Raw genomic sequence first — 57,671 nt, 5'->3', positions numbered from 1 at the left:
GACAAAAGGTGTCGTCGGCGTGATGAAACTTCTTGACAACGCATTCCGCTACGCTGACCAGATGGGGCAAAGACAAGGCTCAGGCGCTGCGTACTTAAACATTTTCCACCGCGACATCAACGATTTCCTCGATACGAAGAAGATTTCGGCTGACGAGGATGTCCGGGTGAAAACATTGTCCATCGGAGTTGTCATTCCAGATAAATTCATCGAGCTTGCAAGAGAGGATAAAGCGGCATACGTATTCTATCCGCACACCGTTTATAAAGCGTACGGCGAGCACCTCGACGAAATGGACATGAACGAGATGTACGACCGGCTTGTGGAAGATCCGCGCGTCAAAAAAGAAAAAATCGACCCGCGCAAGATGCTCGAAAAGCTTGCGATGTTAAGATCGGAATCCGGGTATCCGTACATTATGTTCCAGGACAATGTCAACAACGCGCATGCGAACAATCATATTTCAAATGTTAAATTTTCCAACCTTTGTTCGGAGGTTCTGCAGGCTTCACAAGTTTCATCATACACAGACTACGGTCAAGAAGATGAGATCGGCCTTGACATCTCCTGCAACCTTGGTTCATTGAACATTTTGAACGTCATGAAAAACAAATCGCTCGAGCAGACGGTTAAGCTTGCAACCGATTCGCTGACGCATGTTTCTGAAACGACAAACATTACGAACGCACCGGCTGTCAAAAAAGCAAACAAAGCGATGAAATCCATCGGGCTCGGTGCGATGAACCTGCACGGATTCTTGGCACAGAACAATATCGCCTATGAAAGTGAGGAAGCGAGGGACTTCGCGAACACTTTCTTTATGATGATGAACTTCTACTCGATTGAACGGTCCGCTGAGATCGCCAAAGAAAAAGGTGAGACGTATCATAACTATGAAGGTTCGGCTTACGCAACGGGTGAATACTTCAAAAAGTATGTGACACAAGATTTCTCGCCTAAATTCGAAAAAGTGGCCAAGCTTTTTGAAGGCATGCACATTCCGACAAAAGAAGACTGGGAGCAGCTGAAACAGTTTGTCAAAGAACACGGATTGTACCACAGCTACAGACTGTGCATCGCACCGACCGGGTCCATTTCATATGTACAGTCAAGCACAGCATCAGTCATGCCGATCATGGAGCGGATTGAAGAAAGAACATACGGCAACTCCAAGACGTACTATCCAATGCCTGGACTTGCGCCGAGCAACTGGTTCTACTATAAAGAAGCGTATGATATGGACATGTTCAGGGTTGTCGACATGATCTCGACGATTCAGCAGCACGTTGACCAAGGCATAAGCTTTACATTGTTCCTGAAAGATACAATGACGACACGCGATCTGAACCGGATCGATCTTTATGCCCACCATAAAGGAATCAAAACACTTTACTATGCAAGAACGAAGGATACAGGGCAAGAAGGCTGCCTTTCTTGTGTCGTTTGATTAAAGGAGAGTATGCGAAAGTGACGAAAATTTATGATGCAGCAAACTGGTCAAAGCATGAAGATGATTTTACCCAAATGTTTTACAACCAAAATGTGAAGCAGTTTTGGCTTCCGGAAGAGATTGCGCTTAATGGAGATCTTCTGACATGGAAGTACTTGGGTAAAAATGAACAGGACACATACATGAAGGTGCTCGCGGGGCTGACGCTTCTCGACACAGAGCAGGGGAACACAGGAATGCCCCTTGTTGCTGAGCATGTAGAAGGGCATCAGCGCAAAGCGGTGCTGAATTTCATGGCGATGATGGAAAACGCGGTTCACGCCAAGTCCTATTCAAACATTTTCATGACGCTCGCCCCGACAGAGACGATCAACGAAGTCTTTGAATGGGTCAAACAAAACAAATACCTGCAGAAAAAAGCTCAGATCATTGTCGGGCTTTATGAAAAAATCCGCCAGGGCGATAAGATCTCGCTGTTTAAAGCGATGGTCGCATCCGTTTATTTAGAAAGCTTCCTGTTCTACAGCGGCTTCTACTACCCGCTTTATTTTTACGGACAAGGCAAGCTGATGCAAAGCGGAGAAATCATCAACCTGATCCTGCGGGATGAAGCGATTCACGGCGTCTATGTCGGCCTGCTCGCTCAGGAGATTTACAATCAGCAGACAGCGGAGAAAAAAGAAGAGCTGTATGCGTTTGCCATTGATCTATTGAAAGAGCTTTATGAAAATGAGCTTGAATATACAGAAGACCTGTACGATCAGGTCGGCCTTTCACACGACGTGAAGAAGTTCATCCGCTACAATGCCAACAAAGCGCTGATGAACCTTGGCTTTGAAGCTTATTTTGAAGAAGAAGAGATCAATCCGATCGTGTTGAACGGGTTGAATACGAAAACGAAGTCACACGACTTCTTCTCAATGAAAGGGAACGGCTACAAAAAAGCAACAGTTGAACCGTTAAAAGACGACGACTTTTACTTTGACGATAAGTAAGCCGGGCTAAAAGGGCGCACCCGCGCCCTGGCCCCGCCTTTCAGTTATTGATACACGGCAAAATGAGAGCAGAACGAATCTGCTCTTTTCACTTTGAGGAGGAAACGAATACGATGGGAAAAATGGACGAAATGATTCTCGTGGTCCCGCGGGAAAACGTATTTGCAAATGAAACGCTGACCTTCCAAGGCGTCAACAGCGACGGCGAGACGATCGGGAAGATCATGGCGCATATTGAACGCCACTTCAGTGAAATGAGAAGGGGAGACGCCGAGGAAGATCCTGCATTTAAACAGCCGATCCCTTATGTTGTCATCAAAAGAGAAGACGAAATATTTGTCTATGAGCGGCTCGAAGGCGGAGGGGAAACGCGGCTTCACAACAAGCTGTCACTCGGCTTCGGCGGACACATGAACTTTGCCGAAGGGCTCGACTTTTCCGATATTCTGAAGTTGAATACAGACCGCGAACTTGATGAAGAGCTTCAAATCGAGGAGTCAGATAAAGAAAAAATGGTGACGCTCGGACTGATTAATGATGATGAAAACAGCGTCGGAAAAGTACATATCGGAATCCTTTCAGCGCTTGAATTAAAACCGGGCGCACACGTTGAAGTGAAAGAAAAGGAGCAGATTGCCGGCCGTTGGATGAAAGCCAGTGATCTGAAAGAAAAAAGCGCCTATGACAGGCTTGAATCTTGGTCACAGTTTGTCGTCGATATCTTAGTTTAAATCGGAAAACTCGCTGATTCAGCGAGTTTTCTTTTCGTATTGAACCGGTTTCCATTGAAAAAGTGAGTCCTGCTTTTCGATGAACCCGAAGCCGGGATAGGGAAAATGACAGCCGTGGAGCAGGACCCGTCCATTATAAGCCTGCCGGGCCAGCAGTCTCCTTGTCATTTCCCCCTCGATAGGATCATGCTCAAGCGAAACCCGAGTTTTCGGATTGGAAATACTTTCCGGAATGTGAAATACGTCATTGATGATCTGACAGACGTCATCTTTTGTCTGCAATTCAATCGTCAGGTGTCCAGGTGTATGTCCGGGCGTATGGATCAGTTTCAGTCCGGGAAGCAGTTCGGTGTCTTCTGTCAGCAGCTTCAGAAGCGGCCGGACAGCGGAGAGAATGTGAAACTGTAGAGAAGCCGGCGTTTGTTTTGCGTACAGCCATTCTGCTTCACTGATCAGATGAACAGCGTTTGGAAAAGCGGGCGCCCCGGTTTTCAGAAGACCTCCCGTATGATCTAAATGACTGTGTGACAAAATGACATAGTCTATCGAGTCAGGCTTGATTCCCGCCTGCGTCAGGTGATGAAGCAAGTGCCCGCTTCCTTGTCCACCTGTTTCACCAAATCCCGTATCAATCAGTATCCGTTTGCCGTTCGTCTCCAGACAGACAAAGTTCAGCGCGACTTCAAATTCTTCAGGATAACGTTCTGTTTCCTGAGGGGCTCCTCCCGCTAAAAAGAAATCCCTTGAAACTCGAAAGGCTCCATCAGATAAAATTGTCATTTGAAAAGAACCGAGCTGCATGCGGTATGGCTCCTTCATGATATATCCTTCCCCCTTGTGTTTGACCGAGCTGCCTTTTTTCAGAAAAGGCAGTTTCATTGTGGCTTTTCATTTGCGATGAGATTCTTGATCGGTTATGATTAAATCGTAATCATTACGATTTGATAACGGAAGTATAACTGAATCCGTTTATTCTTTCAACCAAAATAAACGGTTCAAAAGGAAAGGAGCATGATTTCATGCCGAAACTGGAAGAGCTGTATCGGTCCGTCATTATGGATCATGCAAGATACAGACGAAATTTTCGAAAAATCGATAAACGCGATGCGTATTACGTCCATTATAAAAATCCAACATGCGGGGATGTAATGACTTTGTTTATCGACATTAAAGATGAAAAGATCGAAGACGCAGCTTTTATCGGAGATGGGTGCAGCATCAGCATGGCTTCCTCATCAATCATGACTGAACTGATAAAAGGAAAGACGTTAAAAGAAGCCGGACTCATGCGGGAGGCGATGGAAGATATGATCAGAAAAGGAGAAGAACCGGCAGATGATCTGCTGGGAGATGCCGTTTCCCTGATGGGTGTCCATCCATTGCGGGCCCGTCATAACTGTGCCCTTATGCCGTGGCAGGCCTTCGATCGGATCAAAAAGAACGTCCATTAAATGAACAACGCATCATAAAGCAATCCGATTCTAAGGCTGCTGGGCAAACAATATCGAAAGATTTAAAGGAAAAAAGGGGAAGAGACGAAAGAGGCATGGAAAAAGAAACGAATGTAAAGCAGGAAGCGATGGCGCAGCTTAAACGGAAAGGCATTCGAATGACGCCGCAGCGGCTGGCCATCTACCATTATTTTTTAGCAAACAGGAACCATCCCACAATAGCTGACATCGAACAATCATTAAGGGAAGTCTATCCTGCCGTTAGTACAGCGACGATATACAACACCATCCGCTATTTTAAACAAGAGGGCCTTATAAAAGAACTGGGCTTTGCAGATCCGCTTCGCTTTGATCTGGCTGCAGAGGAACATGATCATGTCATTTGCGAAGTATGCGGAAAGATCGTCGATTTTCATTGTCCGCAACTTGAGAAAGTAAAAGACATTGCGGTGCGGAAGACCGGATATAAAGTAACACATCACCGATTGGAGCTGTACGGCATCTGTAAAGATTGCCAGGCGAAAAGAAAATACGCCGCTAAAGAGAAAAGGTTAAAGGGTGACAAAATCCTAAAACGATAAGCCGTTTTGGGATTTTGTCAACGGTCTGAGAGGTTAGATTTTATCTAACCTCTTTTTAGTTGTGAATAAAACCAAAATCCGATATATTGGTTTTATGATGAAAAATAACATTAAACGAATCAAACGAATTTCGCTTCGGGAAGAAGTGTATCAAACGCTGAAGCGCGCCATTGTACATTTGGAATTAAAGCCGGAGGAGCGCCTGCATGATCAGGAGCTTGCAGAGCAGTTTGGCATCAGCCGCACACCTGTCAGGGAAGCGCTCAAACGACTGGAAGATGAAGGCCTTGTTGAAGCTGTTCCGGGATCGGCAACACGTGTCGCACCGTTAAATCGCGTGGAGGCTGAACACGCTTTTACAGTCACTGCGGCACTGCATGCGCTGGCTGTCAGGCTGTCGTTTCCTTTTTTAACGGATTCCGACTTTGACCAACTGGAGGCGCATAACAAAACGTTGCAGCAAGCGATTCAAAAAGAAGACATTATCGAAGCAATCGAATCAGATGCTGCTTTTCATGACGTGTTTTTACAAGCATCAAAAAACCCGGAAATTCCCCGGGCATTGGAGAGAATTTCTTCAAAAATCTACCGTCTTGAAATGTCGCAGTTTTCTTCGATCGGCAGCTTGAAGTCTGTCGAACAGCATAAGTGTATCATCGATGCCTGCAGACAGGGGGATCGGGATGCGGCCATCAGGCTTGCCGAGGAAAACTGGCTCAGTCTCGGAGACCGGTTGGCCGGACATCAGGAAAAGGAGTGAGGGGATTGTGAGGCCGATTATACTGGGCGTTTTTGCAGCCTTCTTTTTTGCTTTTACATTCGTTTTAAACAGGGCGATGGAGCTTGAAGGGGGGAGCTGGATCTGGAGCGCTTCGCTAAGATTTATCTTCATGGCGCCTCTTTTATTTGTCATCGTTTGGCTGAGGGGGAATGTAAAAGAGCTTTTTCAGGAAATCAAAAAAGCGCCGGGCATATGGCTGAGATGGAGCATCATCGGGTTCGGCCTCTTTTATGCGCCGCTCTGTTTTGCGGCGGCTTACGGGCCGGGCTGGCTGATCGCGGGAACATGGCAAATCACGATCATTTCCGGTTCCCTCTTGGCGCCGCTTTTTTACGAAACCATTCAAACAAAAACAGGTCCCGTACAGATGAGAGGCAAAATTCCCTATAAGGGGCTGACGATGTCGTTTATCATTTTAATCGGGGTGGGGCTGATGCAAGCTGAGCATGCAGCAGAGCTTTCTTTGCATGAGATGCTGCTGTGCATCGTGCCGGTTATTTTGGCTTCATTTGCATACCCGCTTGGGAACAGAAAAATGATGGAAGCTTGCGCCGGGCGCCTTGATGCTTATCAGCGGGTATTGGGGATGACGCTGGCAAGCCTTCCGTTTTGGCTGATCCTCTCGCTGTACGGGCTGGCATCGGCAGGTGCGCCCAGCCGGGGACAAGTCATTCAGTCAGGATTGGTGGCTGTCTTTTCCGGAATATGTGCAACTGTGCTGTTCTTTGCCGCAACCGACCTTGTAAAAGGTGATATGCGTAAATTAGCGGCTGTCGAGGCCACACAATCGTTTGAAGTGCTGTTTGCGGCCGCTGGTGAAATTTTGATTCTTTCAAGTCCGCTTCCAGGTGCCGTCTCTTGGAGCGGCATGGCTCTTGTCATTATCGGAATGGTATTGAACAGCCATGCATCGAATCAAAAGCCGGCGGTTCAAAGTAAAGCTGCAAAAGCATAAAAAAAGCCTGCGATCTATCTGAGACAGATCGCGGGCTTTTCTTGATGATTGTCCCTATTCCTGGTAAATGAAAGCGTCAAATCCGGCGTTTTTGGCTTGCTGAACGAGCGCATCGGCATTTTCTTTCGAAGAAAAGGCGCCAATTTGCACTTTGTAAAGGCTGTCCCTGTAAATCACAATGGCATCAAACCCTTTTGCTTCCGCTTGAGCGGCTAGTGAATCGGCATTCGCTTTGTTCCTGAAAGCGCCGATCTGCACTTTATAGAGAGCTGCGGATTTTTTGGAAAGGTTAAATGCCCTTGCGAGCCCGTTGGCGTGGCCTCTGGCAATGGATTGAATAAATGCGGAAGACTTCAGCTTCTCGGCGTCGCTTGTATTGTCTACAAAGCCATTTTCCGTAAGCAGTGCGGGCATGACTGTTTCTCTTAACACGTGAAAATTGGCCGTTTTCTTGCCGCGATCTCTGAAATCGACAACTTTTAAAATCTCTTCATGCATGAGATCCCGATAGGTTGTGGTAGGTGCGCCGACGCCGGGATAAATATAATCCTCGAAACCCGTCCCACCCCCGGCATTGATGTGAATCGATAGAAAGTAGTCCGCTCCCCAGCTGTTCGCAGCGTTCGTGCGTTGCGTCAGACTGACAGTTTGGTCGCTTGTCCTGCTCAGCTGGACAGAAACATTTTGATATTCATTCAGCAGAATGTTTCTTAAAGCCAAGGCGATTTGCAATGTTAACTGTTTTTCTTGCAAACCATTGCCTGAAGCGCCTGGATCAGTCCCGCCATGGCCGGGATCGATAAAAATTTTTACCACAAGACATCACCTCAATAGACAGTCTATGAACAGATGTACGGGAAGGGTTGTACGATTGTCATCGGATTGCAGAATTTTGTAAATATTCAGCTTATTATAGAATGTATCATTCTTTTTAGGCAAGGGGTTGCATGATTAATGTTTTTATCATATAATAAATTACGCTGCATTGTACGTAATGATAATTAAGTTTTAACCTTTAAGCTGTAATAGGGAGTTTTATATCGGAACCGGAATGTCATGCCTTCCTCGAAAGGACGACAGGAACGTTTCTGCAGACACCCACTTTGAGGAGTGTGGTTTAAAACTTTCTTACTTGCATACGGCAATTGCAGCACTTAAGTCATTTGAACAAAATGGCTTTTTTTATTTGCGAAAAAATAGTTTACCATAAAAATTTTATGTAAACTAAATGGCTGTGAAATTTACAATAAAGGGCGGACACCGCCCTTTTATTCATTTCAAAGTAAATCGCGTCATGTAAATCGAATGCCGTGAATTCCAGCCGGCAGAAGGTGCAAAAGGACTGGCATCAAAAATGCTGAATGATTATAATTCCCGTGATCATCAGGACAATTCCCAGAATGCGCTGCACATTCAAGCGGTGTTTGGGGATTCCGAACCATCCAAAATGATCGATGATGAGGGCGATGATCATTTGACCGCTTAAAGCCAAAACAACAGTAAGCGACGCTCCGACAATCGGCAAAAGCAAAATATTGGACGTAATAAAGATGACGCCAAGTATTCCGCCTGTCCAGAGCCACCAAGGGCTGCCTGTGACAAAGGTTTTTGCCGTTTGTAAATTGTCTATATGAAATAACCGCCGATGTTCAATGATCGTGGTGAGAAAAAGAAGGACGAACATTCCTACCAAAAACGAAATCAGAGAAGCGACAAAAGGTGATTGGAGAGCATTTCTCAGCTCTGAATTGATGGATGTTTGAATCGGGGATGCCATTCCGGCAAAAAGCCCGAGCACCATGTAAAGAAAAACGTACATAGATCTGTTTTTCATCTGTGATAAACTCCCTTGCTATTAATATTTTTTGATGATGAAAACCCCGAAGATGATGAACAGAATGCCGATGATTCTAGGAAAGTTTAATTCATGAACGGGAACATGAAACCATCCGAAGTGATCGATCGCCAGAGCCATTATCATTTGCCCAAGCAGAGTGACGACAACCGTCAGTGCTGATCCAAGGCGCGGAAGCAACAAAATATTTGAAGTTAAATAAAAAACGCCTAAACATCCGCCCCCAACGAGAATCCACCATGGGATGGAAGGAAAAAGTCCGATGATAGACAAAAAATGGCGCTCTGTCACTAAGGCAACAATGAGCAGGATAAGCGTCCCGACAAAAAAAGAAATGGCCGCCGCCCCGTAAGGAGACCCGATTTTCATGCCCAGCCGTGAATTAATTGAGGTTTGAACAGGAATGGCCATTCCGGCCAAAATGCCGGCTATTAGTATTAAAATGATCATCATTTCTAAAAACTCCTTTTTGCGGTGATTGGAACGATTATTTCAAATCTGCGGAAAGTCTTGCTGTTTTGAAGGACACCTTGTATTTTGGCGAAAAGGAGTTCATGTTGCAAGTGCTGATTGATGAAAAGAAATCAAATTTTTATTTTGTGGAAATCATGTTTTAAGCGGGGCTTAATAAGGTTTTGAGATTCAACAAGGTGATGTAGCGGTGCTTGAACGCCTTATAAAAAGCAAAAGAGGATTCAGGTTGAGTCCTCTTATCTTTCTTAATGATTTCTAAGTAATGGTTTCTTTACGGTGTTCCTGCTACTTTATCAGCGGCACTGAAGTCGAAAGGATTTTTCCAGTAAACGCTTTTCCGCTTAATGAAAAATATCTATTGCTTATTGTGGTCCGCTGTAATTTAATGTTGAGAGTGTATCCTTCTGCATGAAATATCGTAAATCGGTAGAAAAGCCAAGTGGGATAATAATTTGGATGATTGCGATCCGCCATAAAAAACCTGTGATATCCTTTTTGTGATCTTTGCCATTGCATCCTGCACATTGAAATTCAAAGCCAATAAGAATGTTAATACCATACAAGTCAATTATTTTTCTATGAATATACTCCTCATTTTTCCATATCATAAATATTTCATCATCAAAAGTAAATTGAATTCTCTAGAAAATTCCGCTCTCTAAATAGAACACGCAAATTTTTAAGAAAGAAGAATTGTTAAACTGAAAAAAGTCCTATACACTACAAGTAATATTTTGATAGGGGGTGGGAACGTGTTCAACGAAAGAGAGGCGCTCCGATTAAGACTGGAACAACTGAACAATGCCGAGATTCAGGTCATACGCGAACTCCAAAATGAACGGAAAGACATTTATTCCAGGCTGCGGGAATTAGATCGTCAAAAAGTTTCATCATCACATCATAAAAAAACTTTATTACAATTAGTCGATGAAACTGCAAATCTCTTCAAAAAATAAATCGATGGTCGTTTGATCAAGTGACCGTGAGGGGGATGAAAGGATTAAACAGCAGCTGATGATTGACCGGAAGATAAAAAAGCAGGTTAAACTTTGCTCATATTTTGTAATTGTGCGAAAAATGGAAAGGTTAGCAACTTGACTAGAAAAAGAACATTGTATAAGATTATTCTTACAAATCCAATAGGAATAACAGCCCTAAAACTGACTGACTTGTCAATCAAGATTCAGGGTGAGGAGGGAAATACTTGGGAAATACGGACACAAGAGAGGAATTGCTACATATCGCGCTTGAGATTTTTGCTACGAAAGGATATCACGCAACAAAAATTTCAGACATCGTAAAACAAGCTGGCGTTGCACAGGGAACTTTTTACTGGCACTTCAAAAGCAAAGAAGAAATCGCCAAGGAAATCATAGACAAGGGGAAAGAAAACCTTCTTGCAGCCATTCATCAAGGCTACAGGCAAACGTTTGCTCTTACTGATGATATGATCCAATCCACTACAGCGCTTATGAAAAGAATTTTTACGTTTGCACAAGAGAATAGAAACTTAATGACATTTTTATTAGTCAAGGGACAAGGCGCCGATCCGGAAATCAGGGAGGCAATTGAAGAGGCGCTGATCAGTGTTGAACAGGCATTTAAAAAGAACATCCAAAGGGCTACAGAGCTTGGAATGCTAAATTCCTCCCATAACACCGACCTGCAGGCCACCATGTTAACTAGTCTTGTGTTGGGTACACTATCAAAATGGCTGTTTGGGCCAAAGCATGATCTGAATTATGTTCCTAAGTTTTCGGTTGATGAAATGACTGAAGAATTGGTTCATTTTGAATTTTTCGGACTGATCGGCCAAAGGAGGAATTAAATTTGACTACTATTCAAAAAACAAATGAAGAGTTTGGGATTTTTCATGAAGCCGGTATGCAGGCGAAAGGGTCTTTCACTCCGAATTCAGACGGACTTTCGCCGATTGAGCTGTTGGAAGCTTCATTAGGAATGTGCATCACCATTTCTTTGCAAAAGATGTTTGAAAGGGATGGCATAGAGGTGCAGGAGGATGAGTTTTCAGTTTCTGTTTCCGCCGCTAAAGCACCTGAAGGTCCGTCCCGAGTTGAAAAATGTACGGTTAGCGTCAAATTACCTGAGCATCTTCCGGCCGATTATAAAAAGAAATTAATCACCTCTGCTGAAAGGGCATGTACAATCGGCAATACGTTAAAACGAGGGGTAACGATTGATACGAATATAGTGTAACAACCTACATGATGAAACGAAGGAGCATGAAAATGGAAAACAACAGTCAAAAACCTTCCTCTACAAACGCTGATGATTTCGCTGTTACATCAGTCCCTGAAAATAAGAGAAAATCGATTTTTAATATTACGATTACAAGTTGTGCCTGGATTATCTCATTGTCGACGATTGTGACTGGAGGGGCGCTAATCCAGGGATTGAATTTTGCACATGCGGTTTTAGCTGCTGTATTAGGCATGCTGATTCTTGCGGTCTATGGCTTTTTTCAAGGTGTAATGGGTGCAAAATACGGAATATCGACTACAGTTCTTGCCCGTCAGGCTTTTGGACGCTACGGATCGAGCCTTTTTGGAATTGTCTTGGCACTGACGCTGGGAATCGGCTGGTTTGGCTGGCAGGTTGCTTTTTTCGGGACGACAATTTCAGAAATGTTTCCGGGTGTTTGGCTTGCAAAGCCTGAGGTTGCCATCGTTTGGGGCGGCATTTTAATGATACTTACCGCTTTTATAGGATATCGCGGGCTTGCCGCTTTAAGCTTTATTGCTGTACCTTTAGTCGTCATCTTTTCTATATGGGGCATTGTGAGTGCTGTCAATTATTCTGGAAGCTGGCATAACTTGCTGACGTTTCATCCGATAGGGGACCCTATGACGATATTTGCCGGAATTACAATTGTAGTTGGAAATGCCGCATTGGGTGCGGTTGTTTTTCCTGACGTGACGAGATATGCAAAAGGAGCGGTTTCAGGAGGAATAGGCGCGTCTGTAGGTTATTTCTTTGGGGGCGTTTTCTGTCTTGTTGCAGGAGCGGCAATGGCCATTGCCGCGAATGTTCCGGATATCGGGTCAACACCGAATATTCCAGCCGCTATGAGCAAGCTTGGGCTTGGATTTTTGGCATTTTTCATCATCGTTTTTGCGCAGTGGACGACGAATGATAACAATTTGTATACCGGATCTCTGGGGCTTCGCAATGTTGTGAACATTCCTAAGAAAGCACTTGTGGCGATCATGGGTGTGATCGGAATTATTATTGCATTATTAGGTGTCCAAAATATGTTTGTGCCATTCTTAACATTTTTAGGTTTGTATGTTCCGCCGATCGCAGGAGTCATGATCGCCGATCATTGGATCACAGCACCTGTCATCAAGAAAAAACAATATCAATTCGGGGCTGGAACTACTTATTCGAAGCTGAATGTTGCGGCGATTCTTTCGGTGATCATCGGAGGTTTTACCGCTTCAAAGATAACGTTCGGCATCGGGCCGATTAACTCTACTGTACTTGCATTTTTGATTTATATCATCTTTACGTTTATTTTCACAAAATTAAATCTCAGTTACGAAATCGGAGAAGCGACAGAGGAATCGTCTGGTTTTTAAGCGGATAAGGAGGAAAGGTTTTCAATGATGAATGAAAAAAACCAATGGGTATTTGGAATTGATGTCGGCGGGACGTTTACAGATTTAGTGGCTGTCAACAAGGGTGGAAAAATGGTTTCGACGAAGACGCCTTCAACCCCTGACCAGTCTGATGGTGTGATGAACGGGATTAAAAAAATGGCTGAAATCATCGGAATAGACGTAAAGGATCTGTTAGCCAATAGTCCATTGGTTGTCCATGGAACAACAGTTGCCACTAATGCCTTGCTGGAATATAACGGAGCAAAGGTGGGGCTTCTCACAACGGATGGGTTTCGGGACGAAATCGAATTCCGCCGCGCGTACAAAGAAAGCGTGTTTTCTCCGCGCTTGGAAGCTCCTTATCAAATTGTCCCAAGAAGATATCGTGTGGGGATTCCTGAACGATTGGATCATACAGGAAATGTCGTAACTGAGCTTGATGAAGAAGCCGTCCGCCGGGCAGTCCGCGGGTTTATCCAAGAGGGGATCGAGGCGGTTGCTGTGTGCTTTCTGTTCAGCTTCATGAATCCTTCACATGAAATCCGTGTTAAAGAGATTATTCATGAGGAAGCTCCCGGCATGTTTGTATCGTTATCATATGAAGTGCTGCCGCAGATTCGGGAATTTGAACGGGTAAGCACGACCATTGTCAATGCGTTCACAGGCCCTTCCATGCAAAGCTATTTGAACCATCTTGACGAACGGCTTCGCGAAGACGGATTTACTGGAGAACTGTTTGTCATGCAATCAAATGGCGGGGTGCAAAATGTCATTCAAAGCGGGAAGTTTGCCGCAGGAGGCCTTCTGTCAGGTCCCGCCGGAGGAGTGACAGCTGCTTCCTTTATCGGTGAAAAGTCAGGCTACGAGAACGTCATTACCGTAGACATGGGCGGAACAAGCTATGATGTCTCGGTTATCGAAAAATTAAATCCGGCGATCACGACGGAAAACTGGATCAGCAGATACCGGGTTGCTTTGCCAATGATGGATATCCACACGATCGGCTCCGGCGGCGGAAGCATCGCCTGGATTGACAGCGGCGGAGCTTTACAAGTCGGTCCGCGAAGCGCAGGCTCAAATCCGGGGCCGGCCTGCTACGGAAGGGGCGGAGAAGAACCGACTGTTACGGACGTGAATGTCTTCTTAGGCTATATTAACCCTGATAACTTTCTAGGCGGAGAAATGAAGCTTGACCGTGCACTGGCTGAAAAGGCGATCCGCACACGAATTGCTGAACCGCTCGGGATTTCGACAGTGGAAGCAGCGCTTGCGATCTCACAAATCGTCAATAGCGATATGTCAAATGCAGTCCACTTTGTGACGACACAGCGAGGCCATGATCCAAGGAACTTCGCCCTGATGGCTGTCGGCGGTGCGGGAGCCATCCATGCAGGCAAGCAGGCGGAAGACCTCGGCATTAAAACCGTTATTGTTCCGTCCCTTGCCCCGGTCTTTTGTGCGCTCGGCGATGTAGCAGCAAACCTTAAAGTAACAGAGCTCAGGACGCGCTTTGAAAGTTTGAAAAACGTTGATCTGCAAGCGATGAACGCCGATTTTGAAAAGATGGAACAGACGGCCCGCGAGAAACTTGGAGGTCAATCGGTCACTAATCAATATGAAACCCGCCGCTTTATCGATATGCGCTATGCCGGGGAAGTCCATGAAGTAACCGTACCGGTGAAATCGAGGACGCGGAGGATTACAGAATTGAATCTTGAAGCAACGGTTGCTGATTTCCATGACCTTCATGAAAGAATGTTTGCCCATAAAGACCCTGAGCACGACATTGAAATTTTAAATCTCCGCCTTGACCTGGTAGGGGTCAGAGAGCCGTTAAAGCTGAAGGAGGAGCCGTTTGAGCAGGAGGATCCTTCAAAAGCGAAATCCGGTGAACGCGTTATGTATTTTGACATCGAACCGACGAAAACGCCTATTTTCAATGGATCAATGCTTGAGCCGGGCAACCTGATTGTCGGTCCGGCCATTATTGAGCAATGGGGTACGACCATTGTTGTTTATCCGGGACATGAGGCTCTAATCGATTCATACCGCAACTGTGTCATCGAAGTCAAGCATTCTCAACAGGCGACAAGAGGTGGAAATGCATGATCCAAGCTCAAATTCTTTATCGCAAGCTGCAATCGATCGGCAGAGAAGTCGGGGATAATTTGCAGCGAATCTCCCGTTCTCCTTTGCTTTCGCAAGACCGGGCATTTGCTACAGCGATTTTTACGAATGAGCTGAAAATCGCGGTTCAACATCAATATGAGCCTGAACATTTGTTTGCCTTAAAAGAAAGCGTGGACAATCTGTTCGACTATTTTTCATTTGATATCGCAGATGGAGATGTGTTGCTGGTCGCAGATCCATACAGCGGCGGAACGAAAGGACAGTCGCTCACCATGGCGGCGCCGCTATTTCTTGAAGGGGAGCTCGTACTCTTCCCCGCTATCCGCGCTCAGATGATCGATTTGGCCGGCGAGTATCCGGGCGGCTTCCATCCCGATGCATTTGAAGTATGGCAGGAAAATATCAGAATTACGCCGGTAAAGCTTTATAAGCAAGGCGTTCTGCAGACTGATATTCTTCGTTTCTTATTATCAAACAGCCGGGTGCCGGCTTCTTTTAAAGCGGATTTGGAAGCCATGTACACATGTTTGCATGGAGCCAAACAGCAATTGAAAACGTTTCTTGGCAGCTATGGCCAAAAAACAGTGACCGAATCGATCGAAAGCATGTTTGAATACAGCCAAAAAAGGGTTGAACATCATGTCTCTCTCCTGCCTGAAACAGAAATGAGCGCTGTTCAGGAGTTTGAAGTTACCAAAGGAAACAAGAGTACGATTCATGTGCAAATCTCAAAGAAGGACGATGCGGTTGAAATCGATTTGAGCAGATCGTCAGAGCAGTCCGTAAAGCCGGTTAATGCACCTGCTGCTTTAACGAAGGCATTTGCCGTTTGGCCGTTCCTGGCAAGGATTGCCGATGAAATACCGATCAATGAAGGAACGCTTCAACCTTTTCAAACGAAGACGAGGCTGGGAACGATTCTGGATCCGGAATTTCCTGCAGCTACAGCATTAGCTCCAAGCATTACCGGACATTTCGTCGCTGAAGCGGTATATAAAGCCATTCAAAGCGGACAAGGAACAAATGAAGAATTTCCGCCGATATACGGGACAGGTCCGCAGGCCGTTTTTTATCCGGAGCTTGGCACAGAAGCGGAAACGAAATCAATTGTTCTGGCGCCCGGGTATCCTTCAGCTTCAAAAGGCTTCGGACCGCCTGCTTTATTTGGTCAACGGATGCTTGTCTCTGCAGAGGAATTGGAGCTTTACCACGGTTTTAAAATGGTTTCCCGGGAGTGGACGGACAACGGGGAGGAAATGAAAGTGTCTCTGCTTAACGAGGAGGACGATATTTATTTCAATCTTCTTCTGCCTTTTAGTGAAAGGGGAGAATACGGGTCTCTGTCAAGAACGGGAGACCATGATGAAACCTTTTATGAAAGCACGGTAAACCAACATGTGAAAAAAGGCGACCTCCTCGTCTTTACGTACTCTCAAAAGGAGGAGCAGCTATGATCAATCAGGACTTTATCCTATCACAGGTGGTCGGCGGTTCTCTTGATGCGGTTGCCAGGGAAATGAGCGCCACTGTCACGAGAACGGCCCGTTCACCATTGTTTAACGAAGCGCATGATTTTACGACCGGCGTCTTTGACCTTTCCGGCAAAAAATCGCACCTGGTCGCGCAAGCCCCCGGCTGTACGCTGCATCTTTATGCGGTAGTAGGCGCAGTTGACCATTTATTGGACGCCTTTCGGTATGATCTTCACCCCGGAGATATTCTCCTGGTGAATGATCCGTATCATGGGGGTTCGCACAGCCTTGACTGGACGATCGTCATGCCGGTTTTTTATAATCGCAAGCCGATCCTGCTCCCTGCCGTCCGAAGCCATATGGCCGATAATGGAGGTCCGGTTGCCGGAGGGTACAATCCGCGCTCAAAAGACATTTGGCATGACGGGTTGCGGATTCCGCCGTTAAAAATCTATGAGCGGGGAGAAAAGCGCAGGGATGTATTCGATTTAATCGTTGCAAACAACCGGCTTTCCCATTGGCTTGAAGGTGACTTAAATGCGATGATCGGGGCGTGCAAGGTCGCTGCTTCCCGAATCCAGACGATGCTTGATAAGTATGGCGCCGAGAAGGTGATTACGGCCATTGACAACCGAATTCAATATACAGAAAACAGGGTGCGCGATGAAATCACTAGCTGGCCGGACGGCACCTATGTCGGTGAAACATTTGCTGATCACGACTTTCAAGGCAATCGCGATATTAAGGTTCGCGCAACGGTGACCGTCAAAGGCAGCGATCTTCACATTGACTTTACCGGCTCATCCCCGCAAGTAAAGGGCTTCATCAACAGCCCGCTCTCAAATACGACTTCGTTTGCTTTTGTCGGTATTTCGACTTGCTGTGATGAGGATATCCCGATCAATGAAGGATATATGAATCCGGTAACAGTAACCGCGCCTTTAGGAACAGTTGTGAACCCGCAGCTGCCGGCACCGTGCGGACACGCGACTGCGTGCGTAGGAGCAGAAATAGCCGAGGCTGTTCTTCAGGCCATTTCCCAATGTGCGCCAAAACGCGTCGGAGTGAACGCCCATAAGCTTCCTCTCGCCTATTCTCACGGAAAATACGATGACGGCAAGCCGTGGGTGAATCTGAATTTTTACGGCTATACCGGTGGTGCGGGAGCTGCATACGAAACGGACGGATGGGGACTTTATCCTCCTGTTATGACAGGAGTTATTCTTCCATCTATTGAAATGACTGAAGTTCAATACCCGAGCCGTGTATTAAAGCATGAATATACGAGCGATTTTACGGGTACGGGCCGATGGAGAGGCACACCCGGGTTGGATGTTCAGATCCAGCACTTAAAGGAAAGCCGCACAAGCGTCATGATGGCAGGGGTCCGAAATACAACAAAAGGCTTCTGCGGAGCTGGCGATGCACCAAGCAACAAGGTGATCGTCGGGTATGGAACAGACGAAGCCAGAGAAATCGATGAAACGGCTTTTGAAGTCAAAATGCCTGCGGGCGGCATCATCCAATTTTACCGTGCAGGCGGCGGAGGCTGGGGGAATCCGCTGGAACGTGAACCGGAAAAGGTTCTGGACGACGTCTTAAACGAGTTTGTCAGCATTGAATCAGCATTGCAAGATTACGGTGTCGTGATTGACCCTGAGACACTTACCATTAACGAAATGGAAACGAAACGTGTGCGGACTTCCCGCCTTTCATAAATAAAAAAGCTGGTCTGAAAGGAAGTAAGTAACCTTTTCGGATCAGCTTTTTCTTTTCAATACATCTATGGTAAAAAGAGGATAATTGCTTTCGGGAGAGAATGTAAACATAACCGGTTTGATCTTTTTAACCGGCGGGTACATAACTGATTAGCATGTGAAGGAGGCCAAATCATATGAAAAACAAAAAAGCGTTTTGGGGACCTTTTCTGTTCGGCGTCGGCATCATCGCCATGATCGACGGCATCATCTTTCATCAATTGCTTCAATGGCACAGCGTGTACATGGACACAGACCGCTCTCACCAAATTATGAGCGACGGACTGTTCCATCTGTTTTCGCTCGTTATTCTTTTCATCGGCGGAATCCTGCTGTGGAACAGGGGTGAACTGGGCAGCAGCCGGCCGCAGCACATCTTTTGGGGAGCCTCTTTGCTTGGAGCGGGCTGGTTTAACTTCCTTGAGGGCATCATCAATCATCATCTTCTTCAGATTCACCACGTCAACCCGCTAAGCCCGAACAGCCTCTTATTCGACCTTGCTTATGACGCATCGGGCCTGTTGATTATTTTGGCCGGGTGGCTGATCTACCGAAAAGGAAAACAGAAATAAAAATTAGTTTGTCCACACAATTATTTCTCGGGAAAGCGCAGGTTTCAACAAGACCTGCCCTTTTTTTGTCAAAATTTGAAGAAATAATAAACCCCATTTTAAAAATTGATGTGATCAGTAACCGCTGCTTGAGGAAGTCGTTTTATGTAAACAAGTTTTTAAAATGCGGCAAAGTGCAACTGTTCACTTCAAGCAACAAGGGGATTAAAAACAGATATTCAATGGAAAAAAGGTGTTCATATCGTTTGACGGGCATCTTTTTTTAATAGGAGGTTTACATAAAAAATGTTAAGTGTGCTTCTGCCTAATTTGCTTATTCTTTCTGCTATCATTTTATTTTTATATTACATGATCGTATTGGTAAAGGAAAACAAGATAAATCGTAAACAAAACGAGGAAACCCAACAGTTGCTTAGGGAGATATTAAAGGAAGTGAAAAGCAAAGATTTACAGAAAAAATAAAAGTTATTATATTTCTGAAGCGATTTAGTTGTGCCTCAAAGGAAACATTTGAGGATAAGACTGCACCTTCTGTGAAAGTCGGGGTGAGATTTGCAAGGAGGCTATTTCATGCAGTTATTGGATTTGCTGCAGTGTACCACTAACCTTTAATAAAAATAACCTTAATCCTTAAAAGACAAACTTATGATGATTACGGAATCCCGAGCAATTTGTTTCCTCTACAAATAGAGGTGCATAAAAAAAGTCTCACGTTGGTGGAAAAACAAGTAATCTGTAATAAGAGGGGAAGCACATGACAAGTTTCGTTCAGAACACCGTGAATGGTTTAAAGAGCTTATTAGATCAAAATGGAGTCATTAGGAGTCTTGGCTCTGAAGGTGAAATTACAGAAACTCTTGTCACATTCTCTGACAGCGGAGCCTCTCAAAGCGATATACGAGCTTTCGAATCACATCATCAATTATTTCTTCCTGGTGATTATAAAATTTTTAACTCTACATAATGGAGCTAGAATTTTTGATAGTCTTTTAGATGGAGTGAATATTGGCGGAGGTCTGCATTTAATTAACCTCAAGGAAATTGATACAGAACTGAAAGATGAGAAATTTTATAAGGATGTTAGCGGTATTCCAATTGGACATTTGTTGGAAGAGTGCGACCTAATGATTGACAAAGACAAGCTTAAGGATAAAGATCCCAACTACCTTTATTTACTTGAGGATGGTCTAGAGTATAAGCCTCTTGATTTAAATTTTGAGATATTTTTAGACCGATATGTTTTGTGTCACGGGCAGCCATTTTGGGAGTGAAGATATTACACAGCGGAGAATTATTATAGAACTTGACGGTCGGGTTTCTGGTCGTCTTTTTTGAATTCAACTAGGTTATTTATCCTAATTCTAAGGATTCATTTTCATGGATGGTCAGGATTTATTCACCAATCTTCTTCTATAAAGTGGTAAAATCTAAAATGATTGTAACTTTAGTATTAGAGGAGAGTGCCATGAAGACTCTGGATGTTCAGGCGTTGCAAAAAGCCATTGATCAAACGCTGGAACAATTAAAACATCAATCAGACGAATTTGTTCAAGTCAAAAAAGCCGTTGAGGAGATCGCATCACTTAATGATGCCTTAAAAGGAAAAGGCGGAGACGCCATTCGTGCATTTTATAAAGAATGTCACACCCCTTTTCTACAATTCTATGATACTTTTATAGAGGAATACAGTTCCACGCTGAAGAAAATGAAAAGCGCGCTGAATTCTCTGGAACCAAACCACAACGGATTTATTTCACAATCCTTTCTTGAACACGAACTGGAGAATGGCTTAAATGCCCTCTTATATAATTTCAACTATATAGGTGTCAAAAAGAAGTTATCTATTGGTGATGGTGAACTTGAATTTTTAGGTTCAGTTAAATATATGTAATGAATGCTCAAATTGCAATGATGATAAATGAATATGTAGAAAAAGGTGATTTTTTCGGAGCAGTACCCGAAGAAGATATTTCGAGGGCTGAAGAAAAACTGGGGTGCAAATTTCCAAGGCAATATAAAGAGTTTGTTAAAGCATATGGCTCAGGAGGAATATGTGGAGTTGAAGTCTTAGGAGTAGAGGGAAATGGGTATGTCTCAGTAGTTGATGTTACTGAAAGATTTAGAGATTTTGGTTTGCCTGATAAATACTTAGTTATTGAAAATGTGGACGAATTTGTTTATTGTCTCAATACTGAAGAAAATCACTGTGTAATAAGATGGGATGACATAAGCAAAAAGGAGATTGAAAGATATTCTAGTTTTGATGAGTATTTACAAGACAGTTTTCAAGAAGCAATAGATAACTGGTAAGGAAAAGTAACCTGGAACGGAGAAGTCAAGATTTAAAACCTCACCTTTAAAAAGGGTGGGGTTTTTGTTTTAGAAGGGGAACAAATGATTGTGAAATCCCTTTTTTACCTTAATGTGTCTTAAATTATTCCTCTCCTACATTGACCAAGAAACCAAATATAGGATATGCTTTGGTGAGACCCTGTAAAAATGAGGGATTTTTGTAAGGGGGATTTTTTGAGGAATGAATAGTGGCTCCACTGTGTGGCAAAGAAATTTTTCCTTTCTGTTTGTCTCTAAAATGGTGAAAATTACCGCAGACAGCTTTGCTTTTACTTCTATTTTGTGGTTTCTCATTTTAGATGGAAAAGGGGCTGTCGGAACAGGTTTGCTAATAGCTGTCACCCTTCTTCCACAAGCTTTAATAGCACCGTTGATTTCACCTTTTATGAAGCCAAAAACTCTTAAGTTCTGGATGTTCTCCGCAGATATAACAAGGGCTTCATTGATGCTGATCATTCCAATTTTTTATTTTAGTGGATTTTCACCATTATGGTTCATTATTTCACTAATGCTGATACATTCGGCAACAGGGGCTTCTTATGATCCTGCATCCATTTCCATGATTCCGCAAATTGTTAAGAACAAACTTATTCAAAAAGCTAATGCCACTATAGAATCTTCAGCCCAAATTGTAAAATTGGTCTCGTTAATGATTTGCGGTATATTGATTGCCGTAATAGGTGCTGCTTATACAATGCTTATTATATTTCCATTTTACATCGCTTCAGCCTGTTTAGTTCTCTGTATTAAATACAGCTTAAAAGAAGAAGGGGCTCAGGAACAGAAACCAAAAGGCGCATATTTCAAAAAGCTAAAAAGAGGTTTTATACTTGTTCGAAAACATCATATTTTGCTTCCTCTAGCCGTATACTGCATTTTGTTGAACATTGGTTCAGCTCCTTGGGAGGCGCTTTCAGCTATCTATCTTTCAGAAGATTTAGGCGGCGGTTCGGTCATTCATTCTTTCATAAGAGTAGCAACAGCTACCGGAGCCTTTTTAATGGGATTTATCTTAACTAAAGTGAGAGTGAACCGATACGGACTATTGTTTGTCTCCGCTGGAATTATAGAAGGAATCGCACTTTTCATTACAGGAATGAATTCAGTCTTGTTGCTACTTCTTTTCGCAGCATTTGTTTTGGGGGCAACAATCAGTGCTATAAATGTGCCTGAACACACCATTATTCAAACCTCAGTTGCAGATGAAGATCAGCCACAAGTATTTGCTGTTATTAGAATGATCTCTCATGTGATGGTACCATTAGGGGCTTTAATTAGCGGCTATGCAGCAGCTGTCTTTGGTGCAGGAAAAGTAATCGCTGTCGGGGGATTGATTGAAATTTTAGCTGGCATTGCGATATTAACTCTTACGAAACTAAGTAAAACCAATCGTTCAGACATGATAAGGGGTAAAGAAGAAAGTTTTAAAATGTAAGAAAATTCACACGTTTAAATACTGAATATTTCAACACAATTAAATAAGCTTCCAAGAGTCGAGTAGCAGAAAAAACAGAGAAGAAAGGGGTTTTAATTTTGAAAAGCGTAATACCTTATGATCTGGTCGCAACGAAAATGAATTATTGGTATGTAGCCCTTAAAAATGACTGGGGTGATGAAGCTGAAAAAATGAAATCTGAGGTTAAACAAGAGATCGCTATAATGGAAGAAAATCAGGATGTTCTTATATATTTTTCATTGCTTGAATTCCGTCATAAGCTGATGTTGGATTACCTTTGTCCAGAAGCAGCAAAAGATATACAGGTTCATTATGAAGAGTTAAGGGAAAAGACTAAGGGCGGGAAAAATTTGAATGGTATGCTCGAATATTATTACTATTTTTTCACAGCAATGTATCACTTCAGACAAAAAGAACTTCTTCATGCTTTGGCTTACTACCAGAATGCTGAAAATCAGTTGAATTCATTTGAAAGCGATGAAGTTGAAAAGGCAGAATTTTATTTCAAATTGTCAGAAATTTATTACTATATGAAACAAACATATTTTTCAATGTATTATGCTAATCATGCATATAAGATTTATTTAAAACAGCCAACATACGGCCAGCGTAGAGTACAATGCCAATTTTTAATGACTGGTAACTGGCTGGATAAAATGAATCCTGAAAAAGCCCTGGAGCATACCAGGAAAGCACTGTCAGATGCAAAGGAATTGCAAGTTGATTATTTAATTGGTTCTTCACACTTGAATATTGGAATATGTTATAATCAACTTGAAGAACTTTACAAAGCAGAAAATCATTTTCAAATGGCTGCTGAACTTTATAAAAATGAAAAGCACAGCTTTTTGCCAAAAGCCCTCTTTAATATTTCTCACGTTAAAGCGAAGCAAGAGAAATGGATTGAAGCAGAAGATCGGTACTTCGAGGGGAAGGAGTGGGCTCAAAAGTTTGAGGACCAAGAATTCCATACAAAGCTGAAAATGATTTACGGGTTGTACTTATCATTTGACCTTGACGCAGTTCGAGAATCCTTTGAGTTCTTCAGTGAAAAAGGTATGTATGCAGACATAGAAGAGTATGGAGTCATCGTGGCCGAACTTCTACAAGGAAAAGAAATGCTACATGATTCACTTGAGTTTTACCGCAGAGTGGTTGAGGCAAGAAGACAAATACAAAGGAGTGGGACAGTACATGAAAGCTAAATTGCTAATTTGCTCTATTCTGTTATTGGGTGCAGTTAGTTTAATGGGCACTTCCTACGATCAATCAACAAATACAACATATTATGTTGCTGACAGGGTAGCAATTTAAATTTGAGACTGCTAAATTAACATATATAATAACTTTTATTAGAGACCAGGTCGTGAAACTCTCCGCGAGTTTATGGCTGGTCTTTTTCATTTCTGAAATATCGATTAGGTTTCCGGATTTCACCAAGATATTTTAGCCAGTAAAGAAGCGACTTTCAAATATATTCCCACAAGCATTTCAGCACCAGGTTTGCCTCTCGAAAAAATGGAAGGATCGATGCTAAATGAGTCAATATGGTAAGGGTATGAATGGGAAGGTTTAAGAAACTAACGATGTTTTTAAGGAGATTAAAATATAACAGATTCTGAAATATTAGGAATAGAATTAAAGTGAATCCTGAGTGAAAAGTGATTAAAGTTATGTTTAATCAATTGTAAAAATGTGTATTATTTTTGAATTATTTTTCAATTCTACACCGTTTGACAATTTTTTCATCCTTGAGGTGTTAAAGTCAAGGTGTCTATTAAATGGACAAGCATTTAATAGGTAAACAAAATGAAAAGGGGATGTATTTATGTTTAAAAACAAACTCAAAAAAGTAGCAGGAGCGGTCGCAGTTGCTGGGGCTCTGTTGGTATCTGGATTACCGGCAAGTGCCGCACCAGATTTAACTCCGATCCGAGACAAGTATCCAGATGCCTATCAATTCCAATGGAATGGCAACAATACTGTAACTGTTTTCTTTAGAGACAGCCAAGGTAAATCTTATCACAGAACATATACATGTGTTACGGTTATACAAGGAACTTGCTACGTGTATAAGTAAACCGTAAGACAAAATTCTGTCTCAATCGTTTGTATTCTTATTCTTCCTGAGACAGAATTTTTTTCATTAACCAAATCAGTTACTTTCACCTCTCTGTGTCCAAATCCTCTTTATTTATGCCCCTCTCGATGATCAATGAAGACAAAGCTGGAACAGTTTTCCGCGGCACCATCAGAATATGCTAGCACCAATATGGGTTTTTCACAGTTTACAGGGGAGAGCTGGCAGCGGCCGCAGCACACCTTCAGACTGACTGGCCCAAGGATCTTATCAAGCAGTTAATCTGAATAATGTCTGAGACGCTCTCATAGCATCATTTTTGAAAAATAAGTCTGTTTCATGTGGTAATCGATTGAGTCCAGATATTTCTGAAGTGAGAGTGTCAATGAAATGGAACATTCCTATAAAAATCCCGGCATTTCTGGTAAGTTTTCAAGGCCTATGTATTCTTCTAGCTAACCATCGTTTTTCACAAGTTATCATTAATTTATGTCTAAACTCGAGTAGATTAGTATAGTAAGATAATCTTGGTTTTCTTCCATGACTTTTATTTCTTGCGTTACCTCTTACCGCATTTCTTCTGTTCTTTCGACTCAATCTTTTTACATACCAATGATTGTCGCTAAGTCGGCTGATTTACATCATCAACAGGCAATGCTATAAGTTTGGCAGAACCTTTCTTGCACCTAGAAACAGCCATGAACAAAGAACAAACGGCATTGTTAGGGCAGGGAGTCCATACGGCAAAAGATACGTGCTGAGTCCTGCTGTTATAGGCACTGTTAGACAAGCTGAAATGATCCCTGATAAAAATGAAAATCGGTTATGTTCACGATTAAAAACGGCAGATACGGCTAGAATCGTTAAAATTGCGTTATACCCGTAAAGACCCGATGTTATGAGAGAACGCTCCCCTCCTAAAAGGAATGCAATGATGATAGCAACTGCATTTCCGATAACTGCATAAAGTCCTAGTTTTCTTCCTGCCCAAAATACGGCGAGAAAAATTAAAATTCCGGATACTGTGTTATTCAGAAAAAATACTTGTCCAATTCCATGGAAAACCCCGTCCATTAAATTGACTTCTCCTGCTATCTTTAGTTTCCAGTGTGTTAAATCCTGAGGTATCAGGGCAGAACTTAATCTAATCCCTTTTAATTTGTATGAAGCTAATAATATAAACCATGTCAGAATAATAAAGGGGAATGTAAGAATTGGAACTTCGGTTCTTTTCGTAAAATGCATTAAGGCGGCTGTAAAAATGGCTGCTACCGCAGATCCAATTAAAGCGACAAGCCACATGTAAGGGCCAGTTAAGAATAATGCCAATGCCATTCCTGTTAACACAGAATTATATCCTAATAGACCCTGATTTATAATCTTTTCATCTCCCGCCCCCAATTTCCCTACTAAGGTACCGATAATAGCGGACAACAGAGCGATTATACCTAAATAATAGGAAGAAACAGTGATGGCTATAAGGATTAGAAAGCCGGTCATCACATTCTCAATCAGGATGACTTGAGAGATGCCTTTGAGAGAAGCTGTTATTAAAGGGAAAAACACCCCCTCGCTTAATAAATGGTGTTTGTTTTTTTGCATAATGAATCATCTCCTTTCTTTTCAAGTATTGACTTAAATATCTACAGTATATCATATGTAAATTTTTAAATATATAAATTGACATATATGTAAGAAATGATATACTCATTTCAAATGGAAGCGGGCAATCAAGTATATTTTCAGTTTTATAGTTGAATAAAAGGTGGCCAAACTTACATTTTATTTATGAAGGAAAATCTAATGATAATCGGCATGTTGTTCTGGAGTTTTCTCTTTGTATAACAGGCAGGAAACACTTTATTTTCGGGAGCTGTCAGCATTAACGTCCGTAATGAACGGACTCTCCCCTATAAGAAAGGGATAGAGTGATTTCCGTTTGGTCATTTTTGATTTAGCAGACTTTTTTATTCGCACAAAAAATACAGGGAGGTTTCATGATGCAACTATTACCGCGTGAGGTAGACAAGCTTATGATTGTTGTGGCTGCAGATCTTGCGAAGCGACGTAAAGAACGAGGATTGAAATTGAACCACCCGGAAGCAGTAGCGCTTATAACGTATGAAGTGTTAGAGGGAGCACGGGATGGAAAAACAGTTGCGGAGTTGATGGAATATGGAACAACCATTTTGTCGCGGGAAGATGTAATGGAAGGCATTCCAGAAATGATTGATGATATCCAGGTAGAAGCTACATTTCCAGACGGCACAAAGCTTGTAACTGTACATAGTCCCATTAAATAAAATTGGTAGGAGGCTATTTAAATGGAACCTGGACAACTATTTTTAAAAGAAACCGATATCATTTGTAATGTCGGAAGAACGGCGTCTAAATTGACTGTAACGAATACAGGTGACCGCCCAGTTCAAGTAGGTTCACATTTTCATTTTTATGAAGCGAATGAAGCGCTTCAATTCAAACGAGTAGAAGCATTTGGAAAGCGACTAAACATTCCGGCAGGAGCAGCTGTGCGTTTTGAGCCCGGTGATGAAAAAGAAGTGGAATTAGTGCCTTACGCCGGCGAACGTCGGGTATATGGATTTAATAACAAAGTGGACGGATCATTAGAAAAAGAGGGGAACCAATCATGAGTTTCAAGATGCCAAGAAAGCAATACGCTGAAATGTACGGTCCGACGACAGGGGATTCTATTCGTCTGGCAGATACAGATTTGCTCATCCAAATTGAGAAAGACTGCACAACATATGGAGATGAAGTTGTATTCGGCGGCGGTAAAGTTATTCGTGATGGAATGGGACAACACCCTTTAGTTACACGTGGAGAGGGAATAGCAGATGTTGTCATAACGAATGCTGTTATCTTAGATTACACTGGTATTTATAAAGCAGACATTGGAATTCGTGATGGAAAAATTGCTGGAATCGGGAAAGCAGGTAATCCGCTAATCATGGACAATGTGGATATTGTGATTGGCGCTGGTACAGAAATTATTGCTGCTGAAGGTATGATCGTCACTCCAGGTGGAATTGACACTCACGTCCATTTTATTAATCCGGAGCAAATCAGAACAGCAATAGCTTCAGGTCTTACCACCCTAATTGGAGGAGGAACAGGACCTGCTGCAGGATCAAAGGCTACTACAGTTACACCGGGTGAGTGGCATATGCACCGAATGCTTGAAGCGGCAGAAGGCATGCCAGTTAATGTCGGGTTTACAGGAAAAGGACAAGCTGCTTCAGAAGAACCGCTTGTAGAGCAAATACGCGCTGGTGCCATTGGACTGAAAGTACATGAGGACTGGGGCGCTACAGCTTCAGCTATCGATCATGCCCTAAGTGTGGCTGACAAATATGACGTTCAGGTTGCCCTTCATGCGGATACATTAAACGAAGGCGGATTTATGGAAAATACAATGGCAGCTATTAAAAATCGTGTCATTCACATGTACCATACAGAGGGTGCAGGGGGAGGACATGCTCCTGATTTAATTAAATCGGCCAGCTTTAACAATGTTCTGCCATCATCTACGAACCCGACATTACCTTATACAGTCAATACAGTAGACGAGCACTTAGATATGTTAATGGTCTGTCACCATTTGAATCCATCTATTCCAGAAGATTTGGCGTTTGCTGACTCACGTATCAGGCGTGAAACGATTGCAGCTGAGGATATTCTCCAGGATATGGGTGTATTCAGTATGACTAGTTCTGATGCCCAAGCGATGGGACGGATTGGAGAAGTTATTTTACGTACATGGCAAGTAGCCGATAAGATGAAAAAACAAAGAGGAACAATCGTGGGCGACAATGAGTTTTCGGACAACAACCGTGTGAAGCGTTATGTTGCCAAATATACAATTAATCCTGCCATTACTCATGGTATTTCCGAATATGTCGGTTCTATCGAGATAGGGAAAATGGCCGATCTCGTTGTCTGGAATCCAGCATTTTTCGGTGTGAAGCCTGAAATGGTGATGAAAAGCGGCTTTGTTGCAGAGAGCTTAATGGGAGATGCTAACGCCTCTATCCCGACACCGCAGCCTGTTATTTACCGTCCGATGTATGGGCAGTTTGGCAAGGCGCTGTCCAGCACTTCCATTACGTTTATTTCCCAGGCAGCTTTCGATGACAAAGTGCATGAGAAGCTTGGGCTGCAAAAAATCATTCTTCCGGTTCGCGGTATTCGCAAACTAACGAAAAAAGATATGAAGCTGAATTGTGAAACTCCTGAAATAACGGTCGATCCACAAACATATGAAGTGAAAGTAAATGGCCAATTAATTACATGTGACCCTGTTGATAAGGTGCCAATGGGTCAACGATATTTCCTATTCTGAGGTGAGAGTCATGATCATTGAACAAATCGTAACGAATATTGAAAACATGGAAAAAGAGGAAATTGAAAAACGCCATATTGAAAAAGTTTACCTCGAAAGTGCTCATTTGGTAAAACGAATCCAACGGGTGAAAACAGATCATGGCAATGAAATTGGAATACGCTTAAAAGAACCGCGTGACCTTGTCGCTGGTGATGTTTTGTATATGGACGATAAAAATATGATCGTCATCGATGTACTGTCCGATGATTTATTAGTCATCAAACCGCGCACCTTGAATGAAATGGGAACGATCGCTCATCAATTAGGAAATCGCCACCTGCCGGCGCAGTTTGAAGAGGACGAAATGCTTGTTCAATATGATTATCTTGTAGAAGAGTTACTTCAAGACCTGCAAATTCCATATAAACGTGAAGACCGAAAAGTAAAACAGGCTTTCCGCCATATCGGTCATAGCCATGATTAATATTTTATCTTTACTCCAACTATGTGATTCAAATTTCCCTATAGGGGCTTTTAGTCATTCGTATGGTCTTGAGACCTATATTCAAGAAGATAAAGTCCATGATCAAGCAACGTTCGTACAATGGCTTCATACGTATGTAAACGAGCAGCTCATCTATTCTGATGGGTTGGCTTCCCGGCTTGTATATGAAGCTTTAGAGAACGAAGATTTACAAACAGTATGGAAATTAGATCGCATGTTGACTGTTCAAAGTTTGCCGCGTGAAACAAGAGAAGGAACCCAAAGGATGGGCGAGCGGATGTTAAATCTTATTGAATCCCTATATGATATACCCATTCTTTCAACATATCGGGAGCGTATAAATCAAAAGCAATCGTTTGGACATCCCTCCATTGTATTTACGATTGTAGGTCATCATCTTGGTGTCCCTTCATCAACGACTACACTGTACTATTTGTATTCAGCAGTCTCAAATCTTGTTCAAAATGCGGTACGGGCTGTCCCTCTGGGGCAAGTGGCAGGTCAAAAGACAATTCAAGAATTTCAGACTGTTTTAATCGAAGCAACAGAAAAAATTCAACGTTTAAATGAAGAGGAATTCGGGATTGTTGCCCCCGGTTTAGAATTATCTCAGATGATGCACGAACGTGTAAATATTCGTATTTTCATGTCTTAATAAAAAAAGGAAGTGTTCGTTATGAATCCAGTTAAGATCGGTGTAGGAGGACCTGTAGGAGCAGGAAAAACGATGTTAGTCGAAAAATTAACCCGGCATTTGCAAGATGAAATGAGTATGGCAGTTGTGACAAACGACATTTATACAAAAGAAGATGCCAAGTTTTTAATGAACAACGGGGTACTTCCCGCAGATCGGATTATAGGTGTGGAAACAGGCGGCTGCCCTCATACGGCAATACGCGAAGACGCTTCAATGAACTTTGCAGCCATTGATGAGCTGGTGAAGAAGAATCCAGACGTTGAACTTATTTTCGTTGAAAGCGGCGGGGATAATCTGGCAGCTACATTCAGCCCTGAACTTGTTGACTTTTCAATCTATATTATTGATGTTGCCCAAGGGGAGAAAATACCGCGTAAAGGCGGACAAGGAATGATTAAATCTGATTTATTTATCATCAATAAAACAGATTTAGCGCCTTTCGTTGGAGCAAACCTGGATGTTATGGCATCTGATACGAAGGTTTTCCGCGGAGACAAGCCATTCGCTTTTACAAATTTAAAAACGAATGAAGGTCTTGATCAAGTCATTGACTGGATTAAGGAAAATGCACTGTTAAAAGGACTGGAGTAAGATGGGGGACTGGACAGGCGTTTTGCGTTTGGACGCTGAAGAAAAAAACGGAAAGACCATAGCGAAAAATGTATATTTTCAGGGGGCGTATAAAGTCATGCGTCCTATTTATCATGATGAATCAGGACAAGCCTGTTATTATATTTTAAACCCTGGCGGCGGTTATTTAGACGGTGATCGCTATCAAATGAAGATTTCACTGGAGAAACAAGCAAGGTTAACATTAACAACCCAATCGGCAACTAAAATATATAAGACACCTCATACACATGCATATCAGGAGACGGAATTTAACCTTAGGGAAGGCAGTTATCTTGAGTACATTCCTGATCCGCTTATCGGTTATCAAGATGCACGGTATAAACAAAAAAATGTGGTATATATTGAAAAAGGATGTACGCTCCTTTATTCAGATATAGTGACTCCTGGATGGTCTCCTAGTGGAGAAAAATTCACCTATGATATGCTTCAATTCATTAATGAAATCTATATGGAAAATGAGCTGGCAGTCTATGACCATATCAAACTATGCCCGGCTAAACAAAATATAGATAGTCTCGGTTTAATGGAAGGCTATTCTCATTTAGGTTCCATGATTGTGATCAATGAAAACGTAGATCATGACCTTCTTGATCGTTTATATCAGGCCATTGATACTCAGACAAAAGAATATAAAATAGGCTTATCTTTATTGCCTATCCCTGGCTTTTCAGTACGGGTATTAGCAAATCAAACACAGATCATCGAAAGGCTATTTTCCGAATTTCATCATATCCTCAACCAAGAATGGTTTAACAAAACCCCGAGTTTTTTAAGAAAATATTAACGGTTAAAAAAACCAGCAACTGTTCAATTGTTGGTTTTTTTCAGATTCAAGAAGGAGATGTATTTTGTGGAAGGTACATTATTCTCAGTTTTATTGTTGGCTTTAATTTTTGGAATCAAGCATGCAATTGAACCTGACCATGTTATTGCGGTATCGACAATTGCAAGTCAAAGTAAAAAGTTATGGCAAGCTTCTTTAGCGGGCGTATTTTGGGGGATAGGTCATACGGCAACTTTATTTATAGTTGGAATCATTGTTATTGTAATGAAGGGTCAAATATCAGAAAAGTGGTCGATGTCCTTAGAATTTTTAGTAGGAATTATGCTCGTTTATTTAGGGGTTAAAACGATTCTTTCTTTCAAAAACAACCATGTACATACGCATCAACATAATGGGGACAAACATAAACAAAGCAGTAGTGACCATAAGCACCGCCATAAAAAGGTAACGTACTTAAGATCAACATTCATCGGTTTAGTTCATGGTCTTGCAGGAAGTGGAGCCATGGTCTTATTAACGATAAGTACTGTAAAGAGTGTGGAGGAAGCAGCAATATATATTCTTATATTCGGTGCAGGAACAGTTATTGGTATGCTTTTCTTTACAACAATCATTGGTATTCCCTTTGTGCTGAGTAAGAAGCGTGGGGCAATCAGTGGAACACTAGGGATGGCGACAGGTGTAATAAGTGCTGCTTTTGGTGTATACTACATGTATAACTTGGGTATTAATGAGGGCTTATTTAACCTTTGGGTTTAAAAATAGTATAAAGTAACCGCCATTTAAAGATTGAGGTGAATGATATAAATACTTTAGGATATGCCATTTTGAGTGTTCTCGGCAGAAAACCTTGTTCAGGATATGAGTTAGTCCAGTACCTCGAGGTAGTGTGGCCAGCAAAACATAGTCAAATATATCCTTTATTGAATAAAATGGAACAAGAGGAACTTCTTGAATACGAGCATGTAGAACAAATAGGGAAACCTAATAAAAAAATATATTCAATTACAGAAAAGGGGAAGGAAGCATTAGAAAATTGGATCGCCGTATCTCCTTCAGATCCAATACATAGAGACGAGTTTCTTATTAAAGTATATTCGATTTGGTTGTTGGAAGAGGGAGATTCTCTAAAATTGATTCAGGATCGAATCAGAAATTTAGAAAAAACAATTGATACCCAATTGAAAAAAATGGCGGAGCTTGAAAAAAACAAGGACTCAGATAGCATGTCAAAAAACTTTGGCCGTTATATCTTGATTGATCGCAAATTCAGACTGGCCAAAGAGGAAAAAACATGGTGTCAAAAGGTTTTAAATCTAATAAAAGATAAGAAATTAAATTTTCCCTTTCTGTGTTATGTCAGTGTAGAAGGAATAAAGGGAGCGTCTATACTAATCTAGACAGACAAAAGAATGTCACGTACATAAGATAAGGAGCCCGAATATAACACAGGGAGAACGCGCGGATATTCACTCCCGCATTCAAAAAAGCAAATGGTGCAGATAAACGAAACGTGCCATTATTGTTAAACAAACAACGAGGGAACTGCCCCATAAGATGAGACAAATAAAAAACACCTTCAGGTTTAAAACGGATAGTTGTTATCCGAAATAAGACTTGGAGGTTTTTTTAAAAGGGAATCGGGTTACATGGTCCGGTGATGAAAACGAGACTGAAGGGGAACTGAAGATGATTGGGGAAAAGACATTGCTGTTCAGTGGGATGACGGAAGCTATATTGAGTACCCTAATGATCACCAGGATGCGATAAAAAAAATAAAAACAAGAAAGAGATGCGTAAGAATGCAATCACGAGTAAAAAGAAGACAACACCACTATATAAACAATCCAATAATCAAATTCGTGGATAAATTAATAGAACTCATAAAAAAAGCGTTTTATGGAATTGCTGGCGTCCTTCTAGCTCTAGCAGTTGTAGCCGTCCTTTTCTTACCTGGATCTGGGGGATACAAAGCTGGAGATGAAATCGAGATTCTCAGGAATATTCATGGTGCTAAGTCTATCGAGACGTTAGAGAAGAACTACGGCAGTATATCTGAATTAAGGAGTGATGGAGTAAATACAATTGATATACCAAGGTATAAAAGAATAAAAATCATAAAAACCATGGATGATCGTGATTTGGCATTAATAGAAGTTTTAAGCGGGTCTTATGAGGGCACTCAATGGTGGATAAAAAAATCATCCATTAAAGAAAAGCGTGCCGATCATAGATATTAGAATAAAATTACGAATTTATCCTGAATAAAGAGAGATGTGAACAATGGTAAATGTCTTAACTAATATCTTGAAAAATGACAGATTGGATGAATATCCATTATTTAAAAAGTTTTGTTTCCTCAAAGAAAAAGGGTTACGAAAGGAATCTTTTAAAGCATTATCTTCCTTTATTGATGAAGCAAGGACGTGGAATAATAATACACAACAGAATTTTGCCAGTTGGCTATTTGCCTTATTTGAAGAATCAGATAATATTCATCATATCCTCGTGTATCCTTTGGAAGAGGAACTTTTAAAGCCTTCACTTGTGGGATGGATGAAGAATAATCCCGAAGATCCTAGACCATATAGGTGGTATGGGGTGTTTTTAAATACTGAAAACTGTGTCGATTACTTAAACAATGCACTTAGACTTGGTGGCAGGAATGAACAACTATCCTTATTAACGCTAATCGATATTAACTTGAACGCCCTTTGGTTTTCATTTCATCATATATCCGAAGATTTGTATCTTGGCGATATTAAAGAAGATACAGCACTTCTTGCTAAGTCTCTGCAGTTAAACAACAAAGTAGAATGTGAACAAACAAGAAAAAACAATAACGAAGCACTTATCTATTATCAAGATCTAATGAATGACTGGATGACGTTTAAAAAAGAACGATCAAAGGGATTTGTTGAATGGTGTGAAAATAAGGGTAGAACCTATTATTGGGTCAAAGCTTATTATTATGAAAGATAACTATAATAAAGCGAAAGAGCCTAGCCGGGGTTTATCACTGTTTGTGTATTCCTACACCCTGGTTCAGTACATAATGATGTCAAACCGTTAAGCATTTACCGAAAAGGCAAACAGAAATAAAAAATTGGTTTGTCCGCACAGCTTACCTGAATACAATAAGAAATAAAGTATTTCTCGGGAAAGCGCAGGTTTCAACAAGACCTGCCCCGTCCATCTCAAAAAACATCGGAATGCGCAGTCGTGTGGGCGTCTGTCACGGCTTAAGTGCGCCATGAATAGGATATAAAGAGAGAATGGTGAGGTGAGTGTGTTGGAAAGGGCTGTTACTTATAAAAACAACGGACAAATCAATATCATATTGAACGGTCAAAAGCAGGTTTTGGCCAATTCAGAGGCTGAAGCCGAATATCAGGCCGCACTGCAAAAAAATGAAGCCAAACACAGCATTCTGAAAGAAATTGAAAGGGAAATGAACACGCTGGTCGGAATGGAGGAAATGAAGCGCAATATCAAGGAAATCTACGCCTGGATTTTCGTTAATAAAAAGCGCGAAGAACAAGGCCTTAAGGCCGGAAAACAGGCGCTTCACATGATGTTCAAAGGAAATCCGGGAACCGGAAAAACGACCGTCGCCAGGCTGATCGGCAGGCTTTTTTACGAAATGAATGTTCTCTCAAAAGGCCATCTGATCGAGGCGGAGCGCGCCGATCTCGTCGGTGAGTACATCGGCCATACGGCGCAAAAAACGAGGGATTTAATCAAAAAAGCGATGGGCGGAATCCTGTTCATCGATGAAGCCTATTCCCTTGCCAGAGGCGGAGAGAAAGACTTCGGCAAGGAGGCAATCGATACATTAGTCAAACATATGGAGGATAAGCGCAACGAATTTATTTTAATCCTCGCCGGATATTCGCGGGAAATGGATCATTTTCTTTCATTAAACCCGGGCCTTCAGTCAAGGTTTCCGATCAGCATCGATTTTCCCGATTACTCAGTCAGCCAGCTGATGGACATTGCAAAACGGATGATGGCGGAAAGGGAATATCAGTTCAGCCCTGAGGCTGAATGGAAGCTGAAAGACCATCTGATGGCCGTCAAAAGTACGGTCAGCCCCGCGAAGTTCAGCAATGGCCGTTTCGTCCGCAACCTGATCGAAAAATCCATCCGGTCGCAGGCGATGAGACTGCTGATGGGGGATTGCTACTTAAAGAATGACTTGATAACCATCAAAAGCCAGGATCTCGACTTGAAGGAAGACGCGCCGCACGTATAATGGTGCGTTCTTTTTTTATTTTCGAGGATTTCTGGCAACCGCTCCCTTCGTTTGTTATGATAGTACTGCTTATTGACTAACGTTAAGAAAGGAACATGATCACTTGAACGAACAGGAAGTCATGAAAGAGAAAGCCATATTAGTCGGATGCCAGCTTCCGCACGTGTCTGATGAGCGTTTTTCATACTCGATGGAAGAGCTCGCCGCGCTGACGAAAACGGCCGACGGAACGGTTGTTTCCACGGTCACGCAGAAGCGGAACCGTGTGGATGCTGCTACATATATCGGAAAAGGAAAAGTAGATGAATTGGCGGTGCTCTGTGAAGAGCTGTCGCCCGATGTTTTAATTTTTAATGATGAATTGTCGCCAAGTCAGCTGAAAGCGCTTGTCACAACGCTTGACGTGAAAATCATCGACCGGACGCAGTTGATCCTTGATATTTTCGCCAAACGCGCGAGGACAAGGGAAGGAAAGCTGCAAATTGAGCTGGCACAGCTGCAATACGCCCTCCCGCGGTTAAGCGGCCAGGGAATCAACCTGTCAAGGCAAGGCGGCGGAATCGGAACAAGAGGTCCAGGGGAGACAAAGCTTGAAACCGACCGGCGCCATATCAGAAACCGGATTCATGAAATCAATGTTCAGCTGTCTACCGTCATTCGCCACAGAAGCAGATACAGAGAAAGAAGAAAGAAAAACGGCGTACTGCAAATCGCGCTTGTCGGCTACACCAATGCAGGGAAATCGACATGGTTTAACAGGCTTACAGACGCCGACAGCTATGAAGAAAACCTTTTGTTCGCCACACTTGACCCGATGACCCGCAAAATGACGCTCCCGAGCGGATACAGCGTGCTGCTCTCAGATACGGTCGGGTTTATTCAGGATTTGCCAACGACTTTGATCGCGGCTTTCAGGTCGACGCTCGAAGAGGTAAAAGAAGCCGATCTGATTCTTCATATGATCGATTCTTCTCACGAAGACTACGAGGGCCACGAGGCGACAGTCAAGCGCCTTCTTGAGGAACTTGAAGCAGACGATATTCCTGTTTTAACCGTCTATAACAAAAGAGACCGGAAGCGGCCTGATTTCATCCCTTCTTCAGGGAGAGGGCATATCATGACGAGCGCCAAAATAGACGGAGACTTGCCGCTGTTTAAGCAGGCGGTTGAAGACTATCTGAAAAAGGAGCTGCTCGTTCCGTATGACGTGAGAATTCCCGCTTCAGAAGGAAGGCTGTTGTCGAGAATCAAGTCTGAGACAATGACGAACAGCACCGTTTTTGACGAAGATCGCGAAGCATATGAAGTGGAAGGATATATTCTCCCTGACCAAAACATTTTGGGAGAGCTGAAGAAGTATATGTAGGAAAGGACACTGCAAAACATGTTTGAGACATTAAAACACGGAGATCTACTAAAGAAAACGGCGGTGGAGGCTGAAACCGACATCGCACAGATCCACAAAACAATTGATGAGATCAGTGAACGAAATGAGTGGAGGGTGCTCGAAAGCTACAGAAAACACAAAGTATCGGACACGCATTTCACACCATCGACAGGCTACGGCTACGATGACATCGGCCGTGATACGCTGGAAAAAGTTTATGCCGACGTCTTCGGCGGTGAAGCAGCCCTTGTCAGACCGCAGATCATCTCGGGAACCCATGCGATATCAATCGCTTTATTCGGCGTTCTCCGCCCGGGGGATGAACTTCTTTACATCACCGGCAAACCGTACGATACCCTCGAAGAGATCGTCGGCGTCAGGGGTGAGGAAAACTCGGGGTCTTTGAAGGACTTCCAGATCGGATACAGCCATGTCGAGCTGACAGAAGAGGGAGCCGTTGATTTTGAGCGGGTGGCAGCTTCCATCACACCGCAGACAAAGGTCGTCGGAATCCAGCGCTCAAAAGGATACGCCGATCGTCCGTCTTTTACAATAGATGAGATTGAGAAGATGATTCGCTTTGTTAAAGAAATAAACGAAAACATCATCGTTTTCGTCGACAACTGCTACGGCGAATTTGTAGAAGAGCGTGAGCCGTGCCATGTTGGAGCGGATCTGATGGCAGGTTCGCTTATTAAAAACCCGGGAGGCGGTCTCGCCAAAACAGGCGGCTATATCACCGGCAAGGAAAAATGGGTGAAAGCCTGCTCCTACAGAATGACGTCACCGGGAATCGGCAGTGAAGCAGGTGCGTCGTTGTATACCCTCCAGGAGATGTACCAGGGCTTTTTCCTTGCGCCGCATGTTGTCTCCCAGGCATTAAAAGGCGCCGTGTTCACAGCCCGCTTTCTCGAAAAGCTCGGGTTTAGGACGAATCCTTCATGGAACAGCAAGCGGACCGATTTGATCCAGTCTGTCGAATTTTCCAACCCGGAGCAGATGATCGCGTTTTGTCAGGCGATTCAGTACGCTTCTCCTGTCAATGCTCATGTGACGCCGTATCCGAGCTACATGCCGGGCTATGAAGACGATGTCATTATGGCGGCCGGCACTTTTGTACAGGGAGCGAGCATTGAACTATCAGCGGATGGCCCTATAAGACCGCCTTATGCGGCATATGTCCAAGGCGGATTAACCTATTCCCATGTGAAGAATGCGATATGCAGTGCTGTGGATGCGCTCATGAAGCAGGGATTAATGTAAAGAAAATAAAGAATATTTTCATGTAAAGAATCCTTACATCATGTTGACATGTTATATAACATCACATATAATAAATTTATATAAGAAAAGGAGGAAATTGAGATGAGTGATAAAATTCGCCGCTCAATGCCCTTATTTCCGATAGGTATCGTCATGCAGCTGACCGAACTTTCTGCAAGACAAATTCGGTATTATGAGGAAAATGGACTGGTATTTCCTGCAAGAAGCGAAGGGAACAGACGTTTATTTTCATTCCATGATGTAGATAAGCTGCTCGAAATTAAAGATTTGATCGAACAAGGTGTAAACATGGCGGGGATTAAACAAATTTTCGCCAAAACAGAAAACGAACAAAAAGAAGACAAACAAGACAAGCCGAAAAAAGCAGAGAAGCACAACTTGTCGGATGAAGAACTGAGAAAACTGCTGAAAAACGAGCTTATCCAAGCAGGCCGTTTCCAAAGAGGGACGACATTCCGCCAGGGAGACATGTCCAGGTTTTTTCATTAATTTGTTAGCAACTGCATTGCTATATACATTTACCTTTTAGAGGAGGAGTTTTACGAATGGCAAAGTATACAAGAGACGACATTGTTAAACTAGTAAATGAGGAGAATGTAAAATATATCCGCCTTCAGTTTACAGACATTCTTGGAACGATTAAAAACGTTGAAATTCCTGTGAGCCAGCTGGAGAAAGCACTTGATAATAAAGTCATGTTCGACGGCTCTTCAATCGAAGGATTCGTCCGCATTGAAGAATCCGATATGTACTTGTACCCTGACTTAGATACATTTGTGATTTTCCCATGGACCGCCGAAAAAGGTAAAGTAGCCCGCTTCATCTGCGATATTTATAATCCGGACGGCACGCCGTTTCAAGGCGATCCGCGCAACAACTTGAAGCGCATTTTGAAAGAAATGGAAGACATGGGCTTCTCAGATTTCAATCTTGGACCAGAGCCGGAATTCTTCCTGTTCAAGCTTGACGAAAAAGGCGAGCCTACGCTTGAATTGAACGACAAAGGCGGATACTTTGATCTTGCGCCGACTGACCTTGGTGAAAACTGCCGCCGCGACATCGTACTTGAGCTCGAAGAAATGGGCTTTGAAATCGAAGCGTCTCACCATGAAGTTGCACCTGGACAGCACGAAATCGACTTCAAATACGCCGGAGCCATCCGCGCTTGCGATGATATCCAAACGTTCAAGCTCGTTGTGAAAACAATCGCGCGCAAACACGGCCTGCACGCAACATTCATGCCAAAACCGTTGTTCGGCGTAAACGGATCAGGCATGCACTGCAATCTATCACTCTTCCGAAACGGCGCCAACGCCTTCTTTGATAAAGACGCTGACCTTCAGCTGAGTGAAACGGCAAAGCAATTCATCGCCGGCGTCGTCAAGCACGCAACAAGCTTTACAGCCGTGACAAACCCGACTGTCAACTCTTACAAGCGTCTTGTTCCAGGCTATGAAGCACCTTGTTATGTGGCATGGAGCGCGCAAAACAGAAGCCCGTTAATCCGTATCCCGGCTTCCCGCGGCATCAGCACGCGCGTAGAAGTCAGAAGCGTAGACCCTTCTGCGAACCCGTACCTTGCCTTGAGCGTACTTCTTGCAGCAGGACTTGACGGCATTAAAAACAAGCTCGAAGCACCGGCTCCGATCGACCGCAACATCTATGTGATGACAAAAGAAGAGCGCCTCGACAACGGAATCGTCGACCTTCCTGCGACACTGGCAGACGCTCTCGAAGAATTCAAATCAAACGAAGTCATGGTCAAAGCCCTCGGCGACCATCTATTCGAACACTTCGTCGAAGCAAAAGAAATCGAATGGGATATGTTCCGCACACAAGTCCACCCTTGGGAGCGCGAGCAGTATATGTCTCAGTATTAATCTAGGAATCCCTTGGCACCAGTGGTGTCAGGGGGTTTTGTTTTTTGTAGGTATTTTTGAAAGTTTAAGAATGGAACCCGTAACACCCACACAACACACCCATAAAAAAATCAATAAAAAAATTACTCCATTATCGTGGAGATATACTCTTCATATCTATTCATCGAATCCATATCAATCTTTTTGCTGACATGAGAATAAATATCGGATGTTACTTGAATACTCTTGTGGCCGAGGCGCTCCTGAACATATTTCATAGATGCCCCGGATTCTAAAAGCAAAACAGCATGAGTGTCCCGAAGGGCATGAATGGTAGCGCCCGGATAAGAAGTCCTTCACGGAGAAGTATTTTAATTTAGAGGAATAGATCTTAGATCGTTCCAGACTTGCCTCTTCTGTCATTTCATACAAAGTTCTCCATTCATGAATGGTTCTGAAATGAACATCAAATTCCTTCGCAATTTTCTTGATTGAATCAATTCCTTGATCACACTCTGACAGAATGTTCAGCTAAACCCATTTTCCAACCATGAAAAATTCCTTAAGAAGAGTATTAAAGCATCAATAAATTGTATCTTAAGTGGGCTCCCTCAAAATAACCTGATTGTATATTTAATATGATTTATATAGTGAACTATGGAATATAACTTACCTAAATCAAAAGGTAAAATAGAGGCTTTTTCTGATGAGTAGATATATTTACATAGTCTAAAAGAAACTGTGAGTTGATTGACATGAAATACCAGTATGATATCGTAGTAAAAGGAAAGGAATGATGAATTTGAAGAAACAAACAAAGAATTATTATTGTCATGTTGCTCTCCTATTGTTCATTTTATCGCTCGTAGGGTGTACAGGCGGTACGAACAAAGAAGCAAAAACAGATCCTTCAGAGAATGACTCAGCTAAACAATCTCAAGAAGTAACGAAAGGGACACAAGAAAGTGACCCATCAGGCAAGCAGGAAGATAAATCGGTGCCCAAAAAGAGCTCGGAAGTATCTGCAAAAGATGATTCAAATGATGCAACTTCAGAAGAATCAAAAAACAAAGAGTCTAAAAATCTCTCTAAAAACGAAAAAGAAAACCCATTGTCTGATTATTCTTCTAAGAAAGTAGAATACGCTAGAGTTTGGTTGCAACTCGGACCAAATCAAGATTTAGATGAATTGAATGTTCGACATATTTCGGCTGGCGAACTAATCAATCCGAATGATGACACCAGTGCTAGCTATCCGGAAGATGTTATCCAGTTAGCAGGTTCTCGATTGGTGGATGGATCAGTAACATATAGTAGTAATAGGGATGGCACGATTAATGTATACAACGTTCCTTTACGTTGGGATAGTCCTGCTGATGTAGATAAAAACTTCATGCAAGAATACACACAAGGTATTATTAAAAATAGAAAGCTAGTTCACGTTGACCCCGGTGATAATGAAGAAATTATAAAGCTCATTGATATAATGAAAGTACATTAATTAGAATTCACTTTATTAGGGAGTTACCAAGTTTTCTCTAAAGCCGTCCGCTGCATCCGAAAAAACTCCGGAAAGAGAGGGGCACTAAACAAAGTGTATATCAATCAGGAGGGCAAAAAGTGTTTTTTGCAAAGATGATCGATCGTTTAGCTTTATATGATTTGCACAGAAAAAGAAGTAAAGATAAACATTTTTCCGCTTTTTCATTGAATCCGATTGACAAAGACGAATTCTATAAAGCAAATGCAGCTGATGTCGCCATTATGCTTCATGAATCTAGAAAAAACTATTTGGCTGGACACTTCAGCTATCAATCTTTAATTCCATCTGGAGACCCTGTCAATGATACTTTAAAAGGCGAGGTTTTTTTAAATAAGAATGATATAGATCAACCTAATGTTATTTTTGTACACGGCTGGCGAATGGATTCATACGACAGAATAAAAAAGATATTTCATGATCGTATCATGAACGATTTAGGCTGGAACATGTATTACTATTCTCTTCCATATCATTTTGAAAGAGAGCCGGAGCATTCGCTTTACAGCGGTGAATTGATGATAAGTGCGAATTTGAATCGTACAGTTGAATCGACGAGACAAGCTGTCGTGGATTTACGGGCATTCATTCACTGGATCAAAGCAAATAAAACCGGCCCTGTTATTATAGTGGGCGTCAGTTTAGGCGGGTGGATGACAAATTTAATGGCTACCCTTGAGACTCAAATCGACATAGTGGTATCGATATTTTATGCCAATCGTCTTTCTTATGCGATATGGAATACCATCCCGGGTAAGTTCATAAGAGAAGAATTGGAACAGCACGGTGTGACATATGAAGATTTACAAACATATTGGAAAATTACAGATCCCAGCCAAGCTGTACCGAAAGTTAATAAAGATCACATTTTGCTGATTTCCGCCGCACATGATCAATATGTTTATATAGAGGATGCTGATGATTTGTGGGAAAGTTGGGAGAGACCTGAAAGACATCTCTACAATTGCGGCCATGCTGGAATTGTTCTTTGTCGCAAAAAGCTGGCATTAGAAACGCTTTCTTTCATCCGAAAAAGATTAAAGCAGCCTCATCAGTAATGTCTTTAATTTATTAAAAGCGGACAATTTCCAGAATGTTCTAATGGGGAATTCATTTTGAAGATGCAAAAAGAACGATCGTGAAAACAATCACCTTATACATAGATGGCAAAACGTATGATGACAGAGGAGAATACGATCTTTCCGAGTATGCCGGAGAGGAAATGGATGGCGGAGGCCATATTGGAAGATCATATCGCGACTTTTGATTTTATGCCTGAAGAGGATGTCATCGGGCATGCGTTATCCGTTAAAGTGGATGGAAAGCCGGAGATGAAGAGAACACGGAAACAATGAAATTAAGCAAGATTCCGAGGTATAAATGAAACGACAACTGAATAAGGAAGTGATTTAAAATGAATGAAATTGTGATCAGAAGGCCGCAAATTGACGACGTTGAAGAGCTGAATCAGTTTTTCAGAATCGTGGTCGAAGATACTTTTGCTAAAGAGGGGATAGCCAATCTGCTTGATGATAAAGAAAGTGAAATTGAAAGTAAGAGGCAATACTTGCAAGCAGACTTAGACAGCAAGGGGAAGAGCCGGCACTTTTTTATCGCTTCAGACCAACGTTTGAATAAAATCATCGGTACAATCGAATACGGTCCTGCCAGCGAATTGATCGACATTTGTACGGATGGGGCTTTAAAAGATTTATATGAGGTAGGAACGGTATTTGTCCACCCGGATTATCAAAGACGCGGAATCGGGACTTTGCTGTTCAACGTCATGTTTTTGACCTTTCTGAATCGGGGAGTGACGGAATTTTGTTTGGACAGCGGCTATTCCGGTGCACAGAGAATATGGAAAAAGAAATTCGGCGAGCCTGACTATGTACTGAAGGATTATTGGGGGAAGGGATATGATCATATGATTTGGAGGAGACGGACGAAGGATATGCCGATTGATACAAGAACATCAGTCATGCCGTCGGTGCTGCCATAGAGGAATCATGAACATAATCATCCTTTATATTCCATATATGTTTTAGCCAGAAAAAGAACTTTTCTTGAATTTATTTTTAAATAAATTGTTAAAGTTAAAAAAGTCCTATAAACTATAATGGAATCTTAATTTTAGGATGTGGGAGATATGTTCAATGAAAGAGAAGCGCTGCGTTTGAGACTTGAACAGCTAGGAGATGCGGAGATCCAGGTGATGCGGGAATTGCGAAAAGAACGACAGGACATTTATTCGAAGCTGCGTGAATTGGATCGGGAGAGTGATCCCGCAATTAACAAAAAATCTTCATTAATCGACTTGGCAAGCGCTGCAGCAGAGGAATTAAAACAATCCCAACATGCCGCTGACAAACATCCGTCCACAAAGACTCCATCTTATACTATTTTCCAATCAAAAACAACCATACACCGTGAGGCTGCCTTAAACATTTTAAGCCGCCATGAAGAGGGCTTGAAAGGCATTAAGCTCAAAACTGAAATCGAGAAAGAAACCGGCTTTCCGATTAAAAACATGACGACATTTATGAAGAGCTTAATGAAACATCACCCTGAAATTAAAAAACCTGCCCGCGGCCATTATATTTTGCATAAAGAAAAAGAGTTTTAAGTTTGGAATAAGTTTTTTGGCATTATTCCAGATTAATATTGTCATAAATCAGGTTGGGATTTTTAAAAAACTGAAACCAAACAGCATCTATATTGTATAGTTAGATAAAATCAATGCAAGGGTGTTCTACATGTTGGATAAAAAGAAATACTTCATGATTATGGTACCGGCTTTAATTTTAGCGTTTTTATTTCAATTTTTTGTTCCCTCAGAGCAAAGGTACTTGGGGATTGTGTTATTTTAGCAGGCGGGGTGATTTATTATCTGTGGGTGCATATAGAAAAGGACAAACAGAAAGATTGAGCGCATCCTTTGATTTGCGATTCATCTAAAAAAACGTCTAAAACAGACGTTTTTTTATTGAGATCCATTGTTAGCCAACCTGCTGGGCGGCAACCGACTGAGCCGGTAAACAAATGCTCAAACAGCCGTTTCTCCCAGATTTTATCGATCTTTTAACTTTAAGGCGTAAGCTTTGAACTGTTAAGAGCTTTGATACTTAAGCTTTAAACGCTGAACGCTGAGCTTTGAGCTTTTATCTCACTGTTGGCACAGCGTCTCTTTGGCTGTGCTGATGAAATAAAAGGAGGGAGTTACCTTTCCCTCGGAAGGTGTTTAGTTTTATCGGTTTTCGGTTGACTAACAATCGGCCGTCAATCGATTTTGATTTTGGTTAGTGTATTGCTCTCGGACAATGCAAAGTCAACTTCCATTTCAAAGTCCTCGATCTTTTTTGATAAGGAATCGATCTTCTCTTTTAGATTCAGCGGATCGATGATATTTGCTTCATTTTCAGCGAGGAAAGATTTGACGATTTCCTGGTTTTCAGCCGCTTTTACTTTGCCGTCTTTTCCGAAAAGGGTCTCCAGGTGTTTGTCCAGTCTTTCCGTTACTTTTTGATTGACGTTCTCGGCTTCGCCGACTAAATCAGCGTACACTTCCTTCAGCTTATCCAAAAGCTGAATGTCGTAGCTGATGGAGGTTTTTCTTTCGATGGCTTCAGCCACGGTCATCTTGACTCCGGCCACTTCGATTTTGGTCGTCGCGTTGGATACAACAATGGCAGATTTAATGGCATTTCGCCTTTTGATTAAGGCTTCGATTGATTGATAATCGGCTTTCGCCCTGGTTTCCAAGTCTTCGGTTGACCGGAATCCGTTCGGCAGTTTCTTTCCGATCATCAAGCCTCCGAATGTGCTCTCATTTACGGCCCGCTTGATTCTTTTATCCAACATTTTGAGTTCGCTTAGTGCTCTGGTGATCGTAAGTTCCATTCTATAGCCCCTTCGTGATTTTTATATTAAAAAGGTAAAAAAGCTCTTTATTTACACATTAAAGTAATAGTTATATTATATTTATTTTCTATATTTTACATTTTGTGTATATATTTTCATGCGTTACAATAGTCCAAAAAGATTAATAGAAATCGATAGGAGGTCGAACCGATCGTTCGATTTCATTATGACGATGAACATTGCATTTCCCTTTAAACGGAACAGGGAGATCAGCAAAAAATTTAAAATGCTCGACAAAGAGGGGTGGTATCAAAATATCACCTGCCGATTGGGAACCTTTATCCAAATGAACCTTTCAGTAAGGCGCTTTATCGCGCAATCGGATGTTGAAAGGATCTTAAACGAAACCGGTAAGTTCCGAATTGAATGACAAGAACTTTTAGCAAAAGAAAAGCTTTGCTGAGGACTTTTCCCAATGCTTATTGTTTGTCTTTGTTCCGTTTTACTGCAAAACATACAGCGAGGACGGCTGCGATAAGAGAGGCAGCTCCGCATACAAGCTTGATCAGCGGTTTCAACAATATCAACTCCATTGTTTCGGTATATGTGTAAAGTATAAAAGCGATTCATGTCCAAAGACAGCGTAAGCTTAAGATTTTAAAGAAATTTTAAGGAAATAAGTCCTGCGCCGCCCGGTTGACAATGAAAAGCCGCTCCAATAAAATGAATGATAGTCATTCATTTTTAGGGAGGTCTGCAATATGCCAAAGCAAACGTCCGGGAAATATGAAAAGATTTTGCAGGCGGCCATTGAAGTCATTTCTGAGAAGGGGCTGGATAAGGCGTCGATTTCAGATATCGTGAAAAAGGCGGGTACTGCGCAAGGCACTTTTTATCTTTATTTCTCATCCAAAAATGCGCTGATTCCGGCGATCGCGGAAAATCTTCTGACACATTCTTTGGACCATATTAAGAGCAAGGTCGACGGAACCATGTCTTTCTGGACCGCCTTGAACATCATGATCGATGAGACGTTCAACATGACGGAACTTCATCAGGATATTATCGTTCTTTGCTACTCAGGTCTTGCCTTTGACCATTCAATGGAAAAATGGGAGGCGATCTATCAGCCTTATTATTCCTGGCTTGAAGGACTTATCGAAAAAGCGGTTGAGAAAAACGAGGTCATTCCTGACATCAATGTGCGTTGGACGGCCAGAACGATTATCAACTTTGTCGAAAACATAGCGGAACGTTATTACATCGGAGCGGAAAAAGACGAAGAGATCAGTGTGTTCAAAAAAGAAATATATACTTTTCTGAAGAGAAGCATAGGAACCAAGTAAAAAATGACCGGCTGCAGCTGTTCATTTTTTATCGCCCTAAAAATGACTGACGTTCATTCACAACAGGAAGGGTGTTATCATTGAGTTGGCTCCTCGTAATTGTTGCGGGTTTTTTGGAAGTGGTGTGGGCCTCAGGTCTTAAACATGCGGATTCATTCGCCGATTGGCTGATGATCTTTGTACTGATCGCTGTAAGCTTTATCATGCTGATACGATCTTACAGGAACATTCCGATGGCATCGGCTTATACCGTATTTGTCGGGATCGGAACGGCCGGCACATATGTGACAGGTATTTTTATGGGCGAACCCTTTTCAGGAGGGCAAATATTTTTTTTGATCGTGCTGTTGGGAGGCATTATTGGCATGAAGATGTTTACAAAAGAGAACAATACTCAATCAGGAGGTGATTGATGATGCCATGGATGTTTTTGGTGATTTCCGGAATCGAAGAGGTCATTGCAGCCATCGCCATGAAATATGTAGACGGCACAAGAAAAAAATGGCCGATCATTGTCATGGTGTTGGGGTTTGGCTTGTCTTTTTTCTGCCTTTCAAAAGCAATGCAGGTGCTATCAGCCGGTGTTGCGTATGCGGTTTGGACCGGGATCGGCAGCATCGGCATTACGGCAGTCAGCTTATTTTGGTTTAAGGAGCGTATTCGTGCTCCGCAGCTTATCTCGCTTGGTTTTATTATGATCGGGGTGATCGGCCTGCGCCTTACATCATCTTAAATTTAATTTACATTGGAGGTTGCTGAAATGTTTAATCAGCTTAAATTGCGTCCGCTCGAAAGAGAAAACCTTCCGTTTGTCCACCGTCTTAACAACGATGCGAAGATTATGTCGTATTGGTTTGAATAACCGTATGAGACTTTTGTTGAGCTGCAGGATTTATTTGACAAACACATTCACGACCAAAGCGAACGGCGCTTCATCATAGAGAAAGAGACTGAGATGATCGGATTGGTTGAACTGGTCGAAATTGATTATATTCACAGGCGGGCGGAGTTTCAAATCATCATTGATCCCGAGCATCAAGGGAACGGTTATTCGTCAAGCGCAACGTATTTGGCGATGAACTACGCATTTTCCGTCTTGAATTTGCACAAATTGTATTTGATCGTCGACGAAGATAATGCAAAAGCTATTCACTTGTATAAAAAGGCAGGGTTCACAATCGAGAGCGAGCTGCAGGATGAATTTTTCGTCGACGGTTATTACCGTAACGCTATTAGAATGTGCATTTTTCAAGATGAGTTTTTATCACTTAAAAAAAGCAAAGAGGAAGGCATGCAGGAATAAACAAAAGAGATGGCGGCGCCATCTCCTGCATGCTTTTTTAATTTTTCACACCTAATCGATCTTTGGCTTTGTCGGGAATATCGTCTTTTTCAACCTCTTCCCATGACTTCACGCCTTTATTTTCAGAATAGAAAATCCGCAAAAACGCGCCTATGCGAAGGTTTTTATCAGCTGTGAATTCCATTGTTTTTTCTTGACCGTCTTCATCAAAACCGGCCAGTACATATTTGAAGACGGAGTATTCCTCACCGTCGTCAAACTTCGACGTGTCTTCCTTCCCGTTTCCGGTAATGTGAACATAATATTCGTCTGTCCCCACACGGTTTAAGTTACATCCGCTTAATAATGCTGCAAATATGATCATCAGGTTGATCCATGCGATATGCTTTTTCACTTTTTCACCTCATTTATGATTCTGTCTAAGATGATAAGTTTCATTGTCTGATAAAAAAATTGAATAACGTGACATGAACATTACACTTTTGTAAGGGATCGTTCAGCACACTCATCGGGAGACGCGGAGATTAAATTTCAATATCCTTTTTATTCAATAAAGTTTATAATATGGAAAAAGGGAGGGGTGCCAATGAAAAAAATCATATTTTTGATGGTGTGTTCAATCATTACGATCTTCGGTTTTCATATTCAACCTGCTGATGCTGCGGTTACAAAAGATGAGAAAAAGACGACCATGACAATGACTGAAGATGATGTGGGATTTTTTATGGCGGACAGTACCAATGTAAATTACTACCCGACATGGCTGTATTACAAGTTTACGATTTTTAATGCAGAAGGCTGCACACTCAACATCAAGCTGCAGAGAATCACGTTAACAGGACATGCGATCACTTTAAGCGAGAAAGAGTTTACGGGAAATCATCTTCATTTAAGTGCTGCGGATAAAGTGAGCGGGACGCCGTACCGAAACCATTTCTTGAATATCACAAAAGTGTCGGGTTGCGGAGATGTTGGAATTACAGGTTTTTACGGCTTTGAGCATCAAATGCCGGACTACTCATCATAAAGAAAGCACCGGAGAGGACTTTTCCAGAGTCCTTTTTTCATATCAGGGCTAAAAAACGTTACATATCGGGAGAAAAAAATGAAAAAACAAACGCTGCTTTTATTGAGAGGCGCCATCCTCCTGCTCCTATGTTCTGCGGCTGGTTATGCTCTTTATCAGCATGTTGCCGGAGGCCGTAATGAACAGGCGGGCACCGTCCTTCAACAGCAGGCATTGAACTTTAAACTATCCACTTTAGAGGGCGGTGACATCGAACTGAAGAAATTACGGGGAAAGGCGGTACTTGTCAACTTTTGGGGGACTTTTTGTACACCGTGCAAAGAGGAGATGCCGGTCATGCAAAAAGCTTATGACCGTTTTAAAGGAGACGGTTTTGAAATCATCGCTGTCAATGTGCGTGAATCGAAAGGTGCGGTAAAGCGCTTTGTCGACCGCCATGGCTTAACTTTTCCGGTCGCTTTGGATCAATCGGCTGAAGTTTACCGTTCTTGGGAAATGTATTATTTGCCTACAAGTATATTCATTAATCGGGAAGGAAGACCAGAGCGAATGTATGTCGGAGGAATGTCTGAGCGGCAAGTTGATATGTGGATTGAAGACCTTCTTAGCGGTTCATAGAAATTCTCGTTTAAAGGCATAGACAAACACCTATTGTTCTTATCGTTCATAAGGTAGCTCTGGAGAGGAGCGATCTTATGTTTTTTCATATTAAAGAACTGCAGTACCATGCAAAGCCTGAAAAACCAGATCCATTATTTGCGAAAAAGCTGCAGGAAATACTGGGAGGACAGTTCGGGGAAATATCAGTAGCTCTGCAGTATCTTTTTCAAGGCTGGAGTGTCAGAGGAAACGGCAAGTACAAAGATCTGCTGATGGACACAGGAGCTGAAGAGCTCGCCCATATCGAGATGCTGGCGACGATGATTGCAAGGCTTTTGGACGGTGCGCCGGTCGGCGATCTTGAAAAAGCGGCAAAAGATCCTGTGATCGGTGCCATTCTCGGAGGGATGAATCCGCAGCATGCCATCGTATCAGGATTAGGGGCGATGCCGGCCGACAGTGTGGGAAACCGCTGGACCGCCGATTATATTATCGCAAGCGGAAATTTGCTTGCCGACTTTCGGGCAAATTTAAACGCGGAATCGCAGGGGCGCCTGCAGGCCGTCCGCCTTTATGAAACGACGACGGACCGCGGTGTCAAAGATATGCTCTCCTGGCTGATTGCAAGGGATACGATGCATCAAAACCAGTGGCTTGCAGCCATTAAAGAACTGGAAGCGAAAGAAAATGTCGTCGTCCCAAGCACGTTTCCACGCAATCTGGAAAAAAGGGAAGTCTCTCATGTATTATTTAATTTTTCAAGAGGCAACGAGAGCGCTGCAGGCAGATGGGCGAAGGGACCAAGCATGGATGGGGAAGGTGTTTTTCAGTATGTTGAGCATCCTCAGCCCCTTGCGAAAAAACCAGTGTTAAGACCTGCGCCTTCATATATTCATGATACGCCGCCATCAGTCATTCAACATCCCCGGAATGACGTACTGCCTCCGAATCTTTATTGATCAGGTTCAATTCACATGATCATATTTCGGGCTTGCAGCGAATAGCCATATTGAAGAATGGTACTTAAAGGGAGGCGCAAGCTTGAAAACTTATAAGGAGACGGCCGTTTTCGAACATAAATTTTGGCTTCAGGTTTTAGGTGATCATGCACGTTTTATTTTGGACTCTTTGGCTGAAAGGGAAAAAGAAGATATTCAAAAGGCGAAGCAGTTCAAGCAGACGTTTGATGTTTTGCTGAAAAAAGTGAATGCTTCGCCTGATTTGTATTCATTAACGCTTGAAGCTGAAGAATATGCACTTCAGCTCAGGAAATTTAAACTCTCCATCATTAAAAGGCATCTGACAGGCGATATTAAAATTCACCTTTCTCCGACTTTTATCAACCATATGGTAAATGAACTGGAGGAATATTTGCTTGTACTTAAATACTTGAAAAAGCGGGAAGTGCCGCCTGTTTTCCACGAGCTGCACCACCATATGCTGTGGCTGATGGATGCCGCCGGACATGCTGGTGCAATTGCCGATGATCTGGATGCGGTTGAAAAACGTTTGAAAAAGAAGAGCAGGGAGTTTGTCAAACACTTTGAACAGTTCTACATTAAATCCGTTGAATTGACGGGGTATCTCAGAGCGAATGTTGAATCTTTTCCCGCTCTCAGAAGGATGAACAAGGACGTAAAGCTTGAGATCGAACTGTTCCGTACCTTTTTGAAAGAAGTGGAGGAGTTGGAGCTTACAGATCAGATGCTCGGTACGTTCTCTGCACTGATGGCAGACCATATGATGAGGGAAGAATGCTATTATTTAATGAAAATCGCCGAATCGACAAACACGCAAAAACCTGCGTGTGACCCTGCAAAACCGAGGCTGCTTGAAAAGTAATGCCGGCGGTTTTGCTATTTTTTTGATGAAGCCGCGAATCGATTTTGGCACCTGCGGTTTGCACAGCCCTTTTCATGCGATTATAATTCAGAATATATAGAAAACCTAAAGACTCTTTGGAGGGCTTTTTCGTGCAAGTCAGAAAAATAAAGGATTCGGATGCCAAAAGCTATCTCAAACTCTGTGAAACGATCGATGAAGAATCTGAATTCATGCTGTTTGAACCAGGTGAACGAAAGCTTCAGGCACAACGGCAAATTAAACAGATCGAATCCGGAATGTGCGAAGTTTTTGTTTGTGCGGCTGACGACGGAAGCTTAATCGGATATGTTGCAGCAGCCAGGGGGCAGGTTCAGAGAGCTCGCCACCGCGCCCATGTGGTGATCGGCATACGCCAAGCGTATATCGGACAAGGTATTGGAGTAAAGCTGTTTCAGGCATTGGAAAAATGGGCCTGTGAAGAAAAGCTTCACAGACTTGAACTGACTGTTATGACTCATCATACAGCCGCCGTTCGTTTATACAAAAAAACGGGCTTTATCATTGAAGGCACTAAAAAGCATGCTTTGAGAGTAATAGGGCAATATGTTGATGAATATGTCATGTCCAAATGAATCAACGAATAGCAAAGGGAGGTTTCAAATGAATGACGGGTGCCATCAGGCCATTGCTGCTGTCAGTTATTACAAAACAGAACGGACGATTGATTTTAACCGGCAAACTTATACAAAAAAGCAGAATCAAATGTACTTGTACAACGATAAAATTTTAACAGCAAGCCGCCAGTATCGTTTGGAGCACGTCTATGACGTTTCATACAGACCTTTTTCCGAGGCCGGTTTGCTTTACCTCCATACGAACCAGGGGGTATTTGCTTATGAAGTGAACGTTGACCCCGGGTATTTCATTGAGGCTTTTAAAAAACAGAAAAATCCAATTGAATAAATTGCAATATATATGAAGTTTTTAGCAGTAAATGCTAGAATGAATGTTGGGAATTTTGCAAGGGAAGGAACATACCGGCCTGTTAGGGCGATTGGCCTTGTTGACTTACCGGGCTAATGTCACTTGGCGGTATTTATATGTCACTGCTATGCTTGATGAAAGAACGTCCGCTTAGGCTGCAAGTGTATGTTTGAGCAAAAGATTTTAAGCGTCTTTTTCCAATTTTCTTTCACATAACGAGTCCTTGACGTTCCCAGTATATCGAAATACATAGGCGGTTTAACTTAATTAGAGAAGTAGAGAGGACAGGACAGCTTAATGAAAAAGAAGAAACAGAATACGGTTCAAAAGATCGTAGAAGCCGGATATCATCTGTTCGCCCAAAATGGATATTCGGCAACCTCTGTAGATGAAATTATGAAAGAAGCCGGTTTTTCTAAAGCTACGTTTTATTTGTATTTTAAGTCAAAGGAGATGCTGTTTCTCCATATTATGAATGAGCAGATGGAAGATCGCTTTCAAACCAGCATGAATTGTTTTCGAAAAAAGACGCTGAGGGGCTTGCTTGCAGGGATTGAACACTTGATTCAAACATCAAATAAAGAGCATTCGACAGCGTTATTTTTGGAATTTATGGCAAATAGTCATAGATATCCTGAGATTCAAAGAAAAGTAGCCCTTCTTTATGAGCAGTGGAGGGAGTTTTTTGTTGAAATGATCGAGCAGCTGCAGGAAGAAGGCATCGTTCAGAAACAGCTCAATCCGAAGGTGATGGCGTCTACGCTGATTGCGATTTTTAACGGCTACAACCATCAACACCACGCGGATCCGTCGATTAATAAACAGGAACAGCTTCAGTCCATTATTTTCTTGCTGAATCCGAAGCTGCATCTCCAGATAAAAGACAAGCTATGACTACATCATAAGACTTTTGAAACAGCCGGCGCTGCCGACCTTGAGTCGGCGGTTTTTTTCGTCAGATGAATCCTCTTCAGTACGCCGCAAAATAAAGCAAATCAAATGCATCCGTTTAACAGTTCTCTTTTAAATAGTTGACACAAGCAAATCGTTATTATACAATTATCTCGAATTCGAGATAATTAAAAAGGATGAATGCCATGGGCAGTCAGGATATGGAGAGATACGAAGAGGAGTTGTCTTTAAAGGCATTTATTGTCTTGTCTCGAGCATTACAATCGATTAAAAAGCGCATCGAAGAAGACATTAAATGTTTAGGACTAAACCCAACTGAGTTTGCTGTTTTAGAATTAATCTATAGTAAAGGTGATCAGCCGATACAAAAAATAGGCGAAAAGGTATTAATCGCAAGCAGCAGTATGACCTATGTTGTAGATAAACTAGAGAAGAAAAGTTTAATAGTGAGAAGGCCTTGTCCTAAAGATCGCCGTATAACATACGCTGCCTTAACGAATGAAGGAACTGCACTGATGAACAATCTTTTTCCAAAACATAAAGCAGCTGTGAAAGGCATTTTCGGCGGGCTAGATATGAAAGAAAAAGAAGTTCTAATTGAAAAGTTGAAAAAACTGGGCTTCCATGCCCAAAGCATGTAAATTTTTTTGCGATAATATCTCGAATTCAAAATATATGAATTCATAATAATTATCGATTGCGAGGTTAGTGGTGATGACCGAATTTTTAGAATTAGTAAAAGAAAGACGATCAGCAAGTAATTTTCTTCCTGGGTATTCAATTTCCGAACAGGAGCTTAATGAGATATTTGAAATCGTCAAATTGGCTCCCTCTGCTTTTAATTTGCAGCATACAAACTATATTACGGTGTTGGATAAAGAAAAGAAGAACATGTTGCATGAAGCAGCTAATGGCCAATACAAGATTCTAAGCTCATCGGCAGTCATCATCGTTTTAGGTGACAAAAAGGCCTTTCATCAAGCAAAAGATATCTACGAAGGTTTAAAACTGCTCGGAGTCCTCAATAAACAAGAATACGATGATATGGTTCACGATACGGTTTCTTTCTATCAATCCAGAGGGGAAGAATTTCTAAGGGATGAAGCCATCAGGAATGGCTCATTATCTTCTATGCTCTTGATGATGGCTGCTAAAGAAAAAGGTTGGGATACTTGTCCCATGATTGGCTTTGATCCTCTAAAGGTTAAAGAGGTATTGAATATAAGTGAACAATATGAGGTTGTCATGATGATCACCCTCGGGAAGGAAAAAACAGAAAGCAGAAAACCGCGGGGATTTAGAAAACCTGTAAATGAATTTGTAACCTATATCTCATAATAAAGCTAAGTTTTATGAAAGAGGAGTGAAATAAAATGAAAAAGAAAACAAGCGGAATCCATCACATTACAGCGATTGTCGGCCATCCGCAAGAGAATGTGGATTTTTACGCTGGCGTTCTAGGTTTACGTTTAGTGAAAAAAACCGTTAATTTTGATGATCCGGGAACATACCACCTGTATTTCGGTAATGAAGGCGGAAAACCGGGAACGATTATGACATTTTTTCCATGGGTAGGTGCCCGTCGAGGAGTAATCGGAGATGGTCAGGTGGGAGTTACTTCTTACGTCGTTCCTAAAGGTGCAATGGCATTTTGGGAAAACAGATTAGCAAAATTCAATGTGCCTTATACAAAAATGAACCGTTTTGGAGAGGAATACTTGGAGTTCGATGATCCGCATGGACTTCATCTGGATATTGTCGAAAGAGAAGAAGGGGAAAAGAACAACTGGAAATCAGGAGAAATAACACCGGATCATGCAATCAAAGGATTTGGCGGAGCAACACTTTTATCTAAACAACCGGAAAAAACGGCTGAATTATTAGAGAAGGTCATGGGGCTTGAAAAAGTTGGGGAAGAAGGAGATTTTGTACGTTTTCGTTCTTCTGGTGATATAGGAAATATGATTGATTTGAAATTAACAACTATAGGCAGCGGACAAATGGGGACTGGTACAGTTCATCATATTGCCTGGAGAGCTATTGATGACAATGATCAATTAGAATGGCAAAAATATGTTGCGGAAAATGGTTATCGTGTTACACCTGTGCAAGACAGAAATTATTTTAACGCGATTTATTTTAGAGAACACGGAGAGATCCTATTTGAAATTGCAACAGATCCTCCAGGATTCGCCCATGATGAATCACATCAAACAATGGGAGAACAGTTAATGCTGCCGGCCCAGTATGAACACTACAGAGAGCAGTTAGAAAGAAGATTAATTCCTATAACAGTGAAGGCGCTGGATTAATTTTTTTAAAGGAAGTGATTCAATGCTGTCCATTGATCCGCATACCAAAACGGAAAGAGAGAACTACAAGTTTTTAATCGGGAGTATTATACCGAGACCTGTTGCGTTTGTTACAAGCTTATCAGAGGAGGGCGTTTTAAACGGAGCTCCTTTTAGTTATTTTAATATTGTATCCTCAAATCCCCCGATGATCTCCCTGTCTATTCAACGTTTGGAAGGGAGTCAAAAGGATACAGCGAGAAATATTTTGAACAGCAAAGAATTTGTGGTCCATATCGTTGATGAACAAAATGTTGAAAAAATGAATACAACGGCCGCCAGCTTACCTCCAAGTCAAAGTGAAGTTCAGTTCGCGGAGTTAACTCCCGTTGAAAGTGTGAAAGTCTCGGTACCGGGCGTAAAAGAAGCAAAAGTGCGTATGGAATGTGTTCTGGAATATTCATTAGAGTTGGGAGATAAACACTCACCCGGCTGCGATTTCATTATAGGCAGAGTCGTTCAATATCATATCGAAAGCGGCATTTATGAAAATGGAAAAATCGATCCAAGAAGCCTCGGTGCCATCAGTCGCTTGGCCGGACATGATTACGCAAAGATTGGTGAAATCTTCACCAGGGAAAGACCGAAGTAATAAATCATCTATAATATCTCGAAGTTGAGATTTATTAAATTGAAATGTTTTAAGTTTATTCTAGTAAGGAATAATAATGGCAGCTAAACACCTTCAAGGGGGTGGTTCTTAAAAGGTTTACCAAAAAGAAAACAAAAAAGCGGGTGTGAAAATATGGGGTTTTTAGACAAATTATTTAAAAAATCAAAGGAGATGGATCATATGTCAAATGTAAAATTAGCTGTAGTTTTTTATAGTATGGGCGGAACAAACTATCAATTAGCCAAATGGGCTGCAGAAGGAGCAAAAGAAGCAGGTGCTGAGGTCAAAGTATTAAAAGTACAAGAATTGGCTCCGCAATCAGTCATTGAGGGAAATGAAGTGTGGAAATCAACTGTTGATGCAACAAAAGACATTCCAGTCGTAACCTCAGAAGATATCGAGTGGGCAGATGCTATTATATTCAGTACACCAACACGTTTTGGTAATATGGCATCGCAAATGAAACAGTTTCTTGATACTCAAGGCGGACTTTGGGCAAATGGCAAGACAGTTAATAAAGTTGTAAGTGCAATGTCCTCCGCTCAAAATCCACATGGTGGTCAAGAAGCAACGATCTTGTCCTTATATACTTCAATGATGCACTGGGGAGCTATTATTGCTTCTCCTGGATACACTGATCCTGTCCTATTTGGGGCTGGCGGAAATCCATATGGAACGAGTGTTACAGTCGATCAAAACGGAAAGATGATTGAAGACGTAGAAGCTGCAGTGAAACATCAAGCAAAACGCACAGTGACAGTAGCTGAATGGGTTAAAAAGGGCAATCGGGAATAATTGAAATTTAATATTAAAAGAGCCAATCATTTGGCTCTTTTCAGCTTGTCGACAAAG

The 57,671-nt window shown here is 42.2% G+C and carries 60 protein-coding genes, 1 other RNA gene and 6 pseudogenes (1 of these 67 running past the window's edge); 59 read left to right on the top strand and 8 right to left on the bottom strand.

The window, feature by feature from the left end; all coding sequences use genetic code 11:
* The 3 genes from nrdE to BTA31_RS10175 all read left to right on the top strand — a co-directional run.
* A protein-coding gene (gene nrdE / locus BTA31_RS10185; RefSeq protein ID WP_076791292.1) for a class 1b ribonucleoside-diphosphate reductase subunit alpha crosses the window boundary here: on the top strand, positions 1 to 1,447 show its 3' portion. Its footprint begins 656 nt before the window's first position; the window shows 1,447 of its 2,103 coding nt (coding positions 657-2,103); its start codon lies off the left edge, out of view; it ends in the stop codon at positions 1,445 to 1,447.
* Positions 1,448 to 1,467: 20 nt separating this feature from the next.
* Positions 1,468 to 2,445 (top strand): class 1b ribonucleoside-diphosphate reductase subunit beta, encoded by a 978-nt coding sequence (nrdF, locus tag BTA31_RS10180; protein ID WP_043928901.1) that lies wholly within the window; start codon positions 1,468 to 1,470, stop codon positions 2,443 to 2,445.
* Positions 2,446 to 2,558: 113 nt separating this feature from the next.
* Positions 2,559 to 3,176, top strand: coding sequence for a hypothetical protein (locus BTA31_RS10175; protein ID WP_076791290.1), 618 nt, complete (start codon positions 2,559 to 2,561; stop codon positions 3,174 to 3,176).
* An 18-nt stretch (positions 3,177 to 3,194) separates the two neighbouring features.
* Here the strand turns inward: BTA31_RS10175 and BTA31_RS10170 are convergent, their stop codons facing one another.
* Positions 3,195 to 3,995, bottom strand: coding sequence for an MBL fold metallo-hydrolase (locus BTA31_RS10170; RefSeq protein WP_076791328.1), 801 nt, complete (start codon positions 3,993 to 3,995; stop codon positions 3,195 to 3,197).
* A gap of 200 nt (positions 3,996 to 4,195) precedes the next feature.
* On the opposite strand from BTA31_RS10170, the gene sufU reads away from it, so the two are divergent.
* The 4 genes from sufU to BTA31_RS10150 all read left to right on the top strand — a co-directional run bounded on the left by sufU (position 4,196) and on the right by BTA31_RS10150 (position 6,944).
* Positions 4,196 to 4,627: a Fe-S cluster assembly sulfur transfer protein SufU gene (sufU, locus tag BTA31_RS10165; protein WP_043928889.1), complete on the top strand. Its 432-nt coding sequence runs from the start codon at positions 4,196 to 4,198 to the stop codon at positions 4,625 to 4,627.
* A gap of 95 nt (positions 4,628 to 4,722) precedes the next feature.
* Positions 4,723 to 5,208, top strand: a complete 486-nt coding sequence (locus tag BTA31_RS10160; protein ID WP_076791288.1) for a Fur family transcriptional regulator — start codon at positions 4,723 to 4,725, stop codon at positions 5,206 to 5,208.
* Between the two features lie 94 nt (positions 5,209 to 5,302).
* Positions 5,303 to 5,968, top strand: coding sequence for a GntR family transcriptional regulator (locus BTA31_RS10155; protein ID WP_076791325.1), 666 nt, complete (start codon positions 5,303 to 5,305; stop codon positions 5,966 to 5,968).
* Positions 5,969 to 5,975: 7 nt separating this feature from the next.
* Positions 5,976 to 6,944, top strand: a complete 969-nt coding sequence (locus BTA31_RS10150; protein WP_076791286.1) for a DMT family transporter — start codon at positions 5,976 to 5,978, stop codon at positions 6,942 to 6,944.
* A gap of 54 nt (positions 6,945 to 6,998) precedes the next feature.
* On the opposite strand, the gene BTA31_RS10145 is transcribed toward BTA31_RS10150, so the two are convergent.
* Entirely contained in the window at positions 6,999 to 7,760 is a 762-nt protein-coding gene (locus BTA31_RS10145; protein ID WP_076791283.1) for an N-acetylmuramoyl-L-alanine amidase, read from the bottom strand.
* 158 nt (positions 7,761 to 7,918) lie between these two features.
* On the opposite strand from BTA31_RS10145, the gene ssrS reads away from it, so the two are divergent.
* Positions 7,919 to 8,102: non-coding RNA, 6S RNA (ssrS, locus tag BTA31_RS10140), on the top strand.
* A gap of 190 nt (positions 8,103 to 8,292) precedes the next feature.
* Here ssrS and BTA31_RS10135 read toward each other — a convergent pair.
* Both BTA31_RS10135 and BTA31_RS10130 read right to left on the bottom strand, forming a co-directional pair.
* Entirely contained in the window at positions 8,293 to 8,778 is a 486-nt protein-coding gene (locus BTA31_RS10135; protein ID WP_076791280.1) for a DMT family transporter, read from the bottom strand.
* A 21-nt stretch (positions 8,779 to 8,799) separates the two neighbouring features.
* Positions 8,800 to 9,252: a DMT family transporter gene (locus tag BTA31_RS10130; protein WP_082247392.1), complete on the bottom strand. Its 453-nt coding sequence runs from the start codon at positions 9,250 to 9,252 to the stop codon at positions 8,800 to 8,802.
* A 773-nt stretch (positions 9,253 to 10,025) separates the two neighbouring features.
* Here BTA31_RS10130 and BTA31_RS23690 point away from each other — a divergent pair.
* The 14 genes and pseudogenes from BTA31_RS23690 to BTA31_RS10055 all read left to right on the top strand — a co-directional run.
* Positions 10,026 to 10,151: pseudogene (locus tag BTA31_RS23690) on the top strand (hypothetical protein); the annotation flags it as partial.
* Positions 10,152 to 10,477: 326 nt separating this feature from the next.
* Entirely contained in the window at positions 10,478 to 11,101 is a 624-nt protein-coding gene (locus BTA31_RS10120) for a TetR/AcrR family transcriptional regulator (RefSeq protein ID WP_025811499.1), read from the top strand.
* Between the two features lie 2 nt (positions 11,102 to 11,103).
* Positions 11,104 to 11,490, top strand: coding sequence for an OsmC family protein (locus BTA31_RS10115; protein WP_076791277.1), 387 nt, complete (start codon positions 11,104 to 11,106; stop codon positions 11,488 to 11,490).
* Positions 11,491 to 11,522: 32 nt separating this feature from the next.
* Positions 11,523 to 12,872 carry a cytosine permease gene (locus tag BTA31_RS10110; protein WP_076791274.1) on the top strand — a complete coding sequence of 450 codons (1,350 nt, stop codon included), beginning with the start codon at positions 11,523 to 11,525 and terminating at the stop codon, positions 12,870 to 12,872.
* Between the two features lie 24 nt (positions 12,873 to 12,896).
* Entirely contained in the window at positions 12,897 to 15,002 is a 2,106-nt protein-coding gene (locus BTA31_RS10105; RefSeq protein ID WP_076791272.1) for a hydantoinase/oxoprolinase family protein, read from the top strand.
* Positions 14,999 to 16,477 (top strand): hydantoinase B/oxoprolinase family protein, encoded by a 1,479-nt coding sequence (locus tag BTA31_RS10100; protein ID WP_076791269.1) that lies wholly within the window; start codon positions 14,999 to 15,001, stop codon positions 16,475 to 16,477. The genes BTA31_RS10105 and BTA31_RS10100 overlap by 4 nt, the downstream gene beginning before the upstream one ends.
* Entirely contained in the window at positions 16,474 to 18,213 is a 1,740-nt protein-coding gene (locus BTA31_RS10095; RefSeq protein WP_076791266.1) for a hydantoinase B/oxoprolinase family protein, read from the top strand. The genes BTA31_RS10100 and BTA31_RS10095 overlap by 4 nt, the downstream gene beginning before the upstream one ends.
* A gap of 176 nt (positions 18,214 to 18,389) precedes the next feature.
* Complete coding sequence (locus tag BTA31_RS10090) at positions 18,390 to 18,824, top strand: DUF2243 domain-containing protein (protein WP_076791263.1); 435 nt, start codon at positions 18,390 to 18,392, stop codon at positions 18,822 to 18,824.
* Positions 18,825 to 19,578: 754 nt separating this feature from the next.
* A pseudogene (locus tag BTA31_RS10080) lies at positions 19,579 to 20,095 on the top strand (SMI1/KNR4 family protein).
* Between the two features lie 194 nt (positions 20,096 to 20,289).
* Positions 20,290 to 20,622 (top strand): annotated as a pseudogene (locus BTA31_RS10075) (T7SS effector LXG polymorphic toxin); the annotation flags it as partial.
* 92 nt (positions 20,623 to 20,714) lie between these two features.
* Positions 20,715 to 21,134: an SMI1/KNR4 family protein gene (locus BTA31_RS10070; protein WP_076791258.1), complete on the top strand. Its 420-nt coding sequence runs from the start codon at positions 20,715 to 20,717 to the stop codon at positions 21,132 to 21,134.
* Between the two features lie 223 nt (positions 21,135 to 21,357).
* Complete coding sequence (locus BTA31_RS10065; RefSeq protein ID WP_076791255.1) at positions 21,358 to 22,611, top strand: MFS transporter; 1,254 nt, start codon at positions 21,358 to 21,360, stop codon at positions 22,609 to 22,611.
* A gap of 98 nt (positions 22,612 to 22,709) precedes the next feature.
* Complete coding sequence (locus BTA31_RS10060) at positions 22,710 to 23,837, top strand: response regulator aspartate phosphatase (protein WP_158039110.1); 1,128 nt, start codon at positions 22,710 to 22,712, stop codon at positions 23,835 to 23,837.
* A 623-nt stretch (positions 23,838 to 24,460) separates the two neighbouring features.
* Positions 24,461 to 24,712: a hypothetical protein gene (locus BTA31_RS10055; RefSeq protein WP_043929272.1), complete on the top strand. Its 252-nt coding sequence runs from the start codon at positions 24,461 to 24,463 to the stop codon at positions 24,710 to 24,712.
* Positions 24,713 to 25,369: 657 nt separating this feature from the next.
* Here the strand turns inward: BTA31_RS10055 and BTA31_RS10050 are convergent.
* Positions 25,370 to 26,314, bottom strand: coding sequence for an urea transporter (locus tag BTA31_RS10050; protein WP_076791252.1), 945 nt, complete (start codon positions 26,312 to 26,314; stop codon positions 25,370 to 25,372).
* A 398-nt stretch (positions 26,315 to 26,712) separates the two neighbouring features.
* Here BTA31_RS10050 and BTA31_RS10045 point away from each other — a divergent pair, with 398 nt between their 5' ends.
* The 16 genes from BTA31_RS10045 to glnA all read left to right on the top strand — a co-directional run bounded on the left by BTA31_RS10045 (position 26,713) and on the right by glnA (position 40,479).
* Entirely contained in the window at positions 26,713 to 27,015 is a 303-nt protein-coding gene (locus BTA31_RS10045; protein ID WP_020451534.1) for an urease subunit gamma, read from the top strand.
* Between the two features lie 21 nt (positions 27,016 to 27,036).
* On the top strand, positions 27,037 to 27,363 hold the full coding sequence (locus BTA31_RS10040; protein ID WP_076791247.1) for an urease subunit beta: 327 nt from the start codon (positions 27,037 to 27,039) through the stop codon (positions 27,361 to 27,363).
* Entirely contained in the window at positions 27,360 to 29,072 is a 1,713-nt protein-coding gene (gene ureC / locus BTA31_RS10035; RefSeq protein ID WP_076791245.1) for an urease subunit alpha, read from the top strand. The genes BTA31_RS10040 and ureC overlap by 4 nt, the downstream gene beginning before the upstream one ends.
* Positions 29,073 to 29,082: 10 nt before the next feature.
* Complete coding sequence (gene ureE, locus BTA31_RS10030) at positions 29,083 to 29,538, top strand: urease accessory protein UreE (RefSeq protein ID WP_075754488.1); 456 nt, start codon at positions 29,083 to 29,085, stop codon at positions 29,536 to 29,538.
* The gene (locus BTA31_RS10025) at positions 29,531 to 30,214 is read left to right on the top strand and encodes an urease accessory protein UreF (RefSeq protein WP_076791242.1); all 684 of its coding nucleotides are present in this window, start codon (positions 29,531 to 29,533) and stop codon (positions 30,212 to 30,214) included. Before ureE ends, BTA31_RS10025 begins: the two co-directional genes overlap by 8 nt.
* A gap of 21 nt (positions 30,215 to 30,235) precedes the next feature.
* On the top strand, positions 30,236 to 30,847 hold the full coding sequence (gene ureG / locus BTA31_RS10020) for an urease accessory protein UreG (RefSeq protein ID WP_076791239.1): 612 nt from the start codon (positions 30,236 to 30,238) through the stop codon (positions 30,845 to 30,847).
* 1 nt (position 30,848) lies between these two features.
* Complete coding sequence (locus BTA31_RS10015) at positions 30,849 to 31,673, top strand: urease accessory protein UreD (RefSeq protein ID WP_076791236.1); 825 nt, start codon at positions 30,849 to 30,851, stop codon at positions 31,671 to 31,673.
* 66 nt (positions 31,674 to 31,739) lie between these two features.
* Positions 31,740 to 32,432 carry a HoxN/HupN/NixA family nickel/cobalt transporter gene (locus BTA31_RS10010; RefSeq protein WP_076791233.1) on the top strand — a complete coding sequence of 231 codons (693 nt, stop codon included), beginning with the start codon at positions 31,740 to 31,742 and terminating at the stop codon, positions 32,430 to 32,432.
* A gap of 68 nt (positions 32,433 to 32,500) precedes the next feature.
* Positions 32,501 to 33,073 (top strand): PadR family transcriptional regulator, encoded by a 573-nt coding sequence (locus BTA31_RS10005; RefSeq protein WP_142243750.1) that lies wholly within the window; start codon positions 32,501 to 32,503, stop codon positions 33,071 to 33,073.
* 402 nt (positions 33,074 to 33,475) lie between these two features.
* The gene (locus tag BTA31_RS10000; RefSeq protein WP_076791228.1) at positions 33,476 to 33,913 is read left to right on the top strand and encodes a hypothetical protein; all 438 of its coding nucleotides are present in this window, start codon (positions 33,476 to 33,478) and stop codon (positions 33,911 to 33,913) included.
* A gap of 43 nt (positions 33,914 to 33,956) precedes the next feature.
* A complete protein-coding gene (locus BTA31_RS09995; protein ID WP_076791225.1) occupies positions 33,957 to 34,655 on the top strand; it encodes a hypothetical protein in 699 nt (232 codons plus the stop codon).
* Positions 34,656 to 34,962: 307 nt separating this feature from the next.
* Positions 34,963 to 35,928: a stage V sporulation protein K gene (gene spoVK / locus BTA31_RS09990; RefSeq protein ID WP_003182136.1), complete on the top strand. Its 966-nt coding sequence runs from the start codon at positions 34,963 to 34,965 to the stop codon at positions 35,926 to 35,928.
* A gap of 103 nt (positions 35,929 to 36,031) precedes the next feature.
* The gene (gene hflX / locus BTA31_RS09985) at positions 36,032 to 37,294 is read left to right on the top strand and encodes a GTPase HflX (RefSeq protein ID WP_076791223.1); all 1,263 of its coding nucleotides are present in this window, start codon (positions 36,032 to 36,034) and stop codon (positions 37,292 to 37,294) included.
* A gap of 18 nt (positions 37,295 to 37,312) precedes the next feature.
* Complete coding sequence (locus BTA31_RS09980; protein ID WP_076791221.1) at positions 37,313 to 38,578, top strand: methionine gamma-lyase family protein; 1,266 nt, start codon at positions 37,313 to 37,315, stop codon at positions 38,576 to 38,578.
* A gap of 102 nt (positions 38,579 to 38,680) precedes the next feature.
* Complete coding sequence (locus BTA31_RS09975) at positions 38,681 to 39,088, top strand: MerR family transcriptional regulator (RefSeq protein WP_003182143.1); 408 nt, start codon at positions 38,681 to 38,683, stop codon at positions 39,086 to 39,088.
* A gap of 56 nt (positions 39,089 to 39,144) precedes the next feature.
* Positions 39,145 to 40,479 (top strand): type I glutamate--ammonia ligase, encoded by a 1,335-nt coding sequence (gene glnA / locus BTA31_RS09970; protein ID WP_076791218.1) that lies wholly within the window; start codon positions 39,145 to 39,147, stop codon positions 40,477 to 40,479.
* A gap of 122 nt (positions 40,480 to 40,601) precedes the next feature.
* Here glnA and BTA31_RS09965 read toward each other — a convergent pair.
* A pseudogene (locus BTA31_RS09965) lies at positions 40,602 to 40,790 on the bottom strand (tyrosine-type recombinase/integrase); the annotation flags it as partial.
* 470 nt (positions 40,791 to 41,260) lie between these two features.
* On the opposite strand from BTA31_RS09965, the gene BTA31_RS09960 reads away from it, so the two are divergent.
* From BTA31_RS09960 to BTA31_RS09940, 5 genes and pseudogenes are all read left to right on the top strand, one after another.
* Entirely contained in the window at positions 41,261 to 41,959 is a 699-nt protein-coding gene (locus BTA31_RS09960) for a hypothetical protein (RefSeq protein WP_076791319.1), read from the top strand.
* A 119-nt stretch (positions 41,960 to 42,078) separates the two neighbouring features.
* Positions 42,079 to 43,056 carry an alpha/beta hydrolase family protein gene (locus BTA31_RS09955; RefSeq protein WP_076791216.1) on the top strand — a complete coding sequence of 326 codons (978 nt, stop codon included), beginning with the start codon at positions 42,079 to 42,081 and terminating at the stop codon, positions 43,054 to 43,056.
* A 44-nt stretch (positions 43,057 to 43,100) separates the two neighbouring features.
* Positions 43,101 to 43,382: pseudogene (locus BTA31_RS09950) on the top strand (DUF4944 domain-containing protein); the annotation flags it as partial.
* 30 nt (positions 43,383 to 43,412) lie between these two features.
* A complete protein-coding gene (locus tag BTA31_RS09945; protein WP_076791214.1) occupies positions 43,413 to 44,000 on the top strand; it encodes a GNAT family N-acetyltransferase in 588 nt (195 codons plus the stop codon).
* A gap of 147 nt (positions 44,001 to 44,147) precedes the next feature.
* The gene (locus tag BTA31_RS09940; protein ID WP_076791212.1) at positions 44,148 to 44,624 is read left to right on the top strand and encodes a Rok-like winged helix domain-containing protein; all 477 of its coding nucleotides are present in this window, start codon (positions 44,148 to 44,150) and stop codon (positions 44,622 to 44,624) included.
* A 653-nt stretch (positions 44,625 to 45,277) separates the two neighbouring features.
* Here BTA31_RS09940 and BTA31_RS09935 read toward each other — a convergent pair.
* Entirely contained in the window at positions 45,278 to 45,898 is a 621-nt protein-coding gene (locus tag BTA31_RS09935) for a hypothetical protein (protein ID WP_043929120.1), read from the bottom strand.
* Positions 45,899 to 46,620: 722 nt separating this feature from the next.
* On the opposite strand from BTA31_RS09935, the gene BTA31_RS09925 reads away from it, so the two are divergent.
* The 4 genes and pseudogenes from BTA31_RS09925 (at position 46,621) to speG (ending at position 48,508) form a co-directional block, all read left to right on the top strand.
* Positions 46,621 to 47,205: a TetR/AcrR family transcriptional regulator gene (locus tag BTA31_RS09925; protein ID WP_043929118.1), complete on the top strand. Its 585-nt coding sequence runs from the start codon at positions 46,621 to 46,623 to the stop codon at positions 47,203 to 47,205.
* 80 nt (positions 47,206 to 47,285) lie between these two features.
* The gene (locus BTA31_RS09920; RefSeq protein WP_076791210.1) at positions 47,286 to 47,618 is read left to right on the top strand and encodes a DMT family transporter; all 333 of its coding nucleotides are present in this window, start codon (positions 47,286 to 47,288) and stop codon (positions 47,616 to 47,618) included.
* A 2-nt stretch (positions 47,619 to 47,620) separates the two neighbouring features.
* A complete protein-coding gene (locus tag BTA31_RS09915; protein ID WP_043929122.1) occupies positions 47,621 to 47,938 on the top strand; it encodes a DMT family transporter in 318 nt (105 codons plus the stop codon).
* A 27-nt stretch (positions 47,939 to 47,965) separates the two neighbouring features.
* Positions 47,966 to 48,508: pseudogene (speG, locus tag BTA31_RS09910) on the top strand (spermidine N1-acetyltransferase).
* A 37-nt stretch (positions 48,509 to 48,545) separates the two neighbouring features.
* On the opposite strand, the gene BTA31_RS09905 reads toward speG, so the two are convergent.
* Positions 48,546 to 48,902 (bottom strand): YxeA family protein, encoded by a 357-nt coding sequence (locus BTA31_RS09905; protein WP_076791207.1) that lies wholly within the window; start codon positions 48,900 to 48,902, stop codon positions 48,546 to 48,548.
* Positions 48,903 to 49,094: 192 nt separating this feature from the next.
* Here BTA31_RS09905 and BTA31_RS09900 point away from each other — a divergent pair, with 192 nt between their 5' ends.
* The 12 genes from BTA31_RS09900 (at position 49,095) to wrbA (ending at position 57,614) form a co-directional block, all read left to right on the top strand.
* On the top strand, positions 49,095 to 49,535 hold the full coding sequence (locus tag BTA31_RS09900) for a hypothetical protein (protein WP_076791205.1): 441 nt from the start codon (positions 49,095 to 49,097) through the stop codon (positions 49,533 to 49,535).
* Positions 49,536 to 49,613: 78 nt separating this feature from the next.
* The gene (resA, locus tag BTA31_RS09895) at positions 49,614 to 50,153 is read left to right on the top strand and encodes a thiol-disulfide oxidoreductase ResA (RefSeq protein ID WP_076791202.1); all 540 of its coding nucleotides are present in this window, start codon (positions 49,614 to 49,616) and stop codon (positions 50,151 to 50,153) included.
* Between the two features lie 77 nt (positions 50,154 to 50,230).
* The gene (locus BTA31_RS09890; RefSeq protein ID WP_076791199.1) at positions 50,231 to 51,094 is read left to right on the top strand and encodes a manganese catalase; all 864 of its coding nucleotides are present in this window, start codon (positions 50,231 to 50,233) and stop codon (positions 51,092 to 51,094) included.
* An 82-nt stretch (positions 51,095 to 51,176) separates the two neighbouring features.
* Positions 51,177 to 51,977 (top strand): DUF2935 domain-containing protein, encoded by an 801-nt coding sequence (locus BTA31_RS09885; RefSeq protein ID WP_043926431.1) that lies wholly within the window; start codon positions 51,177 to 51,179, stop codon positions 51,975 to 51,977.
* A gap of 131 nt (positions 51,978 to 52,108) precedes the next feature.
* Complete coding sequence (locus BTA31_RS09880) at positions 52,109 to 52,591, top strand: GNAT family N-acetyltransferase (protein WP_076791197.1); 483 nt, start codon at positions 52,109 to 52,111, stop codon at positions 52,589 to 52,591.
* Between the two features lie 28 nt (positions 52,592 to 52,619).
* Positions 52,620 to 52,922 (top strand): hypothetical protein, encoded by a 303-nt coding sequence (locus BTA31_RS09875; protein ID WP_076791195.1) that lies wholly within the window; start codon positions 52,620 to 52,622, stop codon positions 52,920 to 52,922.
* 318 nt (positions 52,923 to 53,240) lie between these two features.
* Positions 53,241 to 53,837 (top strand): TetR/AcrR family transcriptional regulator, encoded by a 597-nt coding sequence (locus BTA31_RS09870; protein ID WP_043926433.1) that lies wholly within the window; start codon positions 53,241 to 53,243, stop codon positions 53,835 to 53,837.
* A 203-nt stretch (positions 53,838 to 54,040) separates the two neighbouring features.
* Positions 54,041 to 54,496 carry a MarR family winged helix-turn-helix transcriptional regulator gene (locus BTA31_RS09865; protein WP_076791192.1) on the top strand — a complete coding sequence of 152 codons (456 nt, stop codon included), beginning with the start codon at positions 54,041 to 54,043 and terminating at the stop codon, positions 54,494 to 54,496.
* A 73-nt stretch (positions 54,497 to 54,569) separates the two neighbouring features.
* Positions 54,570 to 55,193: a nitroreductase family protein gene (locus BTA31_RS09860; RefSeq protein WP_043926435.1), complete on the top strand. Its 624-nt coding sequence runs from the start codon at positions 54,570 to 54,572 to the stop codon at positions 55,191 to 55,193.
* Between the two features lie 35 nt (positions 55,194 to 55,228).
* Complete coding sequence (locus BTA31_RS09855; RefSeq protein WP_043926436.1) at positions 55,229 to 56,167, top strand: ring-cleaving dioxygenase; 939 nt, start codon at positions 55,229 to 55,231, stop codon at positions 56,165 to 56,167.
* A gap of 22 nt (positions 56,168 to 56,189) precedes the next feature.
* Entirely contained in the window at positions 56,190 to 56,798 is a 609-nt protein-coding gene (locus tag BTA31_RS09850) for a flavin reductase family protein (protein WP_043926437.1), read from the top strand.
* Positions 56,799 to 56,999: 201 nt separating this feature from the next.
* Positions 57,000 to 57,614: an NAD(P)H:quinone oxidoreductase gene (wrbA, locus tag BTA31_RS09845; RefSeq protein ID WP_076791316.1), complete on the top strand. Its 615-nt coding sequence runs from the start codon at positions 57,000 to 57,002 to the stop codon at positions 57,612 to 57,614.
* Positions 57,615 to 57,671: the final 57 nt, after the last annotated feature.

The organism is Bacillus haynesii, from assembly GCF_001969855.1.
GTDB classification, from domain to species: Bacteria; Bacillota; Bacilli; order Bacillales; family Bacillaceae; genus Bacillus; species Bacillus haynesii.
The sequence above is the reverse complement of the archived record's forward strand: the minus strand, read 5'-3'. Positions and strand labels throughout refer to the sequence as shown.

Coding starts and splice junctions, on each gene's coding strand:
- BTA31_RS09995 (WP_076791225.1), top strand. CDS start 33,957: ATGGTAAATGTCTTAACTAATATCTTGAAAAATGACAGATTGGATGAA.
- sufU (WP_043928889.1), top strand. CDS start 4,196: ATGCCGAAACTGGAAGAGCTGTATCGGTCCGTCATTATGGATCATGCA.
- BTA31_RS09855 (WP_043926436.1), top strand. CDS start 55,229: ATGAAAAAGAAAACAAGCGGAATCCATCACATTACAGCGATTGTCGGC.
- BTA31_RS09890 (WP_076791199.1), top strand. CDS start 50,231: ATGTTTTTTCATATTAAAGAACTGCAGTACCATGCAAAGCCTGAAAAA.
- BTA31_RS10100 (WP_076791269.1), top strand. CDS start 14,999: ATGATCCAAGCTCAAATTCTTTATCGCAAGCTGCAATCGATCGGCAGA.
- BTA31_RS10065 (WP_076791255.1), top strand. CDS start 21,358: ATGAATAGTGGCTCCACTGTGTGGCAAAGAAATTTTTCCTTTCTGTTT.
- BTA31_RS10130 (WP_082247392.1), bottom strand. CDS start 9,252: ATGATGATCATTTTAATACTAATAGCCGGCATTTTGGCCGGAATGGCC.
- ureC (WP_076791245.1), top strand. CDS start 27,360: ATGAGTTTCAAGATGCCAAGAAAGCAATACGCTGAAATGTACGGTCCG.
- BTA31_RS10155 (WP_076791325.1), top strand. CDS start 5,303: ATGATGAAAAATAACATTAAACGAATCAAACGAATTTCGCTTCGGGAA.
- BTA31_RS10045 (WP_020451534.1), top strand. CDS start 26,713: ATGCAACTATTACCGCGTGAGGTAGACAAGCTTATGATTGTTGTGGCT.
- BTA31_RS10050 (WP_076791252.1), bottom strand. CDS start 26,314: ATGCAAAAAAACAAACACCATTTATTAAGCGAGGGGGTGTTTTTCCCT.
- BTA31_RS09915 (WP_043929122.1), top strand. CDS start 47,621: ATGCCATGGATGTTTTTGGTGATTTCCGGAATCGAAGAGGTCATTGCA.
- glnA (WP_076791218.1), top strand. CDS start 39,145: ATGGCAAAGTATACAAGAGACGACATTGTTAAACTAGTAAATGAGGAG.
- BTA31_RS10040 (WP_076791247.1), top strand. CDS start 27,037: ATGGAACCTGGACAACTATTTTTAAAAGAAACCGATATCATTTGTAAT.
- BTA31_RS09870 (WP_043926433.1), top strand. CDS start 53,241: ATGAAAAAGAAGAAACAGAATACGGTTCAAAAGATCGTAGAAGCCGGA.
- BTA31_RS10025 (WP_076791242.1), top strand. CDS start 29,531: ATGATTAATATTTTATCTTTACTCCAACTATGTGATTCAAATTTCCCT.
- BTA31_RS10110 (WP_076791274.1), top strand. CDS start 11,523: ATGGAAAACAACAGTCAAAAACCTTCCTCTACAAACGCTGATGATTTC.
- BTA31_RS09925 (WP_043929118.1), top strand. CDS start 46,621: ATGCCAAAGCAAACGTCCGGGAAATATGAAAAGATTTTGCAGGCGGCC.
- BTA31_RS09850 (WP_043926437.1), top strand. CDS start 56,190: ATGCTGTCCATTGATCCGCATACCAAAACGGAAAGAGAGAACTACAAG.
- BTA31_RS09945 (WP_076791214.1), top strand. CDS start 43,413: ATGAATGAAATTGTGATCAGAAGGCCGCAAATTGACGACGTTGAAGAG.
- BTA31_RS10135 (WP_076791280.1), bottom strand. CDS start 8,778: ATGAAAAACAGATCTATGTACGTTTTTCTTTACATGGTGCTCGGGCTT.
- wrbA (WP_076791316.1), top strand. CDS start 57,000: ATGTCAAATGTAAAATTAGCTGTAGTTTTTTATAGTATGGGCGGAACA.
- BTA31_RS09935 (WP_043929120.1), bottom strand. CDS start 45,898: ATGGAACTTACGATCACCAGAGCACTAAGCGAACTCAAAATGTTGGAT.
- BTA31_RS10015 (WP_076791236.1), top strand. CDS start 30,849: ATGGGGGACTGGACAGGCGTTTTGCGTTTGGACGCTGAAGAAAAAAAC.
- resA (WP_076791202.1), top strand. CDS start 49,614: ATGAAAAAACAAACGCTGCTTTTATTGAGAGGCGCCATCCTCCTGCTC.
- BTA31_RS10000 (WP_076791228.1), top strand. CDS start 33,476: ATGCAATCACGAGTAAAAAGAAGACAACACCACTATATAAACAATCCA.
- BTA31_RS09875 (WP_076791195.1), top strand. CDS start 52,620: ATGAATGACGGGTGCCATCAGGCCATTGCTGCTGTCAGTTATTACAAA.
- BTA31_RS10070 (WP_076791258.1), top strand. CDS start 20,715: ATGAATGCTCAAATTGCAATGATGATAAATGAATATGTAGAAAAAGGT.
- ureE (WP_075754488.1), top strand. CDS start 29,083: ATGATCATTGAACAAATCGTAACGAATATTGAAAACATGGAAAAAGAG.
- BTA31_RS10105 (WP_076791272.1), top strand. CDS start 12,897: ATGATGAATGAAAAAAACCAATGGGTATTTGGAATTGATGTCGGCGGG.
- BTA31_RS10170 (WP_076791328.1), bottom strand. CDS start 3,995: ATGAAGGAGCCATACCGCATGCAGCTCGGTTCTTTTCAAATGACAATT.
- BTA31_RS10055 (WP_043929272.1), top strand. CDS start 24,461: ATGTTTAAAAACAAACTCAAAAAAGTAGCAGGAGCGGTCGCAGTTGCT.
- BTA31_RS10095 (WP_076791266.1), top strand. CDS start 16,474: ATGATCAATCAGGACTTTATCCTATCACAGGTGGTCGGCGGTTCTCTT.
- ureG (WP_076791239.1), top strand. CDS start 30,236: ATGAATCCAGTTAAGATCGGTGTAGGAGGACCTGTAGGAGCAGGAAAA.
- BTA31_RS09900 (WP_076791205.1), top strand. CDS start 49,095: ATGAAAAAAATCATATTTTTGATGGTGTGTTCAATCATTACGATCTTC.
- BTA31_RS10160 (WP_076791288.1), top strand. CDS start 4,723: ATGGAAAAAGAAACGAATGTAAAGCAGGAAGCGATGGCGCAGCTTAAA.
- BTA31_RS09980 (WP_076791221.1), top strand. CDS start 37,313: ATGTTTGAGACATTAAAACACGGAGATCTACTAAAGAAAACGGCGGTG.
- BTA31_RS09865 (WP_076791192.1), top strand. CDS start 54,041: ATGGGCAGTCAGGATATGGAGAGATACGAAGAGGAGTTGTCTTTAAAG.
- BTA31_RS10175 (WP_076791290.1), top strand. CDS start 2,559: ATGGGAAAAATGGACGAAATGATTCTCGTGGTCCCGCGGGAAAACGTA.
- BTA31_RS09975 (WP_003182143.1), top strand. CDS start 38,681: ATGAGTGATAAAATTCGCCGCTCAATGCCCTTATTTCCGATAGGTATC.
- BTA31_RS10090 (WP_076791263.1), top strand. CDS start 18,390: ATGAAAAACAAAAAAGCGTTTTGGGGACCTTTTCTGTTCGGCGTCGGC.
- BTA31_RS09940 (WP_076791212.1), top strand. CDS start 44,148: ATGTTCAATGAAAGAGAAGCGCTGCGTTTGAGACTTGAACAGCTAGGA.
- BTA31_RS09860 (WP_043926435.1), top strand. CDS start 54,570: ATGACCGAATTTTTAGAATTAGTAAAAGAAAGACGATCAGCAAGTAAT.